Raw genomic sequence first — 54,955 nt, 5'->3', positions numbered from 1 at the left:
CGTCGCGAAGGCCTTGGCGCCCTCGTAGAGGAAGCCGCGCTCGACCAGCGCGTCGGTGACGAGCTTGCGCAGGTCCTCGGCCGCGCGCCGCTGCATGCGGGCCGGGATCTCTTCGGAGCGGAGTTCGAGGAGGAGGTCAGGCATGGTGGCGGCGTCCGGGAGGAGTGTCGGAAGGGTCGGTGGGGCGGCGCGCCGCCGGGTTCGGGTCAGGCCGCGCCGCCGCCCGCCGTCTGCAGCCAGGCCGCGCCGCAGGCCTTGGCAAGCTCGCGCACCCGCAGGATGTAGCTCTGCCGCTCGGTCACCGAGATCACCCCGCGCGCGTCGAGCAGATTGAAGACGTGGCTCGCCTTGATGCACTGGTCGTAGGCCGGCTGGGCCATGCGGTGCCGGCCCTCGGGGGAATCGGGAGCGCCGGCGTCGAGGTAGCTGCGGCAGGCCTTCTCGGCATCCGTGAACTGGCGGAACAGCATCGCGGTGTCGGCGGCCTCGAAATTGTGCCGCGAATATTCCTGCTCGGCCTGCAGGAAGACGTCGCCATACGTCACCGTGTCGTCGCCGGTGCCGCCGTTGAAGTTCAGGTCGTAGACGTTCTCGACGCCCTGCACGTACATGGCGAGGCGCTCGAGCCCGTAGGTCAGCTCCCCCGCCACCGGGGCGCATTCGAAGCCCGCGACCTGCTGGAAATAGGTGAACTGGCTCACCTCCATCCCGTCGCACCAGCATTCCCAGCCGAGGCCCCAGGCGCCGAGCGTCGGGCTCTCCCAATCGTCCTCGACGAACCGGATGTCGTGGAGCTTCAGGTCGACCCCGATGGCGTCGAGCGAGGCGAGGTAGAGCTCCTGCAGGTTCTCCGGGTTCGGCTTCAGGATCACCTGGAACTGGTAGTAATGCTGCAGCCGGTTCGGGTTCTCGCCGTAGCGGCCGTCCTTCGGCCGGCGCGAGGGCTGCACGTAGGCGGCGTTCCAGGGCTTCGGCCCGAGCGCCCGCAGGGTGGTGGCCGGGTGGAAGGTGCCCGCGCCGACTTCCATGTCGTAGGGCTGGAGGATGACGCAGCCCTGCGCGGCCCAGAAGCGCTGAAGCGTCAGGATCAGCCCCTGGAACGAGGCTTCGGGGGCGAGATCGACTGCGCTCGACATCGTTCTGGAACTTCCGGCCGGCGGGAAAGCGGTGGGCCGGAGCGTTTAAGAGCGTGCGGCGGGGTGTCAAGCGACGGGGCCGGTGCATCCGCGCACACTTTTCCGCCACGTTTCGGTCGAGACCCGGAACTGCCAAGCCCCCGGCCAAGTTTAATGCGCAATCAGGGGATGACGCACCGCCCCCGGGCGGTCCAACGGTTCGGATGACCAGTCATGCGCAAGGGTTTCACAGTGTTCGCCGCGATCGTCGCCACCTCGCTCGTCGCGACACCTTTCGTGATGGGCGCCAGCAAGGCGCTGGCGACCTCCGAGGAAATCTCGGCCGTGGCGATGCCGGTGGCGGTGGTCCCCGTCGAGGTCGCGCCGATCGCCGCGCCGGCTCCCGCGGAGACCTGCGCCCGCAAGGTCCGGGTCGTCTATTCGGGCTACGGCCAGCCGAGCGCCGCCTGCACCGTCCGCTGAGGCCCTAGAGCCCAAAGCGCGCCCAGGCGGCGCGCTCCTCGATCGCCCCGAGGGCCTCCTCGGCGATCCCGATGCCGCCGGGACTGGCGCGCCGCAGCAGCCTGGCGATCAGCGAGCCGCGCGCCTCCGCCACGACCCTGAGATCGACCGTCTCGCCGAAGCGCGCCCGCATCACCGAGCGCAGGTCGCCGAGGGCGTCGATCAGGCCGAGTTCGACCGCCTGCCGCCCGGTCCAGATCGCGCCGGTGAACAGGCTCTCGCCGTCCTGGCGCAGGCCGGGCCGGCGTGCCGACACGAGGCCGGTGAAGAGGTCCTGCACGTCGGCCTGGATGCGCTTCAGACGGGCCACGTCGGCCGGGTCCTCGGGCCGGAACGGGTCCAGCATCGCCTTGGCCTCGCCCTGCGTGTGCACCCGGCGCTCGATGCCGATGCGCTCGATCAGCCGGTCGAAGCCGAAGCTCGCGGAGACGACGCCGATCGACCCCACCACCGAGGTCGGGTCGGCCACGATCTCGTCGGCCGCGCAGGCGATCATGTAGCCGCCCGAGGCCGCCACATCCTCCACGAAGGCGATCACCGGCACCTTCTTCTCGGTGGCCAGCGCCCGGATGCGCCGGTGGATCAGGTGGGACTGGGCGGGCGAGCCGCCCGGCGAGTTGATCACGATCGCGACGGCCGACAGCCCCGCCATGCCGAAGGCCCGCTCCAGGCTCCCCGCCACGGTGCCGATCGAGAGGCCGGGCCGAATCGGCGAGACGGCCCCGATGGCGCCGCTCAGGCGCAGCACCGCGACGCGGGGGCGCGTCTCGCGGAAGCGGCGGGGCAGGAGGGCGCGGAGGGGCGCGGGCAACGCGAGCGGCATGGGTGTCCGGATCCAACTGAGCTACGGGAGATAGGCGTCCCTGGCCTCGGCAGGTGGGCACTGCGTAGTCCACCGCAAGGCTTCGCACCATCGTGCCGGCGTCCGCAACCGAACCGTTTCGCGCTTCGGTCGTTTCAGGAGGTCGGCGCGCCCCGTCGGGCCCGCGCCGCGTGGCCCTCGTCTGGGGAGGAGATCGGATGCGTGTGTTCGCTTCACCGGCCTTGCGGCCGGTCCCCCGGCCATGGCCGGCCCTGCGCTGGCTGGTCCTGGCCCTCGGTTTGCTCGGCGGGGCGGCGGGGCTCGGCCTCGGCGCCCAATCCGCCCCCCTGCCGGTCTCCGCCGCCGTCGGGCAGGCGGGCGGGGACGGCCTCGCGACGGAAGTGCGCTGGCGCCGGCACTATCGCCACCGCCATTACCGCCGCCATCACGGCTGGCGTCGGCACCATTACGGCCGCCGCCATTGGCGCCGGCATCACCATTGGCGCCGGTATCACCACCGCCGGCATTGGGGCTGGCACCGGCCCTATCACCGCCGGCATTACGGCTGGCGTCCGTTCTACTGAGACGGAGGGGCGCTGCCCGCCCTCGGCCGGGCGCGGTGCAGCGCCTCCGCCTCCGGCGTGAAGCGGCCGTCCGCCGCCTGCAGGACGAGGGGGGGCAGAAGGCGGAGGGGCGCGCGGCTGCCCTTCACTGCAGTCACCAGGATGCGGATCGCCGGGCGCTCGGCCCGGGCATGGACGGGCCGCACCGCGACGGCGCCGAATCGTCCGCGCAGGGCGTCGAGGCAGTCCGGCAGCGCGTCGGCCCGATGGATCAGCCCGAGCCGACCTCCCGGCCGCAGCAGGTCCGTGCAGGTACGCAGCCAGGTCTCGAGCCCGCCGCTCGCGAAGGTGTGCGCGCAGGCCTTCTCGGGGTTGGGCGAGGGCCGGCCGCGTCTGGTGTCGAAGAAGGGCGGGTTCGTCACCACCACGTCGGCGAGGCCCGGCGTCAGACCGGCGGCATGCCGGGCGCTCCCCGGCGCCAGAACGTCCGCGGCGATCACCCGCGCCCGCGCGTCGAGTTCGTTCTCACGGACATTGCGCGCGGCCAGCGCCACGAGGTCGGGCTCGCGCTCGACGAGCACCACCCGGCAGGACGGGTGCAGCCGCGCGACGCCGAGGCCGACCGCCCCCGTGCCGGCGCCGACGTCGCAGACGAGCGCGCCGTCGCCCGGCACGACGAGATGGGCGAGGAGCGCCGCGTCCGTCCCGGCCCGGTGCGCGCCGCGCGGCGGCTGGTGCAGCCTGAGGGCGCCGCCGAGGAAGAGGTCGGGCTCAGCGTCCGGGCTCATCACGCAGTTCGTGGGCGAGGCCCGCATCGGTGAGGAGCCGCCGCGCCTGGCGGGCATGGTCGCTCGGCACCAGCAGGCGGCGCGGGAAGGCGCCGATCGAGCCCTCCATCAGGCTCATGTGGTCGTCGGCGACGAGCACCGGGATCTCGGCGCCCTCGAGCAGCGAGCGGGCGAAGCCGATGAGCACGATGTCGTTGCTGCGGATCAACTCGATCATCGGGGGAGAACGCCTCGGGAATGCGGCCGCACGGCAGGGATGCGCATTCGCCGCGTACAGGTTCGGAGCCGCGCGCGCCATATCTGCGCTCGTGTCCCACGTGTTGCAGCGCCAACGAGCCCGTGCGAAGGGGTGCCGCACGTTTCGTCGTCCGTAAATTCTGGTCTGGAGGCATCGGACCTTGGGTGTCGTCGTTTCCCTCGATGAGGGCCGCTCCGATCCGGAGGCGAGCCTGTCTGACCTGGTCGCCCTGGTGGCGGGCGGCATGGATCGCGTCAACGCGATGATCCTGTCGCGGACGGGCTCGGACGTCGCCATGATCCCGGAGGTGGCCAACCACCTCATCGCGTCGGGGGGCAAGCGCCTGCGCCCGATCCTGACCCTCGCGACCGCCGACCTCTGCGCCTATTCGGGCGGGGAGGGGGCGGTGAAGCTCGCCGCCAGCGTCGAGTTCATGCACACCGCCACCCTGCTGCACGACGACGTGGTGGACGAGAGCGACATGCGCCGCGGCCGCGTCGCGGCGCGGATCAACTGGGGCAACCAGGCCAGCGTCCTCGTCGGCGACTTCCTCCTCGGCCAGGCCTTCCGGATGATGGTGGAGGTCGGCAGCCTGCGCGCCCTCGACATCCTCTCGGCGGCCGCGACCGTGATCGCCGAGGGCGAGGTGATGCAGCTCACCGCCGCCAAGAACACCGAGACGAGCGAGGACGAGTACCTCGCGGTGATCCGGGCCAAGACCGCGGAATTGTTCGCGGCGGCCTGCGAGGTCGGCCCGGTTCTGGCCGAGCGTCCCCGGGCCGAGCAGGCGGCCTGCCGCTCCTACGGCATGAACCTCGGCATCGCCTTTCAGCTCATCGACGACGTGCTCGATTACGGCGGCACCAGCGCGAGCCTCGGCAAGAACGTCGGCGACGATTTCCGCGAGGGCAAGATCACCCTGCCGATCGTGCTCTCGTTCCGGCGCGGCAGCGACGAGGAGCGGGTCTTCTGGCGCCGGACCCTGGAGCAGGGCGACGTCCGGGACGGTGACCTCGAGACCGCCCGCGCCATCCTGAAGCGTCACCGCGCCCTGGAGGACACGGTGGAGCGCGCCCGCCACTACGGTGCCATGGCCCGCGACGCGCTGGCGCTGTTCCCCAACGGCCGGATGAAGGCCGCCCTGCTGCAGGTCGTGGATTTCTGCATCGCCCGGGCGCATTGAGGGCCCGGTAGCGCTCAGCGCAGCAGCGTCGGCACCACCCACCAACCCGGCCTCGCGCGCCCGATCGTGCGGGCGGCCGCCGCCGCCTCGCTGCGATGGCCGAAGATCCCGAACACCGTCGCGCCCGAGCCCGACATCCGGGCGAGGCGGCACCCGGTCTCCGCCCGGAGCGCCGCCAGGGCCTCGCCGATGATCGGCGCCACCGTGAGGGCCGGCGCCTCGAGGTCGTTGCGGGCGGGGCCGATTGCGGCGAGCAGCCCCTCCGGGTCGAGGCCCGCCGCGATCTCCGGGTGGGCCGCGCCGGGGAGCGCCTGCCCGACCCTCAGGCCGAGGGCCTTGAAGACCGGGGCGGTCGGCACCGGCACCCCTGGATTGATCAGCACCGCCGGCAGCGGCCGCAGGGCGAGCGCGGGCCCGAGGGTCTCGCCGGCCCCCCGCATCATCCGGGCCCGGGGCTCCAGGCAGACCGGCACGTCGGCGCCGGTGGCGCGGGCCGCCCCGATCACGTCGAGATCGTCGAGGGCGATGCCGTTCAACTCCGCCACGAGCCGCAGCGCCGCCGCGGCGTCCGAGGAGCCGCCGCCGATGCCGGCCGCCACGGGCAGGCGCTTCGTCAGGTGGAAGCGCCCGGCGCGCAGCCCCCGGCGCCGCCCGGCGAGGTGGTGCACGGCCCGCAGCACGAGGTTGTCGTCGGTCGGCCCGGCCGGCCCTGCGGTCGGCCCGCTCACCGTCAGCGCCAGGGCATCCCCGGGGGTCAGCGCCAGGAGGTCGGCGCTGCCCGCGAAGGCCACGAGGCTCTCCAGCGCATGATAGCCATCCCCCTCCCGCCGCCCGAGGACGTGGAGCGTCAGGTTGATCTTGGCGGGCGCGCGGGTGACGAGGCTGGACATGGGGGCCGTCTAGCACGGGCCCCCTCCCGCCGGGGAGTGCTTCGGGATCGGCCCTCCACCGTTGGGGCTGCGGCTCGGCACCGGGCGGATGACGGGCGTGCTCCCCAGGCCTTGCGGCCGACGCGCCCCCCATGTTGGTTTTGACACCCGCCCGGTCCTGCCGGTCTCGCCGGCCAGCGCGTCAGAACGACGGCGGGACGCTCGACCTCTCCCGTCCGGGAGAGGTCGAGTCCGCGACAGCGGACCGGGTGAGGGGTGCGCGTTATCCGGACAACGCGCATCCCTCACCCCAACCCTCTCCCGGACGGGAGAGGGGGCGCGTCGCGCCGCCCGTGCTGTTCTGGTATCCGCCGCACCAATGGGGCGTTGCCGGCCGGCGCCGGCTCGGGAACCGACAGGCGTCGCCCCGGCGGCGAGCCTGCCGCGCGGTGCCGCGGAACGACGGCGTCAGGGCAGCCTAGCCGCCGGTCTTCTTCTTGTCGGCGGAGCCGGGAGCGTCGTTCGGGGCGGGGGCGCCCTTCGGGAGTTCCGGGTTCTCGGGGTTGTGCGGGGCCGCGACCGGGGCCGGCGGGTTCTCGGCGGTGGCCGTCGGCTTGTCGAGCTCGGGCAGGCCGTTCTTGAGCTTGTCGTTGATCTTCTCGAGATCGTCGGGCTCAGGGTTCAGGTCCTTGGCGTGCTGCCACTGGAACTTGCCCTCGAGGCGGCGGCCCGAGCGCCAGTAGGCGTCCCCGAGGTGGTCGTTGATGGTCGGGTCGCCGGGCTTCAGCTCGACGGCCTTCTCCAGCTCGCGGGTGGCGTCGTCCCAGCGGCCGAGGCGGTAATAGGCCCAGCCGAGGCTGTCGATGATCATGCCGTCGCGCGGCGAGGCGTCGACCGCCTGCTTCAGCATCTTGAAGGCGTCGTCGATGTTGATGTTCTGGTCGACCCACGAATAGGCGAGGTAGTTCAGCACCTGCGCCCGGGCGTTGGGCTGGCTCGCTGGGACGAGCTCCAGGGCCTTCTTCAGATCGGCCTCGGCCTTCGGCCATTGCTTGGCGCGCTCGTAGGCGGTGCCGCGGAAGTAGAAGGTCGTCCAGTAGTTCTGCACCGGCCGGTCGCCGATCAGCTCGATCGCGCGCGAGTAGGTGGCGGCGGCCTCCTCGTACTTCTTGCGCGAGCGCTGAACGTTGCCGAGTGCCGTGATCACGTCGATGTCGTTCGGATGCGCCTTCATGGCGGCGTCGAGATGGGTCAGGGCCTCGTCGCCCTTGCCCATCTGCTCGAGGTTGAGGCCGACCTGGATGTCGGCGTTGAGCTTGAGGGGCGAGGCCGCGGGGATCTGGGTGTAGGCCTCGTTCGCCCGTTCCGGCTGCTTCATCCGGTCGAGGGTGTCGGCCAGGGTGAGCCGCGCCAGCGCGTGCTCCGGGGCGAGGTAGAGGGCGAGGCGCAGATACACCACCGCCGGAAGCTCGTCCCCCTGCGTCGAGCCGGCCGAGCCGAGGCCGTAGAGCACCTCGGCGCCGCCCTCCTGGGCCGTGGTGATCAGGCGGCTGAGGGGCTTGCCGGCCCGGAGCCGGTCGAGGGCGTCGCGCACGATCGGGTGGCGCGGCAGCAGGCTGTCGAACTCCGTATAGGCCTGGATCGCGAGGTCGGTCCGGCCGGCCTGGGCCTCGAAGCGCGCGTAGGCATCGACGATGCGCAGGGTGTTGCGGTCGGCGTCGTAGGCGGCCTTGAGGCGGCGCTCGGCCTCGGCCTGGTCCCCGACCACGCTGGCGATCAGGCCCGCATGGTAATCCCGGAAGGTGTTGTAGTAGCGCTCGCCCTTGAGCTTCGAGACCGTCTCGAGGGCGCGCTTGCCGTCGCCCTGGCCCGCGAAGGCCCAGGCGGTCAGGAGCGTCGCCGTGAGGTCGGCGGCGGCGCCCCGGCCGCTGCGGGCGAAGTTCTGGCGGGCGGCGGCCCACTGGCCGGCCTTGATCTGGCGCACCCCGAGGGCGAGCTGCGCCAGGCCGTTGGCCCCGTCCCGGGTCGCGAGCCGCTCGGCCGCCCGGAAGGCGTCGGGGAGCGCCCCGTCGGCCAGCAGCGACACGAAGGCCCGCTCCAGGAGCTCGGCGTTGCGCGGGTCCGCCTTCACCGCCTCGCGGTAGAAGCTCGCGGCGGCGGCCGTGTCGCGCGAGGCGCCGGCGATGTAGGCCGAGAGGAAGTTCCCCTCGAGGGATTCGGCGGGCTCGTACTCGGAGATCGGCGCGGATTCGCGGGGCTGCGCGGCGGACACGGAGGCCGTGAGCGGCAGGCTCGCGGCGAGGGTCAGGGCCAGCAGCGAGACGGTATGGCGGGCAGCTTTTGCGTTGATGGGCACCAGTCGCGGCTCCTACGCGCGCCGGCCCGAAGGGTGGGCCGGCACCGATTTTCGCGGGGACAGTGGACTCATCCCGCCCTGCCCGCAAGGCGAAACGATGGCGTCCGCGGGGCCGCCCTCCGCGGCGGAACCGCCCGGATCACATGTTCGGATAGTTCGGTCCGCCCGGCCCCTCGGGGGTCTCCCAGTTGATGTTCTGGTTCGGATCCTTGATGTCGCAGGTCTTGCAGTGGACGCAGTTCTGCGCGTTGATCTGATAGCGCACGCCGTCGCCGGCGCTCGCATCCTCCACCCATTCGTAGACGCCGGCCGGGCAGTAGCGGGCGGACGGCCCGCCGAAGACGTCGTGCTCGGAGGTCTTCTGCAGACCCATGTCCCGCACCTTGAGGTGGGCCGGCTGGTCCTCCTCGTGGTTGGTGTTCGAGAGATAGACCGAGGAGAGCCGGTCGAAGGTCAGCTTGCCGTCCGGCTTCGGGTAGACGATCGGCGTCACCTCCTTCAGGGGCTTCAGCGTGGCGTGGTCGGGCTTGCCGTGCTTGAGCGTGCCGAAGAGCGAGGTGTTGAGAAGCGTGTTCGCCCACATGTCGACGCCGCCGAGGCCGACGCCGACGAGGGTGCCGTAGCGCGACCAGAGCGGCTTGACGTTGCGCACCGCCTTGAGGTCCTGGCCGATCGGGCTGCTGCGCCAGCCGTTCTCGTACTCCGTCAGCTCGTCGCCCTGGCGCCCGGCCTTGAGCGCCGCCGCGATCGCCTCGGCCGCCTGCATCCCCGACAGCACCGCGTTGTGCGATCCCTTGATGCGGGGCACGTTCACGAAGCCGGCGGAATCGCCGACGAGGCAGCCGCCCGGGAAGACGAGCTTCGGCACCGATTGCCAGCCGCCCTCCATGATGGCGCGCGCGCCGTAGCCGATGCGCTTGGCGCCCGCGAACACGTCGCGGATCATCGGGTGCGTCTTGAAGCGCTGGAACTCCTCGAACGGCGACAGGGTCGGGTTCTCGTAGTTCAGATGCGTGACGAAGCCGACCGAGAGCAGGTGGTCGTCGAAATGGTAGAGCCAGGAGCCGCCCCCGGCCCTGTTCGGCAGCGGCCAGCCCATCGTGTGCTGCACGAGGCCGGGCCGGAACGTCCCGGGGGTCAGCTGCCACAGCTCCTTGACGCCGAGCCCGTACTTCTGGTGGTCCCGGTCCGCGTTGAGCCGGAACCGGTCGATCAGGGTCTTGGTGAGCGAGCCCCGCGCCCCCTCGCCGAAGATCGTGTACTTGCCGCGCAGCTCCATGCCGCGGGTATAGTCGTCGCGCGGCTCGCCTGACCTTCCGACCCCGAGATCGCCCGTGGCGATGCCGGTCACCGCGCCCCGGTCGTCGTAGAGCACCTCGGAGGCGGGGAAGCCCGGATAGATCTCGACGCCGGCCTCCTCCGCCTTGCGGCCGAGGAACTTCGCCACGTTCGAGAGCGAGCCGACGAAGTTGCCGTGGTTCGACATCAGCTTGGGAAAGAACAGGTTCGGCAGGCCGACGCCGCTGTTCCTGGTCAGGAACATGAACTCGTCGCGCTCGACCGCGGTCTTGAGCGGCCGGTCCGGGTCGTCGCGCCAGTCCGGCACCAGGGCGTCGAGGCCGCCCGGATCGACGACGGCGCCCGACAGGATGTGGGCCCCGACCTCGGAGCCCTTCTCGACCACGACGACGCTGATCTCGGCGCCGATCTCCGCGGAGAGCTGCTTCAGGCGGATGGCGGCGGCGAGGCCCGCGGGCCCGGCGCCCACGATGACCACGTCGAAATCCATGCCCTCGCGTTCCGGAAGCGCCATCCTGTTTCCTCCTCCCGCCACCCGCGCGGACCTGCGCGCGACCGTGGCCGACCGTCTTTACCCCGGGTCTTTCTCAACCCGTTCCAAGGTAGGAACGCAAGCGGCAATGGACAGGCGCGCCGTGTCGCCGCGCCCGGCCCGGATTGGGCCCGCATCCGTTGTCCACAGGCATCCGGAACCCCACATTTCCGTTCATGACTTCGCATGCCGACGGTGAGCGGGACCTGATCTCGTATCTCGACTTCCACGTGGAGGCCGGCGTCGACGCCGCCCTCGACGAACACCCGCATGACCGCTTCGGCGAGGCGGAGGCGCCGCCCCTGGGCCGGGCGCCCGCGCGCGCCGCGCGCCCGGCCGGCCCCGAGGAGGCGCCGCAGCGCCGCGAATTGCCGCCCCGCGACGCCCCGAAGGCGCCCCCGGCCCAGACCTACGGCCGCTCGGCCGCGGCCAAGCCCGACGAGGCGGCGGTCGACGCGCGCGCGCAGGCCAAGGAGACCCGCAGCCTCGAGGAGCTCGAGGCGCTGCTCGCCGGCTTCGACGGCTGCCCGCTGAAGTTCACGGCCAAGAACCTCGTCTTCGCCGACGGCAACCCGGCCTCGCGCCTGATGTTCGTGGGCGAGGCCCCGGGCGCCGACGAGGACCGCATCGGCAAGCCCTTCATGGGCCGCTCCGGCCAGCTCCTCGACCGGATGATGAAGGCGATCGGCCTCGATCGCTCGAGCGCCTACGTCGCCAACATCGTCCCCTGGCGCCCGCCGGGGAACCGCAACCCGACCCCGCAGGAGGTCTCGATCTGCAAGCCCTTCGTCGAGCGCCAGATCGAGCTCGCCGACCCCGACCTGATCGTCTGCCTCGGCAGCCCGGCGACCCAGGCGCTCACCGGCACCAAGGACGGCATCCTCAAGGCGCGGGGGCGGTTCTATCCCTACACGCTCGGGACCCGCGAGATCCGGATCCTCGCGACCCTGCACCCGGCCTACCTGCTGCGCCAGCCCGTGCAGAAGCGGCTGGCCTGGCGGGACTTCCGGCTGCTGCGCGCGGCCCTGGACGGACGGGCCTGAATCGGTCTAGGCGCAGGCGCCAAGCGGAACCGTTTCTCAGCCGGCATCATTGATCAGGCTGGCGGCGACGGCGTTGAACGAGTGGTGGCGGTATCATGCGCTGGGAAGATTTTCGCAGTTCTGAGAACGTCGAGGACCGGCGCGGCGATGGCGGCGGTGGCGGCGGCTTCGGGTTCCCGGGCGGCGGGGCCGGCGGCCTCGGCATCGGCACCATCGTGATCCTGTGCATCATCGGCTGGGTCACGGGCATCAACCCCGCGATCCTGATCGGCGGGGCCGAGCAGATGACCGGCGGCGGGCGCCAGCGCGAGGAGCAGGCCGACCCGGGCACCCAGCAGCGCCGCCGCACGCCCCCGACCGACCAGAGCGGCCAGTTCGCCGCCAAGATCCTCGGCAACACCGAGGACGTCTGGAGCACCGTGCTGCCGAACCAGACCGGCAAGCAGTACACCCCGACCGCCATGGTGCTCTACACCGGCGGCACCCGCAGCGGGTGCGGCTCGGCCCAGGCCGCGATGGGCCCGTTCTATTGTCCCCTCGACAAGAAGGTCTACCTCGACACCGGCTTCTTCAAGGAGATGAGCCAGCGCTTCAACGTGAAGGGCGACTTCGCCTACGCCTACGTCATCGCCCACGAGGTCGGCCATCACGTGCAGGACGTGCTCGGTATCCTCGGCAAGGTGCAGTCCCGCCAGCAGGCCTCCGGTAAGGTCGAGTCGAACCGCCTCTCGGTCCGGGTCGAGCTGATGGCCGATTGCCTCGCGGGCGTCTGGGCCAAGAACTCGAACGACCGCTGGAACGCCCTCGAGCAGGGCGACATCGAGGAAGCCCTTCAGGCGGCGAGCGCCATCGGCGACGACAAGCTGCAGAAGCAGAGCCAGGGCTACGCCGTGCCGGACTCGTTCACGCACGGCTCCTCGGAGCAGCGGATGCGCTGGTTCATGAACGGTTACAAGAGCGGCCAGACGAAGTCCTGCGACACCTTCCGGACCGCCGGCAACTGAGCCTGCGCGATCGTCCGGGAGCGTACGCCTGGCGCCGATCCGACGCGGGCAAGCACGGCCGTTGAACCCAAACGCGGCGCCTCCGCGTAGCGGCCGGGATGACGGACCACCGCCCCATCCTGCGCGCCCATATCCGAGATATCCTGATCCGCGGCCTGTCGCGGCAGGGGGACCGATCGCGCCGCGCGAGCCTGTCCGGCCCGCGCGAACGGGCCGAGCCGGCGCGGCACCGGGGCGCGCCGGAGGCCGACCTGCGGACGCATCTGCGCCGCGTGCTGCGCAGCCTGCCAGGATACCGGGCCGCCCCGTCACCCCTCGGCCGGGCTAACCCCTGAGGCACGAAGCCCGATCGTTCCGAGCCGGATCGGACCGAAAGCGGGTATATTCTCAGAAGCCTGTGGATGCCGCGTGCGGATTGCCGCAACGGCGGAACTACGCCCCATCCCCCCCGGTTTGCCAGCGCTGACTGCCTGATCGGCGCGCAAGCTGCCTCGCTGCGAGGCAGAGTTCCGCGCCCGGCGTTCGGCCCCGCACCACTCAGTTCCGCGTTGAGAGACCCGAGGCCCCATGCTCATTCCGAGGAACGACAGCGAGCATCCGCTCGCCCGCAAGTTCAAGGATTTCATCCGCAACCCCCCATTCCCCTGTGTCGGCGCGAAATCGGCCCTGTCGAAGGGGCAGATGCGCATCGTCGTGGCCCGGGACATCTCCTCGGGCTGGGACGACACCCGGCTCTACCCGGCGCTGCTCTCCTTCATCTGGCGCTACCGCAAGCGGCCGGACCTGTTCCAGAGCTTCGCGGTGGTGTTCGAGGGCCCCGACGACCTCAGCGAGGAGGCTTTCGAGCGCCATCTCTGGGCCCGGGCGCAGTCGCTGTCCGACAAGGACAGCTTCCTCGGCCAGCGCTACGATCCGCGAGTGAACGACGACCCGGACAACCCGCACTTCTCGCTCAGCTTCGGCGGCGAGGGCTTCTTCATCGTCGGCCTGCATCCCGGGGCGAGCCGGCCGGCCCGGCGCTTCGACCATCCGGTGCTGGTGTTCAACCTGCACGCGCAGTTCGAGCGGCTCCGTGCGGAGGGCCGCTACGAGAAGCTACGCGATTCGATCCTTACCCGCGACGAGGCCCTGGCCGGGACGCGCAACCCGATGCTCGCCCGCCACGGCGAATCGTCGGAGGCCCGCCAGTACAGCGGCCGGAGCGTCGGTCCGGACTGGGTCTGCCCGTTCCAAGGTCGGCAGGCATGAGCGCGGCCGACATGAGCGCGGCAGACACGCACGCATCCTGCAACAGCGGTACGCGCCACGAGATCCCGCCGCGCTCGGGCACGGCCTTCACCCTGGCCAAGGGCGACCGGCTCACGGTGATCGACCCGCGCGGCGAGCAGGTCGCGGACCTCCTCGCCTTCAGGCGGGGGGATCTCGACGAGGTGATCTCGTCGGGCCGGACCCTCGATTATGCCAGCCGCATCTACCTGACGACCGGGGACCCGATCTACTCGAACCGCTCGAACGTGCTGCTGCGCATCGTCGAGGACACGGTGGGCCGCCACGACTTCCTGCTGACGCCCTGCTCGGCCGACACCTTCCGGATCATCTACGGGGACGAGCACCCGCACCGGGGCTGCTTCGGCAACCTCGCGGCGGCGCTGGCGCCCTACGGCATCGCGCCCGACCGGATCCCGGTGGCCTTCAACGTCTTCATGAACGTCACGGTGGACGGCGAGACCGGCGCGCTGAAGGTCGAGCCGCCCCTCAGCCGGGCCGGCGACCGGGTCACCTTCGAGGCCGAGACCGACCTCGTGATCGGCCTGACCGCCTGCTCGGCGCTGCAATCGAACAACGGCAGCTTCAAGCCGATCGCCTACGAGATCACCCGCGCCGCCTGAGCGGGCGCGCCACGCGGGCGCCGCAGGAGATCGCGGCGCCTCCCGGCCCTCAGTGCTGGAGGATCTTGGAGAGGAATTGCTGCGCCCGCTCGGAGCGCGGCTTGCCGAAGAAGTCGTCCTTCGTGGCGTCCTCGACGATCTCGCCGCGGTCCATGAAGATCACCCGGTCGGCGACCTTGCGGGCGAAGCCCATCTCGTGGGTCACGACCATCATGGTCATGCCGTCGCGCGCGAGTTCCACCATCACGTCCAGCACCTCGCCGACCATCTCGGGGTCGAGGGCCGAGGTCGGCTCGTCGAACAGCATCACGATCGGGTCCATGGCGAGCGCCCGGGCGATGGCGACGCGCTGCTGCTGGCCGCCCGAGAGCTGGCCCGGATACTTGCTGGCATGGGCCGAGAGGCCGACGCGGGCGAGCAGGTCGAGGCCGCGCTTCTTCGCCTCCTCGGCCGGGCGCCTGAGCACCTTGCGCTGGGCCAGCGTCAGGTTCTCGGTGATCGAGAGATGGGGGAACAGCTCGAAATGCTGGAACACCATGCCGACCCGCGAGCGGAGCTTCGGCAGGTTGGTGGCCTTGTCCATCACCTTGGTGCCGTCGACGGTGATCTGGCCCTTCTGGAAGGGTTCGAGCGCGTTCACGCACTTGATCAGGGTCGACTTGCCCGAGCCCGAGGGGCCGCAGACCACCACGACCTCGCCCTTGACGATGGCGGTGCTGCAATTCGTCAGCACCTGGAAGTCGCCGTACCACTTGTTGACGTTGTCGATGGCGATCATCGGCACGCCGGGGGCGCCCCCTGCCTGCGGCGCGATCAGGCGTCCGGACTGGAGCCCGGAATCGGCGGGCGCGCGGGCGCCCGGGGCGACGGGCTCGGCGACGGTCGGGCCGGGCATCGGCGATGAGGTCATGGCGCGGTCCTCGCGGGGTGCGTCAGCGGATGATGGCGACGCGGCGCTGCAAGCGCCGCACCAGGAAGGAGGCCGTGAAGCACACGGCAAAGTAGACCACGGCCGCGAACAGGTACATCTCGACGAGGCGCCCGTCGCGCTGGGCCACCTTGGAGGCGGCGCCGAGGAAGTCGGTCAGCGACAGCACGTAGACGAGGGAGGTGTCCTGGAAGAGCACGATCGTCTGCGTCAGCAGCAGCGGCAGCATGTTGCGGAAGGCCTGGGGCAGGATGACGTTCGCCATGGTCTGCCAGTAGGTCATGCCGAGCGCGTTGGCGGCACCGGTCTGACCCTTCGAGATCGACTGGATGCCCGCGCGCATGATCTCCGAGAAGTAGGCCGCCTCGAACAGCGTGAAGGTGATCAGCGCCGACGAGAAGGCCCCGACCTGGATCGGGTTCGGCGCGCGCGTCACCCAGGCGCCGATATAGGGGACCAGGAAGTAGAACCAGAAGATCACCAGCACGAGGGGCAGCGAGCGCATCAGCTCGACATAGACCTTCGCGATGTGTTTGAGGCCCGGCACCCCCGAGAGCCGCATCATGGCGAGCAGCGTGCCGAGGACGACGCCCATGCCGGCGGCGAGCGCCGTCAGCGTCACGGTGAAGACCATGCCCTGGCCGAACAGGTAGGGCAGGGAGGAGCCGATGACGCTGAAGTCGAAATTGGAGAACATCAGCGCGTTCCCGGCACCGCGACGCTCCGCTCCAGGAAGGAGGCGGCCGTGATCACGACGAGGTTGATGAGGACGTAGAGGATCGTCGCGGCCGTGAAGGCCTCGAAGACCTGGAACGAGAATTCCTGCATCGAGCGGGCCCGGGCGGTGAGCTCCAGGAGCCCGATCGTCAGCGCCACCGACGTGTTCTTGAGGTTGTTCAAGAATTCGGAGGTCAGCGGCGGCAGGATGATCCGGTAGGCGTTGGGCAGCAGGACGTAGCGGTAGGTCTGCGCCACCGTCAGGCCCATCGCGGTGCCGGCCATCCGCTGCCCCCGCGGCAGGGACTGGATCCCCGCGCGCACCTGTTCGGCGACGCGCGAGGCGGTGAAGAAGCCGAGGCACACCACCGCCGTGTAGAAGGGCGCGTTGGGCAACTGCTTCAACCAGGTGCCGGCGTTGCCCGGAAGCACCTCCGGCAGCACGAAGTACCACAGGAACATCTGCACCAGCAGCGGCACGTTGCGGAACAGCTCGACATAGGCCGTTCCGATCCGCTGCGCGCCCGCCGAGGGCAGGGTGCGCAGCACGCCGACGAGGGAGCCGAGCACGAAGGCGATGATCCACGAGGAGAGCGCGGTCGCGATCGTCCAGCTCAGGCCCGAGAGGAGCATGTCGGCGTAGGTGCCGGCACCCTCGGGCGAGGGCTCAAGGAAGATGCTCCAGTTCCAGTTGTAGTTCATGGATCAGTAGGCAGCCGGGTCTGCGCTGTCGCTCGGCGTGGAGAATTGCTTCTGCATCGCCTCGCTCATGGGCAGCTTCAGGTTGATGCCGCGCGGCGGGATCGGCTGCGTGAACCACTTCTCATAGAGGGCCTTGCCCTCGGGGCTCTTGTAGAGCTTGGCCGTCGAGGCATCGACCACCGCCTTGAAGGGCGCGTCGTCCTTGCGCAGCATGATGCCGTAGGGCTCGGGTTTCGAGAGCGGCTCGGTGGAGATCGTGTAGCCGTCCGGGGTCTTCGAGCCGGCCATCAGCGAGGCGAGCAGAACGTCGTCCATCACGAAGGCGTCGGCGCGGCCGGTCTCGACCATCAGGAAGGCCTCGGCGTGGTCCTTCGCCGGCAGGATGGTCATCCCCATCTTGCGCTCGGTGTTGGCCTCGTTGATCTGGCGGATATTGGTGGTGCCCGAGGTCGACACCACGGTGCGGCCCTTCAGGTCGTCGATCTTGTCGAGTTTCTTGTCCTTCTTCGCCACGTAGCGGGTGGCAGTGAGGAAGTGGGTGTTGGTGAAGGCGGCCTGCTTCTGGCGGTCGGCGTTGTTGGTGGTCGAGCCGCATTCGAGGTCGATGGTGCCGTTGGCGATCAGCGGGATGCGCGTCGCGGAGGTCACCGGATTGAGCTTCACCTCGAGTTTGTCGAGCTTCAGGTGGGCCTTCACGTCGTCGGCGATCTTGCGGCAGATCTCGTAGGCGTAGCCCACCGGCTTCTGGTCGCCGTCGAGATAGGAGAAGGGCACCGACGAATCGCGGTACCCGATGGTGATCGCGCCCGAATCCTTGATCTTCTTCAGGGTCCCGGTGAGCTCCTCCGCACCCGCGGAGCCGCCCGCCGCGAGGGCCGAGAGGCCGAGGACGAGGGCCGCGATGGCGCCGCGGGATCGGTGGTGTGTCGGATGCATCAACAGCCTCATGTGAACGACGGTTCGCCGCGCAGCGCGCGGCATCGCTGCACGACGGTCAAGCGTAGCAGCGCGACCGGCCGGTGCAACTCCGATGCCGGAATAGAGCATTGTTGCGCCGCCTGCGCACAGGAAAAACACGCAGTCGCGTGAAGACTCGGCGGGATTTGTCAGAAAAAACTTCTAGGCCGCGCCGCGGGACGAGAAGGGCTCTCCGAACGTGCGGGGTCGCGCGGCAGTTCGTCCGGCCGGGCCGGGCCGTGTCGAAGCGGAGCGCACCCGCGCAAACGAAAGCCGGGCGCCCGATCCGATCGGGCGCCCGGCTTCGCGGAGTCGCGGTCTTAGAAGTCGCGCTGGACGCGGGCGCGGATCTGGTAGGTGTCCTGGTGGTTCACCGTCACGACCGGGCTGCCGGCGATCGGGACGCCGGCCGCGTTGACGGTCGTCTTGGTGACGTCGTAGGTGCGGCCCTGGCTCAGAGCGGTGCGGATGTAGATGCCTTCCGCGCCGATATCGAGGTCCTTCACGGGCGACCAGATCAGGCTGGCGCCGGCGACGATCTGGTTGTTGTCACGCAGGATCGGGCTGAGCGCGAAGGCGGTCGGGTTGATCGCGAAGGATTGCAGGCCGCTCGCCGTACCGCCGGGGTTCGCCAAGCTCACGGCCGCGCGGGCCGACTTGCTGAACGAGACCTCGCCGTAGCTGCCGAAGAGGGCCGAGCGCCACTCGGGCGACCAGTAGTGCAGGTACGAACCGACGATCGTGAAGCTCGTCGAGAGCTCGATCTTGCCGGTGATCGGGTTGACCACCGCGTCGTTCAGGTACTGGACGAAGGGCGAGTTCTGAACGGGCGTCGAGCTCTGGATGTAGGTCGCGGTGTAGCCCTGGAAGCCCGTATAGGCCATCGCGCCTTCGCCGTAGGCGCCCTGCAGGTAGAGGGCGTCGCCCGGGGCGATGAAGGGCGCGTTGACCTTCAGGCCGCCCTGAATCGCCCAGCCATACTCGTTGGAGGCACGAGCGACGGGCGCGAAGGCAGCCGGCGCGCCGCCGTTCAGGCCGAAAATGGCGCCGGTCGGCTGGCCGACACCGACCTCGTGGACGGCGGCCGAGAGCTGGGCCGAACCCCAGGCCTGGTCGAGGCGCAGCGCGCCGACGAAGTCGGGCGTGCGGTTCTTCTGCGTGACGTCGTAGTAGACGCCCGAGGTCGGGATGCCGGCGGCGTTCAGCGCGTTGGCGACCGGCGAGAGCGACGCGGAGGCCGTGAAGATGTTGAACGACGAGTTCGGGGTGCCCGCAACCGACGTGGCCGCGAAGATCGGCTGGAAGCGGAAGGTCGGGTCTTCGAGCGAGATCGTGGCCGACCAGCCCTCGCCGAACTTCGCCGTGTAGGCGAGCAGGTTCGTGGAGGCGACGTCGGAGCCGAGCGTCAGCGCCATGATTTCGAAATCGTGCGCGTAGAAGTCGAAGAACGAGGAGGCGCGACCGGCGGTCAGCCCGGCAAACTGCACGAAGGCCTTGTCGACGTTCACGTATTGCTGGGCGCGGCCGAACGTGTCGGGGCCGAGCGCCGGGAAGGCGTTGGCGATGCGCTGCTGCGTGCCCGAGGTCACGAAGTTGCCGGTGCGGCTCTGGACGTCGAGGCGCGTGAAGGCGCGCAGCGTGCCGTAGGCGGTCTGCGTCCGGGCGTCGATGTTCAGGCGCATGGCGCCGCGGTAGTTCGAGAGGTCGCTGCCGCGGGTGTAGTTCGAACCGACGACGCCGGCCTCGAAGCGGGCGCGGCCCGAGATGCGCAGGCAGGTGTCGGTGCCGGGAATGTAAAAGAAGCCGGCGCCGTAAGCGGAGCAGACCCGAACGAACTCGATCGGCACCGCCTTCTTGACGGGCAGATCGGCTGCGTAAGCAGCACATGTGTAGAAGGCGGCGGTGGTGGCAAGCAACGCCGAGATGTGACGAGACATGGTAACTTCTCCGAACCCGAGGAAGACGATGGCAGAGGGTCGGTGTCTCTGGCAACCGATCTCACGGCCACGGTTCACTTTCGGAGGTCGTCTTCACGGCGGCGTGACAAAAAAGTCTCTCCGGCAGGATGGCGCCGCAGGGGATGGAACTTCGGGATGATTGTGCCGAATCCCGCGTGCGCGCCCACCGGACGGGCGGAGTTCCGCTCGTGATCCCCGTCTCTTAGGCCGATTGCCCGCGTCCCGGCCGGCGCGGGCGGACAGGCCCGGCGGCGGTCGGGCGCCGACCCAGCCTGAGCGGTTCGTGTCCTCGGGGCGGGACCGGGGCGGGGCGCCCCCGTCCCGGCCGGCGCCGCCTAATCCTGCAGGCCGATGACCTGGAAGTTGGTGCGCAGCTCGTCGGACATCGGGACGTTCAGGCGCTCACCGTTCGGCAGGCGCTTGAGGAACCACTTCTCGTAGAGCCAGCGCAGCTCGCGCGATTCGGCGATGCGCCCGAAGGTGCCGGCCACCACCGTCGCGAAGTCCGGGTCGTCCTTGCGGAACATCAGCCCGTAGGGCTCGAAGGACAGCTTGTCGGGCAGGATGGTGAAGCCGGCGCCGTCGGGGCCGGCGCCCGCCAGCAGGCCGTACAGGAGCACGTCGTCGAGGCCGAGGGCGTCGGCGCGCCCGTCCTTCACCATGGCGAACGAATCGGCGTGGTCGCGGCCGGTCACCAGGGTGGCGGGGATCTTGAGCTGGGCGAAGAGGTTGCGCAGGGCGCCCTCGTTGGTGGTGCCCGCCGTCACCGCGACCTTGCGGTCGGCGAGGTCGCGGTAGGACTTCACCGGCGAATCGCGCCGCACCAGGAGCTTGGTCGCGCTGAAATAGGTGACGGGGGAGAACGCCACCTGCCGCCGCCGCTCCGAGTTCGCGGTGGTGGAGCCGCATTCGAGGTCGATCTTGCCCGAGACCAGGGCCGGGATGCGATTCTCGGAGGTCACGGGCTCGTAGCGCACCGCGAGGTTCGGCAGCCCGACCTCCCTGGCGACGTCGTCCACCACGTCGAGGCAGAGGTCGAGGGCGTAGCCGACCGGGCGCCCCGTCCCGTCGAGGAACGAGAAGGGCAGGGAGCTCTCGCGGTAGCCGAGCGTGATCGTGCCGCTCTCGCGCACCTTCCTGAGGGTTCCGGTCAGCACCTCGACGGCGGGACTCGGCGTGGTGAGGCCGAGGGCGGCGAGCGCCCCGAGGCAGAGGGCGGTGAAGCCACGGGCGAACATGGGGGCGACCTCCGGATCGGGCCTCGTCTGGCGGCCGGGCCTACTCGGCGGGCTCCGGCAGCGGGTTGACGTCGCGGTCGAGGCGCTGGTCGGTGCTGGCGAGCTGCCCCTCCCACTTGGCCACCGCCACGGTGGCGACGCTGTTGCCGAGAACGTTGGTGGCGGAGCGGCCCATGTCGAGGAACTGGTCGATGCCGATGATCAGCAGCAGGCCGGCCTCCGGGATATGGAAGGTGGCGAGCGTCGCCGAGATCACCACCAGCGAGGCGCGCGGCACCCCCGCCATGCCCTTCGAGGTCACCATCAGGAGGAGCAGCATGGTCAGCTGCTGCCCGAGGGAGAGGGGGATGTTGTAGGCCTGCGCGATGAACATCACCGCGAAGGTGCAGTACATCATCGAGCCGTCGAGGTTGAACGAGTAGCCCATCGGCAGCACGAACGAGGTGATGCGGTTGGGCACGCCGAAGCGCTCGAGATTGGCCAGGGTCTTGGGGTAGGCCGCCTCGCTCGAGGCGGTCGAGAAGGCGAGGACGAAGGGCTCCTTGATCAGGTCGAGGAGCCGGCGGATGCCGCCGCTGCCGACGAGGAAGAAGCCGGCCAGCACCAGGAGGCACCAGAGCATCGCCAGGCTGAAGTAGAATTCCAGCATGAACTTGGCGTAGGTGACGATGACGCCGATGCCCTGCGTGGTGATGGTCGCGGCGATCGCGGCGAAGACCGCCACGGGGGCGAAGTTCATCACGTAGCCGGTGATCTTAAGCATCACGTCGGCGAGGCTCTCGATGCCGACGGCCAGGGGCTTGCCCTTCTCGCCGATCGCCGCGAGCGCGACCCCGAAGAAGACCGAGAACACGACGATCTGCAGGATCTCGTTGTTGGCCATCGCCTCCACGGGGCTCTTGGGCACCAGGTGGATGACGAATTCCTTGAGCGACAGGGAGGCGGCCTTGAGGTTCGTCGTGGCGCCCGCATCCGGCAGCGGCAGGTTCAGGTTGTCGCCCGGGCGCAGGAGGTTGACCATCACGAGGCCGAGGAGCAGCGAGCAGAGCGAGGCGGCGACGAACCAGAGCAGGGCCTTGCCGCCGACCCGGCCGACCGAGGCGGTGTCGCCGAGATGCGCGATGCCGACCACGAGCGTCGAGAACACCAGCGGCGCGATGATCATCTTGATCAGGCGCAGGAAGACGTCGCTGATCAGCGCAATGTATCCGGCGATCTCCTTGGCGGTCTGCGGATCCGGCCAGGTGATGCTGCAGAGATATCCAACGCCGATGCCGAGAAGCATCCCAATGAAGATGTAGGTGGTCAGCCTTGATCGCATCGAGATCTCCCACTGGCACAGTCGAGACGCGCGCTGATTGCAGGTGCCTCGGATCACGCTTGCAGGAGACAGGCCAGAGCGCGTCGTCCTGCGAAAATAATCCGGAATCCGAGGCTTTCGAGATCTGAGGCGTGGAGATCTACCTGCGAGACGTGTCGAGCGGCCGATGCGGAGAGGCTAGCCGGTTCGCACGCGACCGCAAGGGCCCGTGTCAACGATGGCTGACAATATCCGCCCTCTTTTCAACTCGAAGCTGTGGCGGCCGGGCGTCTCAGGACTTGCCGGCCCCGGCATTCGGGAAGAACAGCTGCTCGCCCTCGATCCGGTAGCCCGCGATGTCGCGCTGGCCCTCGGGGGAGATCAGCCAGTCGATGAAGGCCTGCCCCTCCTTCGCCTTCACCTGCGGGTGCTTCCCGGGGTTCACCAGCATCACGCCGTACTGGTTGAACAGGCGCTTGTCGCCCTGGACCAGCACGGCGAGGTCGCCGCGGTTCCTGAAGGAGAGCCAGGTGCCGCGGTCGCTCAGCAGGTAGGCGTTGGTGGCGGACGCCGTGTTGAGCGCCGGTCCCATGCCCTGGCCGACATCCTTGTACCAGTCGCCCCTGATGGCGGCGAGGTCGAGGCCCGCATCCTTCCAGTAGCGCAATTCCGCCGCGTGCGTGCCGGAGCGGTCGCCCCGCGAGACGAAGGGCGCCCTGGCGTCGGCGATCCTGCGCAGGGCCTGGGTGACTTCGCCGCCCGCCGCCCCGGCCGGGTCGGCCTTCGGCCCGACGACGACGAAGTCGTTGTACATCACCTCGTGGCGCTTCACCCCCGCGCCCTCGGCCAGGAACGTCTCCTCCGCCGCCTTGTCGTGGACGAAGACCACGTCGGCATCGCCCCGGCGCCCGACATCGAGGGCCTGGCCGGTGCCGAGCGCCACGACCTTCACGGCGATGCCGGTCTTCTCGGTGAACTTCGGCAGCAGATACTTGAACAGGCCCGATTGCTCGGTCGAGGTGGTCGACGCCACCGTGATGGCGGCGGGCTCGGCGCGGGCGGCCACCGGCCCGAGGATCGCGGCGGAGAGCGCGAGGCTCAGGAGGCTGCGGCGTAGGCGGTCCATGGGAGTTCTCCCTTGAGATAGGCGCGGGCTTGCGCGGTTTTCGGCTGGAAGACGACCTGGGCCATGGGGCCGTGCTCGACGGCGCGGCCCCGCGCCAGCACGACCACGTCGTCGGCGAGCCGCGCGACCTGACCGAGATTGTGGGAGACGAGGATCACCTTGGTGCCGCCCCGGGCGATCTCGGCCACCACTGCCTCGATGCGTTCGGTGGCGGCGGGGTCGAGGCTGGCGGTGGGCTCGTCGAGGAGGAGGAGCTGTGGCTCGCCGACGAGGGCCCGGGCCAGGGCGAGGCGCTGTTGCTCGCCCCCGGAGAAGCGGGTCGCCGGGTCGTCCGCCCGGTCGAGGAGGCCGACGCGGGCGAGGGCGGCCCGCGTCCTGGCCGCCCGCTCGCGCCGTTCGAGGCCGAGGGGCGCGAGGGCGAGCGCGACGTTGCGGGCCGCGCTCGCCCGCAGGAGCGCCGGGCGCTGGAACAGGAAGGCGCGGCGCACCGGGGCGCCCTCGCCGATGCGGACCGTGCCCGCATCCGGACGCAGGAGCCCGTCGATCAGCCGCAGGGTCACGCTCTTGCCCGCCCCGTTGGGGCCGATCAGCGCCGTGATGCCGGGGGCCGCGATGGTGGCGTCGAGGCCGTCGATGATGGTCTTCGGGCCGGCCCGGTAGACCAGGCCGTCGAGGCGCAGGGGCAGGGACGGGTTCGGGGGCAGGGAGGGGTTCGGGGGCAGGGAGGGGTTCGGAGGAATGGCGGCGCTCATCCGTAGGCCCGCACCGCGTAGGCCCTCAGGATGGTGGCGGCGGCGTTCACCAGGAGCACGAGGCCGATCAGCACGAGTCCGAGGGCGAGCGCCAGGGCGAGGTCGCCCTTTTGGGTCTCCAGCGAGATCGCGGTCGTCATCGTGCGGGTGAAGCCGTCGATGTTGCCGCCGACCACCAGCACGGCGCCGATCTCCGAGATGGCGCGGCCGAAGGCGGCCAGGATCGCGGTGACGAGGGAGAAGCGCACGTCGAAGACGAGGAGGCCGGCCCGGCGCCAGGGCGGCAGGCGCAGCGAGCGGAGCTGGTCGCCGAGATGGGCCTCGGCATCGGCCACGATCTGCCGGGTCAGGGCGGCGATCAGGGGCGTCACCAGCACGCTCTGGGCCGCCACCATGGCGGCGGGGGTGAAGAGAAGGCCCAGGGGCCCGAGGGGGCCGGAGCGGGACAGGAGCAGGTAGATCACGAGGCCGACGATCACCGGCGGCAGGCCCATGCTGGCATTGAGCAGGCCGACGAGCGCCTGCCGCCCGGGGAAGCGCACCACCGCCACCAGGGCCCCGAGCGGGATGCCCGCGAGCGCGCCGACGAGCACCGCGGTCAGGCTGACGCGCAGCGACAGCCAGGCGATGGCCACGACCTCCCGGTCGAGGCTCGCCAGCCGCGCGACGCTCTCCGCCAGGGTCTCGACCATGCGTGCTCGAACTCGGCCTTCGCTCCGGGCCCGGGCGCGGCTGCGCCGGACCGTTGCTCATGATATCGCGGGCATCGGCATTTCAATAGGAAAGCCCTTGCCTATGAAGCTTTCCCTCACCCTCGCCGGCCGGCTGCGTCGGTCTGAGCGCGACATCGCCCTCGAACCGGCCCTCGCGCTCCTCGACGCCGTGGCGCGGGAGCGCTCGGTCCAGGCGGCGGCGCGCGGCCTCGGCGTCTCCTACCGCTCCGCCTGGGGCCGGATCGCGGCCCTGGAGGCGACCCTCGGGCGCCCGGTGGCGATCAAGACGAAGGGGCACGGCTCGGCCCTGACGCCGTTCGGCGAGGATTTGCGCGCGGCGCTCGCCGAGGCTTTCGGAGCCTGCGCGCCGGTGCTGGCCGCAAGCGAGGCGCGGCTCGCGGCGCGCCTCGCCGCGCTGCTGACCCCCGAGGCCGCCCGCCTGCGCGTCGCCGTCAGCCACGACACCCTGCTCTCGGCGGCGCTGGCCGGGCGGCCCGAATTCGACGTGACGATCGCGGGCAGCGCCGAGGCGCTGTCGCGCCTCGCCGCGGGCTCGGTCGACGCCGCGGGCTTCCATTTCGGGGCGCACCGGCCCGAGCCGGGCTCGCCCTTCGCCGCCGTGTTCGAAGATCCCGGGCTCGCCGTGCGGCCGCTGTTCCTGCGCGAGCAGGGGCTGCTGGGCGCGGCCGGCAACCCGCTCGGGCTCGCCGGCATCGCCGACATCGTCCGCACGGGCGCGCGCTTCGTCAACCGCCAGCGGGGGGCGGGCACCCGCCTCTGGTTCGAGCGCCTCTGCGCCGAGGCCGGGATCCGCCCCGAGGCGATCCGGGGCGCGGAGACCGAGGAATTCACGCACCAGGCCGTCGCGGCGACCATCGCCTCGGGGGCCGCCGATGTCGGCATGGGGACCCGCGCGGTGGCCGCCCGCTTCGGCCTCGCCTTCCTGCCGGTGGGCCGGGAGACCTACTACCTCGCCGCGCGCCTCGGCGCGGACGCGCGGGCGCTGGCGCTCCTCGTCGCGCGGGTCGGGGCGGAACTGCCCGGGACGCCCGGCTACGCGCCGGTCGCGTGAGGGCGGGGCGCCGTCGCGTGCGTCCGTCCGACCCGCCTCACCAGAGCAGGGCGTGCGGGTAGAACGCGACGGTGTCGCCCGCGCTGACGCCGCGGGCATCGTCGGCGAGTTCGAGCAGGCCGTCGCTCTCGGTGAGGGAGGTGATCACCCCAGCCCCGTCGCGGGGGTGCTTGACGGCCTCGAGCGCGCCGTCCGCGCCGCGGCGGAGGCTGACGCGCACGTATTCGCGCCGGCCGGTCTTCTTCCTGTAGGGGAAGGCCGCCCGCACGGGCTGGGGCAGGGGCGGGGCGTAGGTGGCGCCGCCGAGGCGGGCCAGGATCGGCCGCACCACGAAGAGCAGCGTCACGTAGACGGCGACGGGGTTGCCCGGCAGCCCGATGAAGGGCGTGCCTCCGATCACCCCCATGGCGACGGGCCGGCCCGGCTTGATCGCGAGGCGCCAGAACACCAGGGTCCCGGCCGCCTCGACCGCGGCCTTGACGTGGTCCTCCTCGCCCGTCGAGACGCCCCCCGAGGTCAGGATCAGATCGTGGCTGCGGGCGGCCTCGGGCAGGCGCGCGCCGAGCGCCGCCGGATCGTCGCGCAGGATGCCGAGGTCGCTGACCTCGGCGCCGAGGCGGCGCAGCAGGGCCCCGATGAGGATCCGGTTCGAATCGTGGATCGCGCCCGGCCCCAAGGGGGCGCCGGGCTCGGCGAGTTCGTTGCCGGTGGAGAAGAGGGCGACGCGCAGGCGCCGGCGCACCGGCAGGGCGTCGAGGCCGACGGCGGCGGCGAGCGCGAGGTCCTGCGGGGTCAGGCGCCGGCCCGCCGGGATCGCGACGCCGCCGCGCGCCAGGTCCTCGCCCGCCGGCCGGCAATTGGCGCCGCGCTTCAGGCCCGGCGGCAGGCCGACCCGGTCGCCTTCGAGGCGCACGTCCTCCTGCATGAACACCGTGTCGGCATCCCCCGGCATCGGCGCGCCGGTGAAGATGCGCACGGCCGCGCCCGCCGCCCCGACCCCCTCGGCCGAGGCCCCGGCCGCGAGGCGCCCGCGCAGGGGCAGCACCGTCTCGCCGGCCTGCGCGAGGTCGGCGAAGCGCACGGCGTAGCCGTCCACCGCCGAGTTCATGAAGGGCGGCAGGTCGATCGCGGCGCGCAGGTCGGCTGCGGCGATGCGCCCGTCGGCCTCGGCCAGGGGCACGGTCTCGGTCCCCGAGAGGGTCGGCAGGCGCTCGCCGATGCGCGCGACCGCCTCCTCGACGCTCATCAGGGGGCCGCCGAAGGCGAAGCAATCGTCAGTCAGCTGCGCCATGCCGGTCCAGCCTTTCCAGAACCTCGGTGATCGGCTCGGCCCGGTCGAGCACGAGATCGGCGATCGCCCCGACATCGTCGAGGTCCACCACCGGGACGCCCGCGTCGGGGAAGCCCGTGTCGCTCGCCACCGCGACGATGCGGTCGTCCCCGCCATGTAGCGGCGGCCGGCCGTTGCCGGCGCGGAACACCTCGAGCTTCGGGTGGGGCTGGCGCTTGAAGCCCTCGACCAGCACCACGTCGCAGGGGCTGAGGCGGCGCAGGAGGTCCGCGAGGCTCGCCTCCGGCCTGTCGCCGAGCTCGTGGATCTGGGCCCAGCGCCGGGAGGAGGCGATAATCACCTCGCCGGCGCCCGCCTCCCGGTGGACGAAGGAATCCTTGCCCGGCCGGTCGATCTCGAACTCGTGGTGGGCGTGCTTCAGGGTCGCGACCCGGAGGCCGCGCCGGGTCAGCGCCGGGATGAGCCTGGCGAGGAGGGTGGTCTTGCCCGCCCCGCTCCAGCCCGCGAGGCCGATGACCCGCATGGGCCGCTCCGCGTCCCGCTCCATTCAGGCCTCCCCGTCGCGGCTGAAGCCGAGCGCGGCGAGGTCCCGGCCGGTCTCGGGCTCGTCGAGGAGCGCCAGGAAGGCGGCGAGCGCCGGGCCGTCGCGCCGGTCCTCCCGGTAGGCGAGGTCGTAATGCTCGCGCGTCACGGGCAGGAAGCCGAGGCCGTAGGCGCGGGCCACGCTCTCGATCGCCACGCCCCAGTCGGCCCGGCCCTGCGCCACCGCCGCCGCGACCGCGTTGTGCGAGCGCGGCTGGTTCCAGTAGCCCGCCGGACGGGCCCCCGCGAGCAGGCCCTCGACGAGGAGGCGGGTGCCCGAGCCGGTGTTGCGGTTGACCATGACGGAATCCGGGTCGGCGAGTGCGGCCCGCACCGCGGCCTGCGCGGAGACGCCGGCGAAGCGCGGGTCGCCGGGGCGATGGACGATTCCCTGCATCCGGCGCCAGCCCGGCGCGAGGCGCAAGCCGGGGCTGAGGAAGGGCTCGTTGTAGGTGCCGCTCGCCGGGTCGAGGAGGTGCATGGCCGCGAGGTCGCACTCGCCCCGCTTCAGGGCCGCGAGCCCGCCCGACGAGCCGACCCAGATGGTGCGGGCCCGCAGGCCGCGCTCGGCGAGGCGCCCGACCAGCCGGTCGAGCCCGAGGCAGTGGCTGCCCACGATGGTCAGGTCGGGGGGCCTCACCCCCGCGCCGAGGCGGGTCAGGGTGACGCGCTCGCCCGCCTCGAGCCCGGCGCGGTTCGCCGGCACCGCGAAGAAGCCGTCCGCCTGCGAGAAGGCCGTGACCGAGCCCGAGCCCTTCGGCAGGGGCAGGGCCACGAGCCCGTCCGGCCCCGGCGCTAGGGAGGCCATCACGAATTCGAGGCGGCCGAGCTCCGAGGCGAGGCGTTGCGGCACGGTCGCCGCAACCGTCGCCTCCTCGCGCGGGGGCAGGCCGGCGAGCGCCCGGATCAGCGGCACCACGAATTCGTGGAAGGTGAACATCGCCGAGGTCGGGAAGCCCGGCAGCACCACGATCGCCTTGCCCTCCGCTGCCGCGAGGCAGAGGGGCTTGCCGGGCTTGAGCGCGACGCCGTGGACGAGGATGCCGGGCTCGCCGAGGCGCGACAGGATCCGGTGCGAGACGTCGCCGGCGCCCTTCGAGGTGCCCCCGGACAGGACCACGAGGTCGCAGGCCCCGAGGCTTTCGCGGATCGCCGCCTCGAGGGCCGCCTCGTCGTCCGGCACGATGCCGAGGGGCACCGGGGCGCCGCCGTTCTCGGTGACGGAGGCGGCGACGATCGCCCCGTTCGAATCGTAGATGGCGGCGGGCCGCAGGGGCTCGCCCGGCGCCACCAGCTCGTCGCCGGTCGACAGCACGGCGACCCGGGGCCGGCGCACCACCGGCACGCGCGCGAGGCCGCAGGCGGCCAGCATGCCGATCTCCCGGGCGGTGACCAGGCTCGCGCGCCGCAGCACCGTCTCGCCGAGCGCCATGTCGGCGCCGGCGCTGCCGACGAACTGGCCGGGCGCCGCTCCCCGCACCAGCTCGATCGTCGGCGGCTCCTCGGAGACGAGTTCCGTCCGCTCCACCATCACGACGGCGTCGGCCCCGCGCGGGATGACGCCGCCCGTGGCGATCGGGGTCGCGGTGCCGGGGCCGACCGCGAGGGACGGCGGCGTGCCGCAGGCCAGGATCTCGGCATTCAAGGTCAGGCGCACGGGACTTCCCTCGCCGGCGCCCTCGGTGTCGGCGGCGCGGATCGCGAAGCCGTCGACGAGGGAACGGTCGAAGGGCGGCACGTCGATCGGCGAGGCGATGTCCTCGGCGAGCACACGGCCGAGGGCCTCGGAAAGCGCGACCGATTCCGCCGGAAGGCTCGCATGGGGCACCGCCGCGCGGAAGCGCGCCAGGGCGTCCTCGCGCGACAGCACGGTGAGGAATTGCTCCTGCCGGGCGACGCGGGCGAGGCGATCGCGGAAGGCGGGATCGGGCGGGATCGGGCGGGGGTCGCTCACGGGGCTGTCATCGTGGGGGGAACGGGGTCTCGCAGGGTCAGAGCGGCAGGATCGCGACCGGGGTCCCCTCGGAATAACCCTCCCGCTCCGGCGGCACTAGGATGGCCCCTCGTGCCAGCAGGAGCCGCCCGAGGGCAAGCTCGGCACCACCGAGGGGCAAGACGTCGGGGGTCAAGACGTCGGGGGTCGCGGCGTCGAGGGGCGCGCCTTCCTCGGTTCCCGCCACGAAGACGATCTCGCTGAGGCCGATCCCGGAGGTGACCTTGCGGCGCAGGGTGGCGCGGCGCGCGGGCTCGGGCCGGGCGCCGGCCAGCACCGCGAGGAGGGGGCGGGCCAGGGCGAGGAACGCCGCCAGCATCGCCTCCGGGCGGCCGGGCAGCAGGAGCACCGGCGTCGCCCCGATGCGGCCGAACCCGGCCGTCTCGCCGGGGCGCAGGGCGAGGCCGTGGCCGTCGAGGCGCCCGGCCGCCGCGAGGGCGTCGGCGGCGTGGTCGGCCCGGCCGAAGCCGGTTCCGCCGACGACCAGGATGGCGTCGGCCTCCGCGGCCGCCAGGGCATCGGCCCAGTCCGCGACCCCGCCCGCGGCGTCGGCGACCGAGGCGACGCGCCCGCCCGCCCGCCCGACGAGGGCCGCGAGCGCGGCGCCGCGCGCCTCCGGCCCGGCCCGGCGACCGGCGCCGGTGAGCACCAGGGCGACGCGCGGCACCCGGACCGCGACGGTATCGAGCCCCGCCTCCGCGAGGGCGAGGGCGCGCAGGGCCGTGACCCGCGCGCCCGCGCCGATCAGTTCCTGCCCGGCCGCGAGGTCGCCCCCCGCCGGGCGGGTGCCGTCGCCCGCGGGCGCGTCCGACACCGCCTCGGCCCCCGGGCCGGCCGCCGCGATCGCCTCGGCGGGCAGCACGGTGTCGTGGCCGGGGGGCAGGGCCTCCCCGGCCTCGATCCAGGCCGGGGCCCGGGGCAGGGGGACCGGCGCGTACGGGGAGGCGCCGGTGATCTCGGCCGCGACGGCGGCCCAGCCGTCGCGCAGGCTGCTCCGTCCGCGCGGGAGCGGGCCGGCCGCCGTCACGGTGGCGGCCGCGATCCGCCCGACCGCCTCGGCGAGGGGCAAGATGCAGGGCGTCACCGGCGCCAGCCCGTCGCGCAGGCGCGCCAGGGCCTCGTCGAGCGGCATCAGGGCCGCGGAACTCGCCCTCGCCATCGCGCCCTCCCGTGTTCGAGGGCCCGGGATTGGGCCATCTCGGGCCGGCGATCAAGGGCCGCCCTCGATACCGGGGTTGCGCCGGACCGGGCCATCCCGCCCCGCGCGGCGGCCGTCCCTCGCATCGACCTTTGGCCGATCCCGCGCCGATCCGCCGGGCGACAGGGCGCAGCGGCCTCGCTATGGTCCCGCGACGCGACCCCGTTTCGAGACGACATGCCGCCGATCCGCCTCCGCCCGCGCGCGGGCTCGTTCCTGTCCTGCCTCGTCCTCCTGTCCTGCCTGGCGGTTCCGGCCGGGGCCGAGATGCGCGGCCATGGCGGCCCGGTCCGGGCGCTCGCCGTGACGGCGGACGGGACCCGGGCGATCTCGGGCAGCTTCGACCAATCCGCGATCCTGTGGTCGGTTGAGGCCGGCACGGCGGACCAGGTGCTCCGCTTCCACGAGGGCGCGGTCAACGCCGTCGCGATCCTGCCCGGGGGGCGCTTCGCCACCGGCGGCGAGGACGGCCGCATCGCGGTCTGGCAGCCCGGCGCGGCGGCGCCGATCCGGGTCTTCGCCGAGCATGCCGGGCCCGTCGTCGGCCTCGCGGTCTCCCCGGACGGCCTCGCGCTCGCCTCCGCCTCCTGGGACGGCACGGCCCGCCTTCGCCCCCTCGCGGGCGGCGAGGTGGTGGCCTTCGAGGGCCACAAGGGCAACGTCAACGCGGTGGCGTTCCTGTCCGACGGGCGCCTCGTCAGCGCCGGCTACGACGCCACCCTGCGGATCTGGGCGCGGCCGGGGGAGGGCGATCCCCCGCGCATCGTCACCCTGCCGAGCCCCCTCAACACGGTCGCGGTCGCGCCGGACGGCGAGATCGTGGCCGCCGGGGCGGACGCGACCCTGCGCATCCTCCGGCCCGACACCACCCTGCGGGCGGAGCTGGAGCTCGCCCCGAATCCAATCATCGCGGTCGCCCTCTCGCCGGACGGCGCCCGCATCGCCGCCGCGACCATCGGGGGGGCCGTGGCCATCGTCGAGCGCGCCTCCGCCAGGCCTGTGTTCAACCTCGTGGGCCCGGGGCTGCCGGTCTGGTCGCTCGCCTTCCGGTCGGAGGCCGAACTCGTCACCGGGGGCGGCGACCGGCTGATCCGGCGCTGGGACATGCGCAACGGCGCGCCGATCGGCAGCCTCGCGATGGCGCGCCCGCACGACGAATTGGCGCGCTTTGCCGGCGAGCCCGGTGCCGAGGTGTTCCGGGCCTGCGCCGCCTGCCACAGCCTGACGCCGGAGGGCGGCAACCGGGCCGGCCCGACGCTGAGCGGCGTCTTCGGCCGGCGCATCGCCACCGCGGAGGGCTACCGCTTCTCCGAGGCCCTGAAGAAGCTCGACATCGTCTGGAACGCCGACACCATCGCCCGGCTCTTCGAGGTCGGGCCGTCCCGCTACACCCCGGGCACCAAGATGCCGGAGCAGACGGTGAACAGCGCGGCCGACCGGGCGGCGCTGGTGCGCTTCCTCGAGAAGGCGACCCGCACGCCCTGACGGCGCGGGCGGCGCGCCCTCGGAGGCCGCCGGGCCTGCGAAGGCACGGCCCTCAGGCCGTCTCGCTCGCCTTCCCGGCCCGCTCGCGCAGGTAATCCTCGCTGGTGCGGGGCTTGGGGCGCTCCGGCATGGCGTGGGGGTCGAAGCCCTCGTTGTAGGCGGCCTCGACCCGGCAATCCTCGCACATCATCAGGGCGCGGATGCGCGATTCGCCGGCCGCGCCCGCGAACATCCAGTGGTTGCCCCGGAGCTTCTCGATCACCCGCTCGATCGTGCTGCGGGTGCCGAAGGCCTTGCCGCAGGTGATGCAGTCGAAGGGCGCCTCCTCCTTGACGATGCGGCGCGGCTCGGCCCAGGCGGCGAAATCGACCTGCGGCTTCAGGCTGATGACGTCTTCCGGGCAGGTCGCCGCGCAGAGGCCGCACTGGACGCAGAGCGATTCCTCGAAGGCGAGGAGCGGCCGGTCGGCGCTGTCCGAGAGGGCGTGGGTCGGGCAGGCGCCGACGCAGGCGAGGCAGAGGGTGCAGGCCTCGGTGCGGAAATCGAGGCCGCCGAAGGGCGCGCCGGCCGCGAGCGGCACCACCGGGACCGGGGCGGGGGCCGCCACGTGCATCTCGCGGACGCTGACCCGCAGGACGCTGCGCTTGTCGCCGACCGGGCTGAACCCGGCCGGGACGCGGGCGGGGGTGCCGCGCCGCGCGGCGCGCAGGGCCTCGCCCAGGAGATCCGGGTCGTCGGTCTCGATCACCCCGACGATCGGGCCGGCCTCGGGGGCGCCGTAGCCGAGCGCCCGCGCCAGGGTGTCGGCCAGGGCCGCGGTGCGGTGCAGGCTCGCGAGGTCGTGCTTCGGCCGGGCCCGGGCGAGCACCTGGGCGCCGGCCGCCCCGTAGGCGAGCAGCGCCGCGAAGGCCTCGGGGCCGACCTGCGTCACCTCGTTGACCCGGACCGGCAGCACGTGGGCCGGCAGCCCCTCGCCGAAGCGGCCGAGGGCGTGGAGCAGGGGCTCGCCGTGGTCGCCGTCGTGGAACAGCACGATCCCGTCGCGCCCGCCGGCCTGCGCGTAGGCGAGCATCAGCGCGCGCAGGCGCCGCATCAGCGCGTCGGCGGGGGGGAGGGCGTAGGCGGCGGCGCCGGTCGGGCAGATTGCGGCGCAGCCGCCGCAGCCGGCGCAGACATAGGGATCGATCGCCACGTGGTCGCCGGCGGACGTGATCGCCCCGGTCGGGCAGACCTCGAGGCAGCGGGTGCAGCCGGTGATGCGCGAGCGCGAATGGGCGCAGAGCTCCGCGTGGACATCGACGAAGCGCGCCTTGTCGAAGGTCCCGACGAGGTGGGAGGCCGCGAACAGCATCCGCTCGACGGAGGCCGGGTCGCGCGGGTCGGCGCGCAGGTAGCCGCTGCGGGTCTCGTGCGCCGGGAACAGGGGCGTGCCGCCGGTCAGGTCGATCACGAGGTCGCAGGTCGAGGTCGCGCCGTCGCGGGGCGCGCCGAAGCGCAGGCTCTCGCGGGAGGAGGGGCTCGGCAGGGCGTAATCGTCGATGCGCAGCTCGAAGGCGCCGAGATGGCCCTTGGCCGCCGTGACGGTGCCCCGCAGGACCGGGAACTCGGCGCTGACCGGCGGGGCGACCTCGCCCGGGCGGCTCAGCAGCACCGTGATGTCGAGATGCTCGGCGAGCCGGCGCCCCGCCTCGATCGCGGCCTCGTCGCGGCCGTAAACCAGCGCGACGCCGGCGCACTCCATCGAGACGAAGCGGTGCTCCGGCGCCGGCTCGGCGGCGGCGGCGAGCAGCGCCGCCATCTTCGGGCCGGCCATCGCGCCCTCCCGCGACCAGCCCGCCATCTCGCGGATGTTGGCGTAGCGCACCCGGCCGGCGGCGCCCGCCTCCGCGGCGATCTCCTCGAAGAGCGGCGCCTGCAGAGTGCAGGCGACCGTGAGGGGGACGCCCGTGGCCAGGCCGGCGCGGAACCGCTCGACCTCGCGCCCGCAGAGCTGGTCCGCGGTCTCAAGGCGCCCGCCGCAGCCCTTGCCGAGGCTGTCGCCGTCAAGCACCATCGTCGTCTCGCAGGAGCAGGCGAACACCAACCGGTCGGACACTGTGTCATCCCCAAAACGGCAGGCCTGTGGCCTCCGTGAGCTTGTCCCGGCCCCTTATACTCGAATAGGTCCAAACTGCGATTCCCCAGATGGGCGCAGGCCTTACCCGACGCAGACCATGACCGGCTCCGAACACGCGACCCACGGCGGGACCTACGGGACCGCCCTCGTCCTGCCGCCGCTCTTCACGGGCGTCGCGGCGGCCGGCCCCGGCGCGGTGTTCGCGCAGGCCTGCGCGCTCGCCGGCCCGGAGACGGCCGGCACCCTGGTCCACGCCGATGACGGGCGCGACCTCGCCTTCGCGGTGGTCCTCGTTCCGGCCGAGCCCCTGCGCACCGCCCGCCGGGCCTTCCTCGTCTGCATGGGCGCGCTCGCCGACGCGATCGGCTCCCTCGCGCCGCCCGAGAAGGCGATCCGCTTCGGCTGGCCGGACGTGGTCCGCTTCAACGGGGCGATCCTCGGCGGCGGCCGCCTCGCCTGGCCTCGGGATTGCGCGGAGGACGCGGTGCCGGACTGGCTGGTGTTCGGCGCGACCCTGATCGTCTCGAAGCGCCACGCGGGCGATCCCGGCCTGACCCCGGACTCGACCTCGATCGAGGAGGAGGGGTTCCCGGTCGAAGATCGCGGATCGTTCATGAAATGTTCCGCTCAATTCCTGATGCGCGCCTTCGCGATCTGGGGCGAGGACGGCTTCCCGCCCCTCGCCGACGCCTACCTGTCGCGCCTCTCCGGCGACGCCGCGCCCTGCGCCATTACCGAGACCGGCGACTGCATCACGGGCGCCCGGACCCTGCTCCTCCGGCCCGCTCTCGAGGCCGTCGCCTGGTGCGATCCCGAGACCGGGAGCCCCCGCCTGTGAGTGCCCTCAAGCTGCTCCGGACCCTGCGCCTCGACCCATCCGACACCTTCGTTTTCGCGCATCCGGCCGAGCCCGGCGAGTGGGCCGTGACCGGCTCGTTCCTGTTCTACGACGTTGATCCGTCAGCGCTTTCTCCCAAGGAGCGGGCGGCCTTCCGGTCCGGTTTCGTGGGCGTCGGATCCTTCGGCTTCTCCACCCTCGTGGTGGTCAGCGAGGCGAGCGAGGCCGAGCGCGAGGCCGCGGTCGCCGCGCTCGCGCGCCACATCCGCGAGCGGCTCGGCGCCCCCGACCTCGAGACCGCGCGCGCCGCCGCCCGCGAGGAAATCGCCGTGGCGGCCTCGCTCTGCGCGCCGCCCCTCAACACCGTCATCGCGATGAACCGCAGCCTCGCGGACGGCGCCCTCCGGGAACGCTTCCGGACCCTGCAGCGCCGCGTCGCCACCCCCGCCGCCGACGGGCTCCACGCTCATGCCCGCGCCTTCACCTTCGTGGAGACCGACGACGAGCCCGAGGAGACGGTCGACCTCCTCGGACTGATGGACAAGGGGCGGGAATGACCGAGTTCTGGGTTTCGAGCGGGCACCACCTCGCCGGGCGGACCGCCGGAGGCGGCCTCGCGGTCACGGACGAACTCCTGCTCGCTTATCTCGCCCGGCCCGAGCTGATCCCGCCGGACGAGGCCTGCGCGGCCGAGCGGGCGCTGCACGCGAGCCTGCTGGCCGATCCCCGCCGGCCGGTGTCGCGGGCCGAGATCGCGGCCCTCGCCGACCCGGATGCCGCCGAGAACTGGGAGGTGATCCTCGCCTTCCGCGACCGGCTGCTCGCGGCACGCTCGATCGAGGCGGCCTATCTCGATCTCGTGCGCGGCAACCTCGCGGGCACCCCTCCGCTCTTTCTCAACCAGCTCGTCCACCTGATCCTGCGCAACGCCCTCGACGGCTGCGAGGACCCCTACGTGCTGCGGGCGGCGGAGCTGTTCTTCCGCCCCCAGCGGATCTCGCTCAGCGACGGGGCGACCCTCCTCGCCGACGCCGAGATCGTCGAGGTGCGCGCCGCCGGCGCGGCCCAGTCGCCCCTGATGGCGATGTTCGGGCACGAGCCGGCCTCCGAACTCGACGTGATGACGGACGAGACGGCCTGGACCTACTGGAGCCGCTCGGATGCCTTCACGATGGCGCTGAACATGTCCGCCAACCCGAAGAGCCGCGAGGGTCTCGCCCGCGCGATTGAGGCGTGGCTGCGCCATCTCCTCGGGCTCGAGGCGCATGTCGAGCCGCTGGCGCGGATCGAGGATCGGGATTGGCGCTGGTTCGTCGGGCTCGACGCCGAGGCGACCCGCATCGGCAACGCGCTCTGGCGCGGCGAGAGCATCGAGCCCGAGGCCGCGACGCGCGTGCTCGCGCTGTTCCGCATGACCCTTTTGGACACGTCGCGCGTTGACCCGAAGGTTGCGGGTCACCCGATCTACCTCCTGCTCGCCATGAACACGGGCAGGCTCGTCACCCTCAAGCCCCAGAACCTCGTCGCCGGTCTGCCGCTGGCATCCGGGCACGCCTGAGCGGAGCGTTCATCGTGGAAACCACGCCGGCGGACCGGTTTCAGGTTGGGGTGATCGTGGCCAAGCGCCGCCTCAACAATCCCTGGGTCACCCACCAATGGCTCCCGGTCGGCGCGCTGCCGGCCGTGCCACCGGTCGCGCCCTGGACGCGGCTCGCGACCACCGAGGACGAGGAGACCTTCTACGCCGGTGCCTACGAGGTTCGGCTCCATATCAGCGAGACCGCGCATTACCGAGACAACTTGGTCTCCGGTCGTCCGAGCCTGTGGGTGTCGCTGCGCCAGATCGCCGGCGAGGCGTACGAGATCGCCAGCGTCACGGCCGACCCTTACGAGGGCGAGGCGCTGGCCGAGGGCATCGGGGAAATCGTCGAGCCGGTGCCGATGCCGGAGACGCTGCAGGCATCGATCGCCGAATTCATCGCGGCCTTCCACATCGAGCGCAGGTTCGAGAAGCGCAAGCGCGACAGGGCGGATCCGGAGGCGCTCGCACGGCAGAACATGCCGGCGAGATCGACCGGAGAGCGCGAATGAGCGGGGGCGATTTCCTGTCTCGCTGGTCCCGCCGGAAGCGCGACGTCGCGGAGCGCGAGGCGGAGCTCTCTGGTCCGCCGCAGCCGGCGGCGCTGGACGGCCCTGACGCCCCTCCGAACGAGACCTCAGGCACGCCGGACGGCAAGGTTGCCGACCACCATACGGAAGGCACGGGCGAGGCGCTCACCCCGGAGGAGATCGCGCAGCTTCCGTCCCTGGACGAGGTCGGGATCGATACCGACCTGACGCAGTTCCTGCGCGAGGGCGTGCCCCGTGTCCTGCGGAACGCGGCGCTCCGGCGGATGTGGTCGCTCGATCCGAGCATTCGCGATTACGTCAGCGAAGCGCGGGAATACGCCTATGACTGGAACGTCCCGGGCGGCGTTCCGGGCTACGGACCCCTCCTGCCGAGCGACGATGTCCAGGGCATGCTCGAGCGGATCATCGGTGGCGTGACCAAGCCCGGCGCAGACATCGGGGAAGCGGTCGCGGCGCGTGCCGATGCCTCTTCTGGAGCACCCGGGATGGCTGCGTTGGCGCCGGAACCCCAGGTGGCCGACGGCTCGGCGACTGCCGCCCTGGGCCCTGAAATGCCCGCCGACGCAACCGCGCTCGCGGCATCGTCGGAGGCCACCTCTTTAATCCCGGCCGACGATGGAGATCTTCGACACAAAGTCGAGGATCTGTCACCCGTGCGACGCCATGGCGGCGCGATTCCAATTTGAATGGCTCAAAAGTGAGATTGCGGCTGTCTGGAACGCGTTTATAGTGTGCACAATGAATTCGGTCCGCGGGGGCGCTCGCGGGTTGAGGGGTGTGATGCAGCCGAGTGGCATGTCGGGTGAAGACCGGGCTGAGAATGGCTTCGGCGCGGTGATGGCGGTCGATGAGATTGATCTGCTGCGTGCTCGACATTACGACCTTCTCGCGACTCTTCTCGGACGCGCGCCCTGTGAGCGTGTGCTCGCTCAGGTCTCCGATCTGAACGGGGACGAGACCCCTCTCGGTCTCCGTTTGGGTGCGCTCGGTCAGGCGGCCCGTGGGGCGGATCCCCAGGCTCTCGAGCGCGACTTCTTCGACGTCTTCATCGGTGTCGGACGCGGCAAGCTTCTGCCCTTCGCCTCCTACTACCTGACGGGCTTCCTCAACGAGCGACCGCTCGCGCGGGTCCGCGAGGATCTCGGCGTTCTGGGTGTGGAGCGCAGTGACGGGACGAGTGAGCCCGAGGACCACGCCGCAATCCTCCTCGAAGTGATGGCGGGGCTTGCCGCGCGGCGGTTCGATGCGGAGCCCGGCTTCGAGCGGCGCTTCTTCGAGCGGCACTTGAAGCCCTGGGCCCCGCGTCTTTTTGAGGATCTCGAGGCGTCGGCTGTCACAGAGTTCTATCGCGCCGTCGGCGCACTCGGGCGGCACTTCCTCGAGATCGAGGTCGAAGCGTTCGCGATGGATGCCTGAGGGCGTTCTGGACAGAGCGCGGGCGACGCTGCTTGGTGAGAGAATGATGGGTTCGGAGGGTTGAGGATGCGACAGGAAAAGAAGGGCGGGATCGGGCGCCGACAGTTCTTTCGCACCATCGGCGGCGGATCGGCCGTCGCGGCGGCAACCCTGATCTCGCCGATCTCGACGACGGAAGCGCAGGCCTACGATCCCGGTTCCGAGGAGACGAAGGCCCGTTATCGGGAGACCGATCACGTGAAGGCCTTCTACCGCACGAACGGCTACGAGACCTTGAAGAAGTGACATCGCGATGCTGATCAAGCGCAAGAGCGGCGAAGCGAGCCGCACGAAACATCAGGCCGTCGCCGCCGGACTGGCCTCGGGCACACTCGATCGACGCGCGTTCCTGCGGCGCTCCGGCCTCGTGGCCGGGGGCCTGGCCGCGGCGGGCTCGATCCAACTCGGCTCGGTGCGCAAGGCGCAGGCCGCTGGGTCCTCCGTGAGCGGGCCAGAGGTGACGGTCAAGAAGAACATCTGTACGCACTGCTCGGTCGGCTGCACCGTGACGGCCGAGGTCGTGAACGGCGTCTGGGTCGGCCAGGAGCCGTCCTTCGCGAGCCCGATCAACCGCGGCACGCACTGCGCCAAGGGCGCCGCCATCCGCGAACTCGTTCACAGCGACCGCCGCCTGAAATACCCGATGAAGCTCGTCGGCGGCCAGTGGACCAAGGTCTCCTGGGAACAGGCGATCGACGAGATCGGCGACAAGATCACGGCCATCCGCGAGAAGAACGGCGCCGACGCCGTCTACTGGCTGGGTTCCGCCAAGTTCACCAACGAGGCCGCCTACCTGTTCCGGAAGCTCGGAGCATTCTGGGGCACGAACTCCGTCGATCATCAGGCGCGCATCTGCCATTCCACCACGGTCGCGGGCGTGGCCAACACCTGGGGCTACGGCGCTCAGACGAATTCCTACAACGACATCCGCAACGCGCGGACGATGATCATCCTCGGCGGCAACCCGGCCGAGGCACACCCGGTCTCCATGCAGCACGTGCTGTCGGGCAAGGAGATCAACCGGGCCAACATGATCGTCATCGACCCGCGCTTTACCCGGACGGCGGCTCACGCCACGGAGTACGTGCGCATCCGCTCCGGCACCGACATTCCGGTGGTCTGGGGCATTCTCTGGCACATCTTCCAGAATGGCTGGGAGGACAAGGAGTTCATCAAGAACCGGGTCTACGCCATGGACGATGTCCGCAAGGAAGTCGCCAAGTGGACGCCCGACGAGGTCGAGCGGGTGACCGGCGTTCCGGGCGAGCAGCTGAAGCGCGTCGCCCAGCTCTTCGCCACGCAGAAGCCCTCGACCCTGATCTGGTGCATGGGCGCGACCCAGCACACGGTCGGCACCGCCAACGTCCGGGCTCTGTGCATCCTCTGCCTCGCCACCGGTAACGTCGGGAAGCCGGGCACGGGCGCCAACATCTTCCGCGGGCACACCAATGTCCAGGGCGCCACCGATATGGGCCTCGATGTGACGTCGCTGCCCCTTTATTACGGTCTCGTCGAGGGGGCCTGGAAGCACTGGGCGCGCGTGTGGGAGGTCGAGTACGACTGGCTGCAATCACGCTTCGACGAGGTGCCGGCGCAGGCCGGCCGCAAGGCACGCAGCCGCAAGGAGAACATGGAAGCGCCGGGGATCACCTCGACGCGCTGGTTCGATGCGGTGAACCTGCCGGCCGATCAGGTCGATCAGAAGAGCCCGATCAAGGCCATGATGGTGTTCGGCCACGGCGGCAACACCGTGACGCGCCTGCCCGACGCGATCACGGGCATGAACAACCTCGAGCTTCTCGTCGTCGCCGATCCGCACCCGACGACCTTCGCGGCACTCGATGCCCGGAAGGACAACACCTACCTCCTGCCGATCTGCACGACGCTCGAATGCGACGGGTCGCGCACGGCCTCGAATCGCTCCCTGCAATGGGGCGAGCAGATCGTGAAGCCGGCCTTCGAGTCGAAGTCCGATTACGAGGTTACCTACCTGCTGGCGAAGAAGCTCGGCCTCGCCGAGAAGCTGTTCAAGAACATCAGGGTCGAGAACAACGTGCCGCTGGCCGAAGACCTCCTGCGGGAGATCAACCGCGGCGGCTGGTCGACCGGCTATTGCGGGCAGAGCCCGGAGCGCCTCAAGGCGCACATGAAGAACCAGGCCAAGTTCGATCTCGTCACGCTACGCGCACCGAAGGACGATCCGGAAGTCGGCGGCGACTATTACGGTCTGCCCTGGCCGTGCTGGGGCAAGCCCGAGCTCCGTCACCCCGGTACGCACATCCTCTACAACAACGACCTCCATGTGAAGGACGGCGGCAGCGCCTTCCGGGCCCGCTTCGGCGTCGAGCGCAACGGTCAGACGCTGCTGGCGGAAGACGCCTTCAGCAAGGGCTCGGACCTGACCGATGGGTACCCCGAATTCACCATGGGGGTGTTCAAGAAGCTCGGCTGGGACAAGGATCTGACGGCCGAGGAGATGGCCGTCATCACGCGGGTCGGCGGCAACACCATCGACGCGGTGAGCTGGGCGACCGACCTGTCGGGCGGCATCCAACGTGTCTGCCTCGATCACGGCGTGGTGCCGTTCGGCAACGGCAAGGCCCGGGCGAATGCCTGGAACCTGCCCGATCCGGTGCCCGTCCACCGCGAGCCGATCTACACGCCGCGTCCCGATCTCGTGGCCAAGTACCCGACGCGTCCGGACGAGCGTCAGTTCCGGATGCCCAATATCGGCTTCACGGTGCAGAAGGCGGCGGTCGACCGCAACATCGCGCGCGATTTCCCGATCATCCTCACCTCGGGCCGCCTCGTCGAGTACGAGGGCGGCGGAGAGGAGACGCGCTCCAATCCGTGGCTCGCCGAACTGCAGCAGGAGATGTTCGTCGAGATCAACACCAGGGATGCGGCCGATCGCGGCATCAAGGACGGGGCCTGGGTCTGGGTGTCGGGTCCCGAGGACGGGACTCAGACCAAGGTCAAGGCTCTGGTGACGGACCGGGTCGGCAAGGGCGTGGCCTTCATGCCCTTTCACTTCTCCGGCTGGTACCAGGGCAAGGACATGCGCCAGTACTACCCGGCCGGCACGGACCCGGTGGTGCTCGGCGAGAGCGTCAACACGATCACCACCTACGGTTTCGACCCCGTTACAGGCATGCAGGAGCCCAAAGCCGCCCTGTGCCAGATCCGCGCGGCGTAAGAGGACGACGTCAACATGGCTCGCATGAAGTTTCTCTGCGACGCGGACCGCTGCATCGAGTGCAACGCCTGCGTCACGGCCTGCAAGAACGAGCACGAGGTGCCCTGGGGCATCAACCGGCGCCGCGTCGTCACGCTCAATGACGGCAAGCCCGGCGAACGCTCGGTCTCGATGGCCTGCATGCATTGCACGGACGCGCCCTGCGCGTCCGTCTGCCCGGTCAACTGCTTCTACACCACCGCGGATGCGGTGGTCCTTCACTCGAAGGACCTCTGCATCGGCTGCGGCTACTGCTTCTACGCCTGCCCCTTCGGCGCGCCGCAATATCCGAGGGTCGGCAACTTCGGCTCACGCGGCAAGATGGACAAGTGCACCTACTGCTCTGGCGGCCCCGAGCCGGACCTCTCGACCATCGAGTACGAGAAGTACGGCTCGAACCGTCTCGCCGAGGGCAAGCTGCCTCTCTGCGCCGAGATGTGCTCCACCAAGGCCCTGCTCGCCGGTGACGGCGAGATGATCGCGCAGATCTACAAGGAGCGCGTGATCAAGCGCGGCTACGGATCGGGCGCCTGGGGTTGGAAAACCGCCTACCGCGAGACCGTCGCGATCTGATCGCATCCGGATCCACGACAGGCTTCAAGGGAAGGGAACGGCCGATGCGGCTGGGAACCATGCTCACGAGGACGTTCATCGCCGCCACGGCGCTCATGGCTGTCGCCGCGATCGACGCGCCCGCTCGCGCGCAGGCGCCGACGACGGCGCCGAACCCGACGGCGGATTCCGTCAACGAGGATCTGCTCTTCAAGCAGGATCCCAAGATCCACGGCCGGATCTCGATTCCTGACCAGAAGGCCGCCAACCTGATCCAGCCGCAGGGCCGGGAATGGCGGGGCTTCCATGAAGGCTGGATGCCGTGGATCGGCGCCGCCGCAATCCTCGGCATGATCGCGGCGCTCGCGCTGTTCTTCTTCACGCGGGGTCGGATCAAGCTCGAGCACAGCGAGGAATCGGGAAAAAAGATCCTTCGTTTCAATGGCTTCGAGCGGTTCACCCATTGGATGACCGCGACCTGCTTCGTCATCCTCGCGCTGTCGGGCCTGAACTACATCTTCGGCAAGCGCCTGCTGATGCCGCTCATCGGACCGGAAGCCTTCGCGACCCTGGCCCAATGGGCGAAGTACAGCCACGTCTATCTCGCCTGGCCCTTCATGCTCGGCATCGTGTTCATGCTCGCGGTCTGGCTGAAGGACAACATTCCGAACAGGATCGACTGGCAGTGGATCAAGGCCGGCGGCGGATTCATCGGCAAGGGCCACCCGCACGCGGAGCGCTTCAATGCCGGCCAGAAGGTCGTTTTCTGGATGGTGACGGGTTTCGGCGCCGCCATGGGCATCACCGGGCTGATGATGCTGTTCCCCTTCTACGCCACCGACATCAACGGCATGCAGATCATGCAGGGTCTGCACTCCCTGATCGGCGTGGTCTTCATCGCGGCGATCCTGGCCCATATCTATATTGGATCGCTCGGCATGGAGGGCGCCTACGACGCCATGGGCAGCGGCGAGGTCGACCTCGCCTGGGCACGCTCGCACCACGACCTCTGGGTCGAGAAGGAGCAGGCCAAGACCGCGAGCGGACCGCAGCTGCGCCCGCATCAGGCCCCGGCCGAGTAAGGCCGGTCTCGGACATCTCAGCGGGGCTGAGGCAGGAGAGTGTCATGAAAGCGTTCGCTGTCGCCGTGATCTGTGCCGTGGCGCTCGGCATCGCGGCGTCCTACGTGCTGGCGACGAGCCAGAAATTCGCCTGGCAGGCCTTCTCCACCACGTCCGCCCGGGTGTCTCAGCCCGGCACCAACCTCGTCGGGCCGCGCTGGACCGGCGACGTGAAGGGCCCGCACGACGAGGTTGCGGGAGACCCGCAGCCGGGCAAGCGCTCCTAGGGCGCAGCCGTCGCCGGCCGATGCAGGCTCGACAATTCAGGATGGGGGACGGGACGATGAAAGCAACTGCAGGTGTGGCGCTGGCCCTGTTTCTGAGCCCCGGCGCCGCCTTCGCGCAGGCGGGCGAAGCCCCGGGGGGGCGCACGGGCAAGCCCGCCAACATCTGCCAGGAACTCGTCGCCTTCGTGCATCCGCCCGCGCCGGCCGCGGCGCCCGCCGGGTCACCGGCGCCCCAGGCCGCGACGGCCGTGCAGGCGCCCGCGCAAGGCCAGCCGGCGCCCGCGGCCTCATCGGCCGCCGGGGAGCCGCAGCAGAAATCGGGACTGAGCGGCCCGGTCGCCCAGACGGGGCCCGGTGCCTCGGGACCTCAGGGCGATGCGCAGAAGGCCGCGGCCCCGGCGGCGCCACCGCCGGCGACCGCCGCGACGGGGGCGCCGAAGCCCTCGCCGGAGATGATCGAGCAGGTCGATGCGGCCGCCCGCGACAACAACATCGTCGGCTGTCGGGACAGCGCTCGCAAGATGCGGATCGCCGGCGTCGCCCTTCCGGCGCCGCTACTGGCCCTGGCGGCCCTCGATCTCAAGTATCTCCAGGCCGCGCAATAGCCCTCGCGCCGAGGTCCGGCGGTCCGCCGCGGGCGCGCGGCCGCCTGGAACAAATCATATGACGGTTCACGCCTTGCGGGCGCTCTCGCCCGTCACTGCGTCGTCCACGGTGCTGGCGGAGACTGAGACGTCGCGGCACCAGCATCCTCGATCGGCCGGCACTGGTGACCGGGCGTCGGATCTGTCTGAGGCGCGCGTCCGGGCTCGACCTGAACAACCTGCGGTCGCACACGTCCGCCCCGCGGGCCTTGACTCACGTTCTTGTCCGCGCCCGCCATACTGTCTAATGGTAGACGATCGTTGGCGGTGATCGCGGCGGTCAGCGCGTGAGAGACGGAGTGTGCCGCCGCCTCCTCGACGCGGAGGGTTCTCGTGGCGCGCTATTTCTTCGACGTTCACGACGGCGTCTGGAGCCGCGACAACACCGGGACCGAGTACGCCACGGTGGAGGAGGCCTACCGGGAGGCCAAGCGCCTCCTGCCCGACATCGCGCGGCACGAGGTGCCGAATGGCGGGCACCAGCACATCTACACGGTCCTGGTGACCAACGAGGAGGCCGTGCCGATCTACACCGCGAGCCTGTCCTTCGCGGGCCTACCCCTGACCTCCTGAGTGCTGACGGCACCGGCGGGGCCGCGCCCGAGCCCTGAGGCGGGACGGAGGGCGATCGGAGCGGACCTCCGCATGGCCATCGCCTTCGGCGCCTCCTCACGGCCCGAGAGAGGCGGCCTCGGGCAACCCGGGAGGCGAGAGGGTGTCCGGCGCGGGGGCGGCGCCGAGCGCCGGGTCCTGCCGCGTCGGCTGCGATCGGGTCAGCGCCACGGTCGCCATGTCGGCCAAAGCCTGCAGGCGCCTCACCGTGTCCGCGTCGGGATCGACCCAGGCGGACCAGTAGGCGCCCAGCGCCGCCACGGGGACCGGCGACCCGATCGGAACCATCACGAGGCTGCACATCGCGCAGGCGCGATAGGCCGCGACCGGCAGCCGGGAATCGCACTCGATGTCGGGGACGACGGCAGGCCGACCGTGCAGCATCACCCAGCCCGAGATGCAATCCTCCAGCCGGAAGCGCTGTCCCCGCCACAAGGGTCTGATCGCATCCTCGGCCACGTAGTGGCAGAACGCGCCGTCCCGCAGCACCACCGAGATGCCGTCCGAGCCGGCAATCTCGCGCGCGGTCTCACGCAGCACCGAGACCACGGCATCGATCGACGACACCGCCAGCAGGCGGGCACGGGCGCTCTCGAGCCGCGGGTGGGCGTGAACCATGGGAGCGACCATAGCCTGCCTTCCAGTCCGATGCACCCACGCGGGTCGAGGTGCCGATCCGCGGGCCTCACCACGATGGCCGGGCGCGTCGGAGGCCGCGGATCCCGCGCGCGGTCGGTCTGGCGCGGGGAGTATGGCGCTCTGCGGATCGATCAGGCGCGTCGGATGAAGGATCCGGGATCCATGTCACGGGTCCAATGCAAGATTACACCCTCAGGAAGATCCAGTTCGGATCAGCGGGGGCAAGGCTGTCCGGCAGCGCCCCATAGGGCCACATCCTTGACGTGATCCTCGAAACTGCCCGGGGGCGTGCTGCGGCCGGCGCCGGGTTGCCACGCGCGGGGAATGAACCCGTTCAGCGATGCGTCGTGCCGCAGATGCTCCAGCAGGCCTGCCGTGTCTCGGCCTCCGTTGCGCTTGGCATCCTTGAGCTGTTCGCAGATCTCGGCACCGGTCTTGTCGAACCAGAGAAACTCCACGGGGGCGAGTTGCCAGTCGATCCCGGACCGCAAGGGCGCCGGCGCCGGCTCGTTCGGATCCGTCGAGGTGATGTGGCAGGTTGAGCAGGCGATCGTCTCGGCGCCGATCCGACTTTCGCCGGCATGAATGTTCATGCCGTGGGCCCGGGTCTTGGTCTCGCCGGCCGGGGTCCACATGGGGATTCCCGCGGCATCGACATGGCAGTTGGCGCATCGCGGATGCGTCACCACCGCCTCGATCCGCGTCCAGGCTTCGAGCCCCGCCTGAGAGCTGACACTGCCGGACGGCAAGACGTCCTTCGCGGACTGGTCCGCGGCGTCGTCCTTGGCCTCGACGAGCGCCGTGAGGGCGAGGGCGGCGCAGGCCGAGAGGGCCGCGGCGATCAGAAGGCTTCTCATCGCGCGCTCCCTCAAACGAAATCGATGGACTTGTTGAACGGCATTTCCCGGATGCGTTGACCGGTCGCCGCGAAGATCGCGTTGGCGAGCGCGGCCGCCGCCGGCGGCACGGGCGGTTCGCCGATTCCGCGGACCTTTCGGTCATTCTCGAGCCCACGGACCTCGATCACCGGACATTGGTACATCCGCATGGCTTCGTGGTGGTGGTAGTTGGTCTGCTGGACGGCGCCGTCGGCGTAGGTCAGCTCGCAATTGACCGCGTGGCCGAGTCCCCAGACGATGCCACCCTGCACCATGTTCTCGAAATTCACGGGGTCGACGACCTTGCCGACATCGGCGGCGACCCAGACCTTATCGATCTTGATGCCCCGGGCCGTCGCAGTCACCTCGACGATCTCCGCCACCGGTGTGCCGAACGACTCCACGAAGGCCACCCCGCGCCCCTTGCCGTTGCCGAGCGGCCCCTGCCAGTTCGCCATCTCGCCGACGGTCTCGAGCACTTTCCGGTAGTTCGGCACGGAGCACATCGCGATCCGCGCCTCGAGCGGATCGAGCCCCGCTGCGTGGATCAGTTCGTCGATGAAGCTCTCGGTGAAGAAGCCGGCCGTCGAAGCCCCGACCGAACGCCAGGTCGTGCACGGCGACAACCCTCGCGCCTCGTAGCTCGCCGCCCGGAAGTTCGGGATGTCGTAGTAGACGTTCCAGATTCCGACCTTCAATTGCTCGTCGGGATCCTTCGAGGGCGTGCCCATTCGCTCCAGGAGTCCCTTGAGCGGTGCCGTCGAGGCAAGCTGCAGGTCGGCCGCGACGATCTTGCCATCGGCCACGCTGCCCCGGTAGCGGGCGATCGCGATCTGGCGCGGGATATCCTGGAGGAAGTCCTCCTCGCGCGAGAAGACGAGCTTGACCGGCGTCCCGCGCATCTGGTCGGCGATCTCGGCGAGCACCCGGACGTTCTCGAATTCCAGGCGGTGCCCGAAGCTGCCACCGGTCCATTGATTGTGGAAAGTCACCTGTTCCGGCTTCAAGCCGGCAGCCGCTGCCGCGATCTGCTGCACGGATTGCGGCGATTGGTGGCCGAGCCAGACATCCATCCCCCTCTCGGTGACGAGGGCGATGCCGTTCAGCGGCTCGAGCGGCGCATGCGCGAGGTAGGGGGCGCGATACTCCGCCTCGACGCGTGTGCCGGTCTTCAGGCCGGCGTCGATATCGCCGGTCTTGCGCCACTCCTTGCCGAGGAATTCCGGGGCAAACGAGGCCCCGAGGACCTTCCAGTGATCGGCTTGTTCGGCGGGATAGGGCGAGGGCGCCCACACGCAGTCGACGGCCTCGGCCGCCTTCATGGCGTACCAGCTGTTCGTCGCGATCACCGCGATGCCGTTGGTCAGCTTGAGGACCGTCTTGACCCCCGGCATCCCCACGGCCCTGCTGGCGTCGTAGGCCGTGATCGGCTGACCCTTGTTCGGGTTCAGCTTGACCGAGGCGAACACCATTCCGTCGAGCTTCAGGTCGATCCCGAACTTCATTTCGCCCGTGACCTTCGGGCGGATGTCGAGCCGCTCCATCGGCCTGCCGACCATCCGCCAGCGGGATGCATCGCGCAGCGTCACGGCCGTCACCGGCGGGATCCTCGCCGCGTCCGCCGCGAGGTGGACGTAGGGAATGGTGGTTCCGTCCGGCAGGATCACCTGGCCGGATCCGGTGCGCAGATCGGCCACAGGCATGCCAATCCGCTCGGCCGCAGCGGCCTTCAGCGTCTCGCGCGCGACCGCGCCGGCCATGCGCAGCTTCTCGTAGGTGTCGGGGATGGTGCTCGAGCCGCCGGTCATCTGCAGGCCGGTCTTGCGCAGATATTCGAGCGTGGCGGCACGCGCCGCCTCGGCCGCCTCGCTGTGGTCCGCGGCGAGGAACGGCGCGAACTCGTCCGCGAAGCCGGTGTTGAAATAGGCCGGGCTCGGTCCGGCGAAGCGAATCTCGAACTGGCCAGGATCGAGGTCGAGTTCCTCGGCGATCAGGACGACTTGGATCGAACCGACGCCCTGGCCGATATCGGCGTGCTGGGCGATCAGGGTGATCTTGTCCGGACCGATCTCGACCCAGGGATTGAAGGCGACGGCGTTCGGCCCGAGGCCGGCGGCCAGGGGATTCGCAGCCGGTGCCGGAGCGGCGACCTGCTCGGCCTGGGCGACGAAGGATCCGAAGGCGACGCCCCCGGCAACCGCCGTGGAGCCGATCAGGAAGGCTCGGCGAGAGATGTCCGGCAGCGCGCCCATCTCACCGCTCCGCCATCTTCGCGGCGGCCGCGTGGATCGCGGTGCGGATGCGCGCGTAGGTGCCGCATCGACAGAGGTTCCCCGACATGACCAGGTCGATGTCCTCGTCCGTCGGGTCGGGTTTCAGCTCGAGGAACGAGACCGCCTGCATGATCTGACCGATCTGGCAGTAGCCGCATTGCGGGACCTGATGCTCGATCCAGGCCTTCTGGACCGGATGGAGATCACCGTTGCTCAGCCCCTCGATCGTCGTGATCGGCTTGCCGGAGATTGCGCCGACCGGGGCCTGGCAGGATCGAACCGCTCGGCCATCGACGTGAACCGTGCAGGCACCGCACTGGGCGATGCCGCAACCATATTTCGCACTGGTGATGCCGAGCTCGTCGCGCAGCACCCAGAGCAACGGCATCTGTGGGACGACATCGACCTGATACTTGGTACCGTTGACCGTCAGCTCGATCATCTCAACGCCCTCCCAAGTTCTCAGCTTCGCCCGCAAGCCAAAATGGTATGTCCAACTTCTTACATTGGCTATGAGCTGTACCGGCTACGGTTCGGGCCCAGCAGGTTATTGATGTCGCGCGGCAATTCAAGTCGGTGGCAGCGCACTCGAAGTCCTTCGCAAGCCCGTGCCGGAGGCCGCTCCTGCCGCAACCGGGTCACGCCGCCGGAGCGAGCGACGGGTCGTCCGTGCAGCCCTTGGCTCCGCCGCCATCGGACGTCCCCCGATTGCCTTCGGCGAAGCAATGGCCTCGAGCGCATCCAGCGTACAAAACTCTCGCATCCGGACGCGATCGTCGCGCATATACGCGTCGCACGGGCGGCCGCCCCAGGATTGCGAATCGTCTCGAACGACCGCCAAGGCCGACCCTGACGGATGAAGCCTCTCGGGCACCGAGCAGATGAAGGATTCAGTCCGGAGAACGAATCGCGGAGGAAGAGACGCAAGGTGCCGAGAGGTTCGACCTGGCGCCAGTTTCTCTTGCGTGTTCTTCGTGAAGGTTATTCGCCGGCAGGGAACAGGCTTTCAAAATCACGCCTCAGCCAATGCGCAAGTGTCAGAATTCGGGGCATTGCCCGAGTTCGGGTAATATTCTGAGCCAAGGCGGCAATCCGGGGTGCGAGCGAGGGCACGTTGCCACGGCGCGTGACGAGCAGCAGCTCACGGGAAAAGCCAGGTCCAGGCAGGGGTAGGACATCCACGTTCGCCGCATGAGCAATGCCCTGAAGCAAGCACAGGGGTGTTGTTATGGCAACGCCCATTCCGGTCGCGACCATCCCGATGAGCCCGTCAGAAGTGTCGAACTCGAAAGCTCTCGGAGGTTGGATGCCGAGCCGCCTGAGATGTCGTTCGACCTGCGATCCCACATACGATCGTTCGCTGTGGCGAACCAGTCGGTGCCGTTCCAAGACCTCACGGAGGTCGAGTTCAGCAAGCATCGCTCCAAGGTTTCGTGGGACGATCAGGAGATAGGGTTCACGGAACAACGGATAGCGCTCGACATCATCGAGATCTTCCATGGCATCGCATGTGATGGCCGCGTCGATGGCACGACGCATCAGCGCCTCTGCATGCGAGGCGGCAAGCCCCGACCAGGCCGATAGGCTGAGCGCCATCGCGCCGTCGACGAGCTCTTGGACAAGATGCGGTCCGATGGTCCCTGCGAAGGAATCGACCATGCCCAAGCGAAGGTCAATCCGTTCAGGCAACGCGGCCATGGTCCGTATTGAGCTGAGCAGCGCATCAAAATCGCGATTCAAGTCGTGTATGCGGCTCGTGAGAACGCGGCCGGCAGAGGTCGGCATCAGCGGGCGGCGGCTGCGGTCGAGCAACGGTACGCCGACCGTCATCTCGGCCCGCCGGATTGCCTGCGAGACTGCAGACTGCGTGAGTCCATATCGGCGGGCAACCTCCGTCACGCTGCCCGTTTCGGCTACGGCCGCAACCACCTGCAGGGTCTTCAAATCGAGCAGCGGTTCCATCGGAGCGTCGCATTCCATAAGTCCAATTCATGATATATATCAATCTCGCTTCATCAAAGGCATTTTTCTTGCCATTCCTGTTCTGTTGCCGTCATTTGGAGCCTGGATAGATTTTAGGCAGAGAAGATGGCTTCGATGACTGATCGCGTAGACTTCGTTGTCGTCGGTTTGGGCGCGATGGGCAGCGCGGCCCTCTATCAGCTGGCGAAACGCGGTGCGAAGGTGATCGGTCTCGACCGCTTCGCCCCGCCCCACACGATGGGCTCAAGCCACGGCGAAACACGCATCACGCGACAAGCTGTCGGGGAGGGACAGAACTACGTTCCCCTCGTCCTGAACTCCCACCGGATCTGGCGCGAGTTGGAGGCAGAAACCGGCGAGACGCTGCTTCACGATTGTGGCGTGCTGGTCATGGCACCAGGCCATGGTGAGACTCTCCACCACGGCATGAAAGACTTCGTCGCTCGTTCGATCGAGGTTGCAGAAGAGTTCGGCATTCCTCACGAAGTCCTGGACGGTGCTGAGGTCAATCAGCGTTTTCCGCAATTTCTGGGCTTGTCGCGTGATGACAAGGCCTATTACGAGCCCGGCGGTGGCTATGTCATGCCTGAAGCTTGTATCGCGGCGCAGCTCAAGCGCGCTGTCGAACTGGGCGCGAGGGTTTGTACCAACACCGAAGTTTTTGCAATCGAGCAGGATGCGGCAGGCGTGCGCATCGAGACGTCTGCAGGTACCGTCCTGGCTGGGCAGGTGGTGGTGTCCGCCGGAGGATGGATCGCCCCTCTGCTGGGCGAGCCCTTCGACCGCCTCCTGACGGTGAACCGTCAGGTGCTTCACTGGTACGCCCTCGACGACACGAAGGCTTACGGCCCTGACGCGCCGGTTTTCATCTGGATGCACGGTTCAGCCGAGACCGATTACCTCTACGGCTTCCCGCCGATGCCAGGCGACCCTCGCGTCAAGGTGGCGACCGAGCAATACGAAGCCAACACCACCGCGGAGGAGATGAGGAGAGACGTCAGTTCCGGCGAATCTGCCGAGATGTACCGCCAGCATGTGCAGGGACGTCTCGCGGGAACCACGCCAGAGGTCGTCCAGGCCGCCGCCTGCCTCTACACGGTCACTCCGGACCGCGGCTTCATCATCGACTGGCATCCTCGAAAGGACAGGGTCCTTGTTGTCTCCGCCTGCTCGGGGCACGGCTTTAAGCACTCGGCGGGAATTGGCGAAGCAATCGCTGACTTGCTGACGGAAGGGCAAAGCAAGATCAGCCTTGAGCCCTTTTCTGTCGCTCGATTTGGTGAGCAAGCTACCGCTCGTCGGCTTTGACGGCTCTGTTCGATCTCCTCTCACATCAATGAAGGCGTGTACTCATGAATGCGACCACACGATTTTCGGTTTTGGCAGCATCGGCCTTCGCGATGCTCGGCAGCGCGATCGCGGCTGATGGGGTCGACGCGATCAAGCAACGCGGCACGCTCAACGTCGGCGTGAAGGCCGATTACCGACCCTTCGGCTTCCGTGACCCGAATGGAAAAATCGTAGGGATTGAGCCGGACCTCGCAGCGGATGTCGCCAAGCGTCTTGGCGTCAAGCTGGAACTCGTCCCGGTCGTTTCCTCGAACCGGATCGAGTTTCTGCAGCAGGGCAAGGTCGATCTTCTGATTGCCACGCTGTCCGATAAGCCAGAACGCCGTCGGGTCGTCCAAGCGATCGAGCCGCTGTATTACTCCGATTACGTGAACGTCCTCGTTGCCAAAAAGGCGGGCATCAAAGACTGGGCCGACTTGAAGGGCAAGCCGGTCTGCGCGACGTCCGGCGCTTGGTACAACAAGGACGTGGCCCGCACCTACGGTCCGCAGATCGTTGCGTTCGACGGCTCCGAGAAGCCGTTGTTCGCGATGAAGCAAGGCAACTGCATCGGTTACTTGTACGACCAGACTTTCCTTCAGGGAAAACTGCTCGATGACGAGTGGAAGGCGGATTTTGCGCTGCCGCTGAAGGGTGTTCTCGACGCGCCATGGATGATGGCAGTCGCGACAGGAAATACGAGCCTTCAGACGCTCCTTGAAAATACCACCAAGGACTGGATGAAGAATGGCTTCATCGTGGATGCCGAGAAAAAATGGGGCATTGCTCCAACGGACTATTCGAAGGCGATGCACGAAAAATACAAGAGCGAGCTCAAGTAATGGATCCGGCTCGACCTTTTGCAGATTTACAGGTCGAGCCGGGGTAGGGCTCTGGTTGACCGGCTTCCAGTTTGATTGCCGAGGCTCTTCGCCTCGAACGCGAAGGGCTGCGCGATGAACGTCATACCGGATTGGTTCAAGTCCCTTTACGAGGCAATAGGGCTCAACTTTTCTGTCTTCTACGACCCCTACGATTGGGATCGCTACTTGGATGGTCTCAAGATGACGCTGATTCTCAGCGTCACCACGATTCTCCTGAGTTTAATCATTGGGGCGATCGGAGCACTCCTGCAGACGGGACCGTCGCGGATCCTACGCGCGTTCATCAACGGCTTTGTTGTCATCTTCCGCAACACGCCGCCGCTGGTCCAAATCTTCTTCTTTTACTTCGGACTTGGCACATTGCTGCCGGCGACGGAGACCGCCTCCGGGATGCGTGAGCCGCTCTTGAGCAACACGCAGTGGGCGATCGTCTCCCTCTCGCTCTTCGCGGCAGCCTTCAACGTTGAGATCTTCCGCTCTGGCATCGAGGCGGTGCCGAAAACAACCGTCGAGGCGGCCGAGGCCCTTGGATACACGCGCCTCAAAGCGTATTTCTACATCATTCTGCCACTTGCGTTGCGCGTCTGCCTTCCGGCGCTCAACAACAACCTCGTAAACCTTTTGAAAACGACAACTCTGGCTTACGCCATAGCGGTGCCGGAGACACTCTACCAGGTGAAGCAGATCTGGTCGGAATCCCAGAACGTCTTCGAGATGATGGTCGTCCTACTGGCGACATACGGCATCCTCGTTGGTGTTCTCGTCTTCATCATGCACCGCTGGGAACGCTCCCTCCGCATTCCGGGGTTTGGCCAATGAATCTCGACACGGGAAGGCGGGACATCCTGCCAGTCATGCTCCCCTGCAAAGTGGCATCGACATGGATCACCCCGCGTCTTACGCCTACTCTAGGTTTGCTCCTTTGTATCGGAGGGGTGCTACTCGCATCGTCAGCCTGGGCGCAAAACGGTGAGGCAGTTCTCTCGCCGCTCCAGGTTATCATCAAGTGGGCGCCCCTCCTCTTGTCAGGATTCGCCTTCAACATCGCGATCTCTCTTCTGGCGATGCTGATCGGCACATTGGCAGGTGTCGGTCTCGGTCTCGCGATGCTGACGCAACAGCCGATCCTTCGCCGCATTGCTTGGGCAGTGACTCAGTTTTTTCGCAATGCGCCCTGGCTCGTGCTGCTGTTCTTCGTGATGTTCTTGGTGCCGTTCCAAGTGACAATCTTCGGAATGACCATTCCACTTCCTGATTGGCTCAAGGCGACACTCGGGTTCGCGTTACCCGTTATGGCCAATGTTGCGGAGGTCGTGCGCGGCGCGGTCCGCTCGGTCCCCACGACCCAATGGGAGGCGGCCGATTCTCTCGCGTTCACCCGTCGCCAGATCATGTGGCGGATCATCCTACCTCAATGCGTCAAGCGCATGCTCCCGCCTTGGATGAACATCTACGCCCTCGTCGCGATGGCCACGGTTCTTGCTTCGATTGTCGGTGTCTCCGAGATGCTCACTCTGACCGCGCAGGTTCATGCGGCAGAAGGTGGAAGACCCGAGCTTTTCGCTCCGCTCTACGGCTTCGCGCTGCTCTGCTTCTTCCTCTACTGCTATCCGATCAATCTCTGGACTGCCCGCCTCGAGCGGCGCTTCCAAATTCGCTGAGGATGCGCTTCACCATGGCCAACGGATGGACCACCGCTTCGCCGATCGTGCAGCTTGCCGACGTGCGGAAATCGTTCGGAACCTTCGAGGTTTTGAAGGGCATCAGCCTCGACGTCAAAAAGGGCGAGGTGATCTGCATCATCGGGCCGTCCGGCTCGGGCAA

55 protein-coding genes and 1 pseudogene (1 of these 56 cut by a window edge) are annotated in these 54,955 nt (G+C 69.7%); 28 read left to right on the top strand and 28 right to left on the bottom strand.

The window, feature by feature from the left end:
- Both glyS and F6X51_RS21275 read right to left on the bottom strand, forming a co-directional pair.
- A protein-coding gene (gene glyS / locus F6X51_RS21280; RefSeq protein WP_150965682.1) for a glycine--tRNA ligase subunit beta crosses the window boundary here: on the bottom strand, window positions 1-144 show its 5' portion. It extends 1,983 nt beyond the left edge of the window; 144 of the gene's 2,127 nt are visible here — the first part of the coding sequence; it begins with the start codon at window positions 142-144; its stop codon lies beyond the left edge, outside the window.
- 62 nt (window positions 145-206) lie between these two features.
- A complete protein-coding gene (locus F6X51_RS21275) occupies window positions 207-1,136 on the bottom strand; it encodes a glycine--tRNA ligase subunit alpha (protein ID WP_150965681.1) in 930 nt (309 codons plus the stop codon).
- A 213-nt stretch (window positions 1,137-1,349) separates the two neighbouring features.
- On the opposite strand from F6X51_RS21275, the gene F6X51_RS21270 reads away from it, so the two are divergent.
- A complete protein-coding gene (locus F6X51_RS21270) occupies window positions 1,350-1,598 on the top strand; it encodes a hypothetical protein (RefSeq protein ID WP_150965680.1) in 249 nt (82 codons plus the stop codon).
- A gap of 4 nt (window positions 1,599-1,602) precedes the next feature.
- Here F6X51_RS21270 and F6X51_RS21265 read toward each other — a convergent pair whose 3' ends face one another.
- Window positions 1,603-2,460: a S49 family peptidase gene (locus F6X51_RS21265; RefSeq protein WP_150965679.1), complete on the bottom strand. Its 858-nt coding sequence runs from the start codon at window positions 2,458-2,460 to the stop codon at window positions 1,603-1,605.
- A 197-nt stretch (window positions 2,461-2,657) separates the two neighbouring features.
- Between F6X51_RS21265 and F6X51_RS21260 the strand changes: the two genes are divergently transcribed.
- Complete coding sequence (locus F6X51_RS21260) at window positions 2,658-3,023, top strand: hypothetical protein (protein ID WP_150965678.1); 366 nt, start codon at window positions 2,658-2,660, stop codon at window positions 3,021-3,023.
- Here F6X51_RS21260 and F6X51_RS21255 read toward each other — a convergent pair.
- Together F6X51_RS21255 and F6X51_RS21250 are read right to left on the bottom strand one after the other, a co-directional pair.
- Complete coding sequence (locus F6X51_RS21255; protein WP_150965677.1) at window positions 3,017-3,790, bottom strand: tRNA1(Val) (adenine(37)-N6)-methyltransferase; 774 nt, start codon at window positions 3,788-3,790, stop codon at window positions 3,017-3,019. The two genes, F6X51_RS21260 and F6X51_RS21255, sit on opposite strands and share 7 nt — an antisense overlap.
- Window positions 3,774-4,007 (bottom strand): putative signal transducing protein, encoded by a 234-nt coding sequence (locus F6X51_RS21250; protein WP_150965676.1) that lies wholly within the window; start codon window positions 4,005-4,007, stop codon window positions 3,774-3,776. The genes F6X51_RS21255 and F6X51_RS21250 overlap by 17 nt, the downstream gene beginning before the upstream one ends.
- A 181-nt stretch (window positions 4,008-4,188) precedes the next feature.
- On the opposite strand from F6X51_RS21250, the gene F6X51_RS21245 reads away from it, so the two are divergent.
- Window positions 4,189-5,211, top strand: a complete 1,023-nt coding sequence (locus F6X51_RS21245; RefSeq protein ID WP_150965675.1) for a polyprenyl synthetase family protein — start codon at window positions 4,189-4,191, stop codon at window positions 5,209-5,211.
- 14 nt (window positions 5,212-5,225) lie between these two features.
- On the opposite strand, the gene F6X51_RS21240 is transcribed toward F6X51_RS21245, so the two are convergent.
- The 3 genes from F6X51_RS21240 to F6X51_RS21230 all read right to left on the bottom strand — a co-directional run bounded on the left by F6X51_RS21240 (window position 5,226) and on the right by F6X51_RS21230 (window position 10,249).
- On the bottom strand, window positions 5,226-6,101 hold the full coding sequence (locus F6X51_RS21240) for a 4-(cytidine 5'-diphospho)-2-C-methyl-D-erythritol kinase (RefSeq protein ID WP_150965674.1): 876 nt from the start codon (window positions 6,099-6,101) through the stop codon (window positions 5,226-5,228).
- A 457-nt stretch (window positions 6,102-6,558) separates the two neighbouring features.
- Window positions 6,559-8,430: a tetratricopeptide repeat protein gene (locus F6X51_RS21235; RefSeq protein WP_150965705.1), complete on the bottom strand. Its 1,872-nt coding sequence runs from the start codon at window positions 8,428-8,430 to the stop codon at window positions 6,559-6,561.
- 145 nt (window positions 8,431-8,575) lie between these two features.
- The gene (locus F6X51_RS21230; RefSeq protein WP_150965673.1) at window positions 8,576-10,249 is read right to left on the bottom strand and encodes an electron transfer flavoprotein-ubiquinone oxidoreductase; all 1,674 of its coding nucleotides are present in this window, start codon (window positions 10,247-10,249) and stop codon (window positions 8,576-8,578) included.
- A 194-nt stretch (window positions 10,250-10,443) separates the two neighbouring features.
- Between F6X51_RS21230 and F6X51_RS21225 the strand changes: the two genes are divergently transcribed.
- From F6X51_RS21225 to F6X51_RS21205, 5 genes are all read left to right on the top strand, one after another.
- A complete protein-coding gene (locus F6X51_RS21225; RefSeq protein ID WP_150965672.1) occupies window positions 10,444-11,310 on the top strand; it encodes a uracil-DNA glycosylase in 867 nt (288 codons plus the stop codon).
- Window positions 11,311-11,405: 95 nt separating this feature from the next.
- Window positions 11,406-12,314: a KPN_02809 family neutral zinc metallopeptidase gene (gene ypfJ, locus F6X51_RS21220; RefSeq protein ID WP_150965671.1), complete on the top strand. Its 909-nt coding sequence runs from the start codon at window positions 11,406-11,408 to the stop codon at window positions 12,312-12,314.
- A 98-nt stretch (window positions 12,315-12,412) separates the two neighbouring features.
- Entirely contained in the window at window positions 12,413-12,649 is a 237-nt protein-coding gene (locus tag F6X51_RS21215) for a hypothetical protein (RefSeq protein ID WP_150965670.1), read from the top strand.
- 232 nt (window positions 12,650-12,881) lie between these two features.
- Window positions 12,882-13,562 carry a guanitoxin biosynthesis heme-dependent pre-guanitoxin N-hydroxylase GntA gene (gene gntA, locus F6X51_RS21210; protein WP_150965669.1) on the top strand — a complete coding sequence of 227 codons (681 nt, stop codon included), beginning with the start codon at window positions 12,882-12,884 and terminating at the stop codon, window positions 13,560-13,562.
- An 11-nt stretch (window positions 13,563-13,573) separates the two neighbouring features.
- The gene (locus F6X51_RS21205) at window positions 13,574-14,203 is read left to right on the top strand and encodes a DUF1989 domain-containing protein (protein WP_150965668.1); all 630 of its coding nucleotides are present in this window, start codon (window positions 13,574-13,576) and stop codon (window positions 14,201-14,203) included.
- A gap of 49 nt (window positions 14,204-14,252) precedes the next feature.
- Here F6X51_RS21205 and F6X51_RS21200 read toward each other — a convergent pair whose 3' ends face one another.
- The 10 genes from F6X51_RS21200 to F6X51_RS21155 form a co-directional block, all read right to left on the bottom strand.
- Entirely contained in the window at window positions 14,253-14,981 is a 729-nt protein-coding gene (locus F6X51_RS21200) for an amino acid ABC transporter ATP-binding protein (RefSeq protein ID WP_191970199.1), read from the bottom strand.
- Between the two features lie 154 nt (window positions 14,982-15,135).
- Window positions 15,136-15,828: an amino acid ABC transporter permease gene (locus tag F6X51_RS21195; protein WP_150965666.1), complete on the bottom strand. Its 693-nt coding sequence runs from the start codon at window positions 15,826-15,828 to the stop codon at window positions 15,136-15,138.
- Window positions 15,828-16,550, bottom strand: coding sequence for an amino acid ABC transporter permease (locus F6X51_RS21190; RefSeq protein WP_150965665.1), 723 nt, complete (start codon window positions 16,548-16,550; stop codon window positions 15,828-15,830). The genes F6X51_RS21195 and F6X51_RS21190 overlap by 1 nt, the downstream gene beginning before the upstream one ends.
- A 3-nt stretch (window positions 16,551-16,553) precedes the next feature.
- Window positions 16,554-17,486, bottom strand: coding sequence for an amino acid ABC transporter substrate-binding protein (locus F6X51_RS21185; protein WP_150965664.1), 933 nt, complete (start codon window positions 17,484-17,486; stop codon window positions 16,554-16,556).
- A gap of 341 nt (window positions 17,487-17,827) precedes the next feature.
- On the bottom strand, window positions 17,828-19,444 hold the full coding sequence (locus tag F6X51_RS21180) for a porin (protein ID WP_150965663.1): 1,617 nt from the start codon (window positions 19,442-19,444) through the stop codon (window positions 17,828-17,830).
- A gap of 356 nt (window positions 19,445-19,800) precedes the next feature.
- A complete protein-coding gene (locus tag F6X51_RS21175) occupies window positions 19,801-20,703 on the bottom strand; it encodes an amino acid ABC transporter substrate-binding protein (RefSeq protein WP_150965662.1) in 903 nt (300 codons plus the stop codon).
- A 40-nt stretch (window positions 20,704-20,743) separates the two neighbouring features.
- A complete protein-coding gene (locus F6X51_RS21170) occupies window positions 20,744-22,024 on the bottom strand; it encodes a dicarboxylate/amino acid:cation symporter (protein WP_150965661.1) in 1,281 nt (426 codons plus the stop codon).
- 271 nt (window positions 22,025-22,295) lie between these two features.
- Window positions 22,296-23,129 carry an extracellular solute-binding protein gene (locus F6X51_RS21165; protein WP_150965660.1) on the bottom strand — a complete coding sequence of 278 codons (834 nt, stop codon included), beginning with the start codon at window positions 23,127-23,129 and terminating at the stop codon, window positions 22,296-22,298.
- Window positions 23,102-23,881, bottom strand: a complete 780-nt coding sequence (locus F6X51_RS21160) for an ATP-binding cassette domain-containing protein (protein WP_150965659.1) — start codon at window positions 23,879-23,881, stop codon at window positions 23,102-23,104. Before F6X51_RS21160 ends, F6X51_RS21165 begins: the two co-directional genes overlap by 28 nt.
- Complete coding sequence (locus F6X51_RS21155) at window positions 23,878-24,573, bottom strand: ABC transporter permease (protein WP_150965658.1); 696 nt, start codon at window positions 24,571-24,573, stop codon at window positions 23,878-23,880. The genes F6X51_RS21160 and F6X51_RS21155 overlap by 4 nt, the downstream gene beginning before the upstream one ends.
- A 103-nt stretch (window positions 24,574-24,676) precedes the next feature.
- Between F6X51_RS21155 and F6X51_RS21150 the strand changes: the two genes are divergently transcribed.
- Complete coding sequence (locus tag F6X51_RS21150; protein WP_150965657.1) at window positions 24,677-25,666, top strand: substrate-binding domain-containing protein; 990 nt, start codon at window positions 24,677-24,679, stop codon at window positions 25,664-25,666.
- Window positions 25,667-25,703: 37 nt separating this feature from the next.
- On the opposite strand, the gene F6X51_RS21145 is transcribed toward F6X51_RS21150, so the two are convergent.
- From F6X51_RS21145 to F6X51_RS21130, 4 genes are read right to left on the bottom strand one after another with little or no spacing between them, the layout of a single operon-like run.
- Entirely contained in the window at window positions 25,704-26,957 is a 1,254-nt protein-coding gene (locus tag F6X51_RS21145; protein ID WP_150965656.1) for a molybdopterin molybdotransferase MoeA, read from the bottom strand.
- The gene (gene mobB, locus F6X51_RS21140; protein ID WP_150965704.1) at window positions 26,941-27,480 is read right to left on the bottom strand and encodes a molybdopterin-guanine dinucleotide biosynthesis protein B; all 540 of its coding nucleotides are present in this window, start codon (window positions 27,478-27,480) and stop codon (window positions 26,941-26,943) included. Before mobB ends, F6X51_RS21145 begins: the two co-directional genes overlap by 17 nt.
- 24 nt (window positions 27,481-27,504) lie before the next feature.
- Window positions 27,505-29,493, bottom strand: coding sequence for a molybdopterin biosynthesis protein (locus F6X51_RS21135; RefSeq protein WP_246696931.1), 1,989 nt, complete (start codon window positions 29,491-29,493; stop codon window positions 27,505-27,507).
- Between the two features lie 37 nt (window positions 29,494-29,530).
- Window positions 29,531-30,691: a molybdopterin-binding protein gene (locus tag F6X51_RS21130; protein WP_150965655.1), complete on the bottom strand. Its 1,161-nt coding sequence runs from the start codon at window positions 30,689-30,691 to the stop codon at window positions 29,531-29,533.
- 216 nt (window positions 30,692-30,907) lie between these two features.
- Between F6X51_RS21130 and F6X51_RS21125 the strand changes: the two genes are divergently transcribed.
- Entirely contained in the window at window positions 30,908-32,215 is a 1,308-nt protein-coding gene (locus F6X51_RS21125; RefSeq protein WP_150965654.1) for a c-type cytochrome, read from the top strand.
- Between the two features lie 52 nt (window positions 32,216-32,267).
- Here the strand turns inward: F6X51_RS21125 and F6X51_RS21120 are convergent, their stop codons facing one another.
- Entirely contained in the window at window positions 32,268-34,268 is a 2,001-nt protein-coding gene (locus F6X51_RS21120) for a 4Fe-4S binding protein (protein WP_150965702.1), read from the bottom strand.
- A 160-nt stretch (window positions 34,269-34,428) separates the two neighbouring features.
- On the opposite strand from F6X51_RS21120, the gene F6X51_RS21115 reads away from it, so the two are divergent.
- The 13 genes from F6X51_RS21115 (at window position 34,429) to F6X51_RS21055 (ending at window position 45,106) form a co-directional block, all read left to right on the top strand.
- On the top strand, window positions 34,429-35,169 hold the full coding sequence (locus tag F6X51_RS21115; protein ID WP_150965653.1) for a biotin/lipoate--protein ligase family protein: 741 nt from the start codon (window positions 34,429-34,431) through the stop codon (window positions 35,167-35,169).
- The gene (locus F6X51_RS21110) at window positions 35,166-35,726 is read left to right on the top strand and encodes a DUF6505 family protein (protein WP_150965652.1); all 561 of its coding nucleotides are present in this window, start codon (window positions 35,166-35,168) and stop codon (window positions 35,724-35,726) included. Before F6X51_RS21115 ends, F6X51_RS21110 begins: the two co-directional genes overlap by 4 nt.
- Complete coding sequence (locus F6X51_RS21105) at window positions 35,723-36,727, top strand: DUF6352 family protein (RefSeq protein ID WP_150965651.1); 1,005 nt, start codon at window positions 35,723-35,725, stop codon at window positions 36,725-36,727. The genes F6X51_RS21110 and F6X51_RS21105 overlap by 4 nt, the downstream gene beginning before the upstream one ends.
- 14 nt (window positions 36,728-36,741) lie before the next feature.
- Window positions 36,742-37,260, top strand: a complete 519-nt coding sequence (locus F6X51_RS21100) for a DUF3305 domain-containing protein (RefSeq protein WP_150965650.1) — start codon at window positions 36,742-36,744, stop codon at window positions 37,258-37,260.
- On the top strand, window positions 37,257-37,985 hold the full coding sequence (locus F6X51_RS21095) for a DUF3306 domain-containing protein (RefSeq protein WP_150965649.1): 729 nt from the start codon (window positions 37,257-37,259) through the stop codon (window positions 37,983-37,985). Before F6X51_RS21100 ends, F6X51_RS21095 begins: the two co-directional genes overlap by 4 nt.
- A gap of 109 nt (window positions 37,986-38,094) precedes the next feature.
- Window positions 38,095-38,715, top strand: a complete 621-nt coding sequence (locus tag F6X51_RS21090) for a TorD/DmsD family molecular chaperone (protein WP_246696930.1) — start codon at window positions 38,095-38,097, stop codon at window positions 38,713-38,715.
- A gap of 66 nt (window positions 38,716-38,781) precedes the next feature.
- Window positions 38,782-39,000, top strand: coding sequence for a formate dehydrogenase (locus F6X51_RS21085; RefSeq protein ID WP_150965648.1), 219 nt, complete (start codon window positions 38,782-38,784; stop codon window positions 38,998-39,000).
- 7 nt (window positions 39,001-39,007) lie between these two features.
- Window positions 39,008-41,950 (top strand): formate dehydrogenase subunit alpha, encoded by a 2,943-nt coding sequence (locus tag F6X51_RS21080; RefSeq protein WP_150965647.1) that lies wholly within the window; start codon window positions 39,008-39,010, stop codon window positions 41,948-41,950.
- A 15-nt stretch (window positions 41,951-41,965) separates the two neighbouring features.
- The gene (gene fdh3B, locus F6X51_RS21075; RefSeq protein ID WP_150965646.1) at window positions 41,966-42,562 is read left to right on the top strand and encodes a formate dehydrogenase FDH3 subunit beta; all 597 of its coding nucleotides are present in this window, start codon (window positions 41,966-41,968) and stop codon (window positions 42,560-42,562) included.
- Window positions 42,563-42,606: 44 nt separating this feature from the next.
- Window positions 42,607-43,623, top strand: a complete 1,017-nt coding sequence (locus F6X51_RS21070) for a formate dehydrogenase subunit gamma (protein WP_407658659.1) — start codon at window positions 42,607-42,609, stop codon at window positions 43,621-43,623.
- A gap of 44 nt (window positions 43,624-43,667) precedes the next feature.
- Complete coding sequence (locus F6X51_RS21065; protein WP_150965644.1) at window positions 43,668-43,889, top strand: hypothetical protein; 222 nt, start codon at window positions 43,668-43,670, stop codon at window positions 43,887-43,889.
- A gap of 56 nt (window positions 43,890-43,945) precedes the next feature.
- Entirely contained in the window at window positions 43,946-44,494 is a 549-nt protein-coding gene (locus tag F6X51_RS21060) for a hypothetical protein (protein ID WP_246696929.1), read from the top strand.
- A 372-nt stretch (window positions 44,495-44,866) separates the two neighbouring features.
- Window positions 44,867-45,106 carry a DUF6894 family protein gene (locus F6X51_RS21055; RefSeq protein ID WP_150965642.1) on the top strand — a complete coding sequence of 80 codons (240 nt, stop codon included), beginning with the start codon at window positions 44,867-44,869 and terminating at the stop codon, window positions 45,104-45,106.
- Window positions 45,107-45,202: 96 nt separating this feature from the next.
- On the opposite strand, the gene F6X51_RS21050 is transcribed toward F6X51_RS21055, so the two are convergent.
- From F6X51_RS21050 to F6X51_RS21030, 5 genes are all read right to left on the bottom strand, one after another.
- Window positions 45,203-45,775, bottom strand: coding sequence for a GAF domain-containing protein (locus tag F6X51_RS21050; RefSeq protein WP_150965641.1), 573 nt, complete (start codon window positions 45,773-45,775; stop codon window positions 45,203-45,205).
- 221 nt (window positions 45,776-45,996) lie between these two features.
- Complete coding sequence (locus tag F6X51_RS21045; RefSeq protein ID WP_246696928.1) at window positions 45,997-46,656, bottom strand: hypothetical protein; 660 nt, start codon at window positions 46,654-46,656, stop codon at window positions 45,997-45,999.
- Window positions 46,653-48,914, bottom strand: coding sequence for a xanthine dehydrogenase family protein molybdopterin-binding subunit (locus F6X51_RS21040; RefSeq protein ID WP_150965640.1), 2,262 nt, complete (start codon window positions 48,912-48,914; stop codon window positions 46,653-46,655). Before F6X51_RS21040 ends, F6X51_RS21045 begins: the two co-directional genes overlap by 4 nt.
- 1 nt (window position 48,915) lies before the next feature.
- Window positions 48,916-49,377 carry a (2Fe-2S)-binding protein gene (locus F6X51_RS21035; RefSeq protein ID WP_191970198.1) on the bottom strand — a complete coding sequence of 154 codons (462 nt, stop codon included), beginning with the start codon at window positions 49,375-49,377 and terminating at the stop codon, window positions 48,916-48,918.
- 539 nt (window positions 49,378-49,916) lie between these two features.
- Entirely contained in the window at window positions 49,917-50,897 is a 981-nt protein-coding gene (locus tag F6X51_RS21030; protein ID WP_150965639.1) for a LysR family transcriptional regulator, read from the bottom strand.
- Window positions 50,898-51,032: 135 nt separating this feature from the next.
- Between F6X51_RS21030 and solA the strand changes: the two genes are divergently transcribed.
- The 5 genes and pseudogenes from solA to F6X51_RS28715 form a co-directional block, all read left to right on the top strand.
- Window positions 51,033-52,226 carry an N-methyl-L-tryptophan oxidase gene (solA, locus tag F6X51_RS21025; protein ID WP_150965638.1) on the top strand — a complete coding sequence of 398 codons (1,194 nt, stop codon included), beginning with the start codon at window positions 51,033-51,035 and terminating at the stop codon, window positions 52,224-52,226.
- A gap of 44 nt (window positions 52,227-52,270) precedes the next feature.
- Window positions 52,271-53,089, top strand: coding sequence for a transporter substrate-binding domain-containing protein (locus F6X51_RS21020; RefSeq protein ID WP_150965637.1), 819 nt, complete (start codon window positions 52,271-52,273; stop codon window positions 53,087-53,089).
- 114 nt (window positions 53,090-53,203) lie between these two features.
- Window positions 53,204-53,950, top strand: coding sequence for an amino acid ABC transporter permease (locus F6X51_RS21015; RefSeq protein ID WP_150965636.1), 747 nt, complete (start codon window positions 53,204-53,206; stop codon window positions 53,948-53,950).
- A complete protein-coding gene (locus F6X51_RS21010) occupies window positions 53,947-54,792 on the top strand; it encodes an amino acid ABC transporter permease (RefSeq protein ID WP_150965635.1) in 846 nt (281 codons plus the stop codon). Before F6X51_RS21015 ends, F6X51_RS21010 begins: the two co-directional genes overlap by 4 nt.
- 14 nt (window positions 54,793-54,806) lie before the next feature.
- Window positions 54,807-54,955: pseudogene (locus F6X51_RS28715) on the top strand (peptide ABC transporter ATP-binding protein); the annotation flags it as partial.

Source organism: Methylobacterium planeticum, assembly GCF_008806345.1.
GTDB classification, from domain to species: domain Bacteria; phylum Pseudomonadota; class Alphaproteobacteria; order Rhizobiales; family Beijerinckiaceae; genus Methylobacterium; species Methylobacterium planeticum.
The sequence above is the reverse complement of the archived record's forward strand: the minus strand, read 5'-3'. Positions and strand labels throughout refer to the sequence as shown.

Excerpts from the sequence above, each read along its gene's own strand:
- F6X51_RS21085 (WP_150965648.1), top strand. The coding sequence starts at position 38,782 with ATGCGACAGGAAAAGAAGGGCGGGATCGGGCGCCGACAGTTCTTTCGC.
- F6X51_RS21080 (WP_150965647.1), top strand. The coding sequence starts at position 39,008 with ATGCTGATCAAGCGCAAGAGCGGCGAAGCGAGCCGCACGAAACATCAG.
- F6X51_RS21180 (WP_150965663.1), bottom strand. The coding sequence starts at position 19,444 with ATGTCTCGTCACATCTCGGCGTTGCTTGCCACCACCGCCGCCTTCTAC.
- gntA (WP_150965669.1), top strand. The coding sequence starts at position 12,882 with ATGCTCATTCCGAGGAACGACAGCGAGCATCCGCTCGCCCGCAAGTTC.
- F6X51_RS21070 (WP_407658659.1), top strand. The coding sequence starts at position 42,607 with ATGCGGCTGGGAACCATGCTCACGAGGACGTTCATCGCCGCCACGGCG.
- F6X51_RS21020 (WP_150965637.1), top strand. The coding sequence starts at position 52,271 with ATGAATGCGACCACACGATTTTCGGTTTTGGCAGCATCGGCCTTCGCG.
- F6X51_RS21105 (WP_150965651.1), top strand. The coding sequence starts at position 35,723 with ATGACCGAGTTCTGGGTTTCGAGCGGGCACCACCTCGCCGGGCGGACC.
- F6X51_RS21130 (WP_150965655.1), bottom strand. The coding sequence starts at position 30,691 with ATGGCGAGGGCGAGTTCCGCGGCCCTGATGCCGCTCGACGAGGCCCTG.
- solA (WP_150965638.1), top strand. The coding sequence starts at position 51,033 with ATGACTGATCGCGTAGACTTCGTTGTCGTCGGTTTGGGCGCGATGGGC.
- F6X51_RS21225 (WP_150965672.1), top strand. The coding sequence starts at position 10,444 with ATGACTTCGCATGCCGACGGTGAGCGGGACCTGATCTCGTATCTCGAC.
- F6X51_RS21030 (WP_150965639.1), bottom strand. The coding sequence starts at position 50,897 with ATGGAACCGCTGCTCGATTTGAAGACCCTGCAGGTGGTTGCGGCCGTA.
- F6X51_RS21010 (WP_150965635.1), top strand. The coding sequence starts at position 53,947 with ATGAATCTCGACACGGGAAGGCGGGACATCCTGCCAGTCATGCTCCCC.
- F6X51_RS21015 (WP_150965636.1), top strand. The coding sequence starts at position 53,204 with ATGAACGTCATACCGGATTGGTTCAAGTCCCTTTACGAGGCAATAGGG.
- F6X51_RS21115 (WP_150965653.1), top strand. The coding sequence starts at position 34,429 with ATGACCGGCTCCGAACACGCGACCCACGGCGGGACCTACGGGACCGCC.
- F6X51_RS21250 (WP_150965676.1), bottom strand. The coding sequence starts at position 4,007 with ATGATCGAGTTGATCCGCAGCAACGACATCGTGCTCATCGGCTTCGCC.
- F6X51_RS21170 (WP_150965661.1), bottom strand. The coding sequence starts at position 22,024 with ATGCGATCAAGGCTGACCACCTACATCTTCATTGGGATGCTTCTCGGC.
- F6X51_RS21150 (WP_150965657.1), top strand. The coding sequence starts at position 24,677 with ATGAAGCTTTCCCTCACCCTCGCCGGCCGGCTGCGTCGGTCTGAGCGC.
- F6X51_RS21145 (WP_150965656.1), bottom strand. The coding sequence starts at position 26,957 with ATGGCGCAGCTGACTGACGATTGCTTCGCCTTCGGCGGCCCCCTGATG.
- F6X51_RS21230 (WP_150965673.1), bottom strand. The coding sequence starts at position 10,249 with ATGGCGCTTCCGGAACGCGAGGGCATGGATTTCGACGTGGTCATCGTG.
- fdh3B (WP_150965646.1), top strand. The coding sequence starts at position 41,966 with ATGGCTCGCATGAAGTTTCTCTGCGACGCGGACCGCTGCATCGAGTGC.
- F6X51_RS21185 (WP_150965664.1), bottom strand. The coding sequence starts at position 17,486 with ATGCATCCGACACACCACCGATCCCGCGGCGCCATCGCGGCCCTCGTC.
- F6X51_RS21125 (WP_150965654.1), top strand. The coding sequence starts at position 30,908 with ATGCCGCCGATCCGCCTCCGCCCGCGCGCGGGCTCGTTCCTGTCCTGC.
- F6X51_RS21265 (WP_150965679.1), bottom strand. The coding sequence starts at position 2,460 with ATGCCGCTCGCGTTGCCCGCGCCCCTCCGCGCCCTCCTGCCCCGCCGC.
- F6X51_RS21040 (WP_150965640.1), bottom strand. The coding sequence starts at position 48,914 with ATGGGCGCGCTGCCGGACATCTCTCGCCGAGCCTTCCTGATCGGCTCC.
- F6X51_RS21275 (WP_150965681.1), bottom strand. The coding sequence starts at position 1,136 with ATGTCGAGCGCAGTCGATCTCGCCCCCGAAGCCTCGTTCCAGGGGCTG.
- F6X51_RS21090 (WP_246696930.1), top strand. The coding sequence starts at position 38,095 with ATGTCGGGTGAAGACCGGGCTGAGAATGGCTTCGGCGCGGTGATGGCG.
- F6X51_RS21260 (WP_150965678.1), top strand. The coding sequence starts at position 2,658 with ATGCGTGTGTTCGCTTCACCGGCCTTGCGGCCGGTCCCCCGGCCATGG.
- F6X51_RS21035 (WP_191970198.1), bottom strand. The coding sequence starts at position 49,377 with ATGATCGAGCTGACGGTCAACGGTACCAAGTATCAGGTCGATGTCGTC.
- F6X51_RS21205 (WP_150965668.1), top strand. The coding sequence starts at position 13,574 with ATGAGCGCGGCAGACACGCACGCATCCTGCAACAGCGGTACGCGCCAC.
- F6X51_RS21120 (WP_150965702.1), bottom strand. The coding sequence starts at position 34,268 with ATGGTGCTTGACGGCGACAGCCTCGGCAAGGGCTGCGGCGGGCGCCTT.
- F6X51_RS21190 (WP_150965665.1), bottom strand. The coding sequence starts at position 16,550 with ATGAACTACAACTGGAACTGGAGCATCTTCCTTGAGCCCTCGCCCGAG.
- F6X51_RS21200 (WP_191970199.1), bottom strand. The coding sequence starts at position 14,981 with ATGATCGCCATCGACAACGTCAACAAGTGGTACGGCGACTTCCAGGTG.
- F6X51_RS21095 (WP_150965649.1), top strand. The coding sequence starts at position 37,257 with ATGAGCGGGGGCGATTTCCTGTCTCGCTGGTCCCGCCGGAAGCGCGAC.
- ypfJ (WP_150965671.1), top strand. The coding sequence starts at position 11,406 with ATGCGCTGGGAAGATTTTCGCAGTTCTGAGAACGTCGAGGACCGGCGC.
- F6X51_RS21155 (WP_150965658.1), bottom strand. The coding sequence starts at position 24,573 with ATGGTCGAGACCCTGGCGGAGAGCGTCGCGCGGCTGGCGAGCCTCGAC.
- F6X51_RS21270 (WP_150965680.1), top strand. The coding sequence starts at position 1,350 with ATGCGCAAGGGTTTCACAGTGTTCGCCGCGATCGTCGCCACCTCGCTC.
- F6X51_RS21165 (WP_150965660.1), bottom strand. The coding sequence starts at position 23,129 with ATGGACCGCCTACGCCGCAGCCTCCTGAGCCTCGCGCTCTCCGCCGCG.
- F6X51_RS21060 (WP_246696929.1), top strand. The coding sequence starts at position 43,946 with ATGAAAGCAACTGCAGGTGTGGCGCTGGCCCTGTTTCTGAGCCCCGGC.
- F6X51_RS21050 (WP_150965641.1), bottom strand. The coding sequence starts at position 45,775 with ATGGTCGCTCCCATGGTTCACGCCCACCCGCGGCTCGAGAGCGCCCGT.
- F6X51_RS21240 (WP_150965674.1), bottom strand. The coding sequence starts at position 6,101 with ATGTCCAGCCTCGTCACCCGCGCGCCCGCCAAGATCAACCTGACGCTC.
- F6X51_RS21160 (WP_150965659.1), bottom strand. The coding sequence starts at position 23,881 with ATGAGCGCCGCCATTCCTCCGAACCCCTCCCTGCCCCCGAACCCCTCC.
- mobB (WP_150965704.1), bottom strand. The coding sequence starts at position 27,480 with ATGCGGGTCATCGGCCTCGCGGGCTGGAGCGGGGCGGGCAAGACCACC.
- F6X51_RS21215 (WP_150965670.1), top strand. The coding sequence starts at position 12,413 with ATGACGGACCACCGCCCCATCCTGCGCGCCCATATCCGAGATATCCTG.
- F6X51_RS21255 (WP_150965677.1), bottom strand. The coding sequence starts at position 3,790 with ATGAGCCCGGACGCTGAGCCCGACCTCTTCCTCGGCGGCGCCCTCAGG.
- F6X51_RS21065 (WP_150965644.1), top strand. The coding sequence starts at position 43,668 with ATGAAAGCGTTCGCTGTCGCCGTGATCTGTGCCGTGGCGCTCGGCATC.
- F6X51_RS21175 (WP_150965662.1), bottom strand. The coding sequence starts at position 20,703 with ATGTTCGCCCGTGGCTTCACCGCCCTCTGCCTCGGGGCGCTCGCCGCC.
- F6X51_RS21195 (WP_150965666.1), bottom strand. The coding sequence starts at position 15,828 with ATGTTCTCCAATTTCGACTTCAGCGTCATCGGCTCCTCCCTGCCCTAC.